General features: G+C 62.0%; 54 protein-coding genes, 1 tRNA gene and 3 pseudogenes (2 of these 58 running past the window's edge). 41 read left to right on the forward strand and 17 right to left on the reverse strand.

The genetic code is table 11. The features are described 5' to 3' along the window. From EJ076_RS09450 to EJ076_RS09475, 6 genes are all read left to right on the forward strand, one after another. On the forward strand, nt 1-279 hold the 3' portion of the coding sequence (locus EJ076_RS09450; RefSeq protein ID WP_126067711.1) for an XRE family transcriptional regulator. The gene continues 1170 nt to the left of window position 1, outside the view; 279 of the gene's 1449 nt are visible here — the last part of the coding sequence; its start codon lies off the left edge, out of view; its stop codon occupies nt 277-279. A 135-nt stretch (nt 280-414) separates the two neighbouring features. Next, nucleotides 415-1368 carry a DMT family transporter gene (locus tag EJ076_RS09455; RefSeq protein ID WP_126067712.1) on the forward strand — a complete coding sequence of 318 codons (954 nt, stop codon included), beginning with the start codon at nt 415-417 and terminating at the stop codon, nt 1366-1368. A gap of 349 nt (nt 1369-1717) precedes the next feature. Further along, nucleotides 1718-2815 carry a polyamine ABC transporter substrate-binding protein gene (locus EJ076_RS09460; RefSeq protein ID WP_126067713.1) on the forward strand — a complete coding sequence of 366 codons (1098 nt, stop codon included), beginning with the start codon at nt 1718-1720 and terminating at the stop codon, nt 2813-2815. 174 nt (nt 2816-2989) lie between these two features. Next, nucleotides 2990-4129 (forward strand): ABC transporter ATP-binding protein, encoded by a 1140-nt coding sequence (locus EJ076_RS09465; RefSeq protein WP_126067714.1) that lies wholly within the window; start codon nt 2990-2992, stop codon nt 4127-4129. Between the two features lie 9 nt (nt 4130-4138). Next, entirely contained in the window at nt 4139-5113 is a 975-nt protein-coding gene (locus EJ076_RS09470) for an ABC transporter permease subunit (protein ID WP_126067715.1), read from the forward strand. A gap of 4 nt (nt 5114-5117) precedes the next feature. Then, nucleotides 5118-5936: an ABC transporter permease subunit gene (locus EJ076_RS09475; protein ID WP_109670225.1), complete on the forward strand. Its 819-nt coding sequence runs from the start codon at nt 5118-5120 to the stop codon at nt 5934-5936. A gap of 19 nt (nt 5937-5955) precedes the next feature. Here EJ076_RS09475 and EJ076_RS09480 read toward each other — a convergent pair whose 3' ends face one another. After that, entirely contained in the window at nt 5956-7809 is a 1854-nt protein-coding gene (locus tag EJ076_RS09480) for an AsmA family protein (protein WP_126067716.1), read from the reverse strand. 218 nt (nt 7810-8027) lie between these two features. On the opposite strand from EJ076_RS09480, the gene EJ076_RS09485 reads away from it, so the two are divergent. Beyond that, complete coding sequence (locus tag EJ076_RS09485; RefSeq protein ID WP_126067717.1) at nt 8028-9998, forward strand: acetoacetate--CoA ligase; 1971 nt, start codon at nt 8028-8030, stop codon at nt 9996-9998. Between the two features lie 317 nt (nt 9999-10315). Here the strand turns inward: EJ076_RS09485 and EJ076_RS09490 are convergent, their stop codons facing one another. Then, complete coding sequence (locus EJ076_RS09490) at nt 10316-14275, reverse strand: PAS domain S-box protein (RefSeq protein WP_126067718.1); 3960 nt, start codon at nt 14273-14275, stop codon at nt 10316-10318. Nucleotides 14276-14524: 249 nt separating this feature from the next. On the opposite strand from EJ076_RS09490, the gene EJ076_RS09495 reads away from it, so the two are divergent. The 4 genes from EJ076_RS09495 to EJ076_RS09510 all read left to right on the forward strand — a co-directional run bounded on the left by EJ076_RS09495 (nt 14525) and on the right by EJ076_RS09510 (nt 18663). Next, nucleotides 14525-14983: a phasin gene (locus tag EJ076_RS09495; protein WP_109670216.1), complete on the forward strand. Its 459-nt coding sequence runs from the start codon at nt 14525-14527 to the stop codon at nt 14981-14983. Between the two features lie 377 nt (nt 14984-15360). Then, a tRNA-His gene (locus EJ076_RS09500) sits at nt 15361-15437 on the forward strand. A 129-nt stretch (nt 15438-15566) separates the two neighbouring features. Continuing rightward, nucleotides 15567-16928: a DUF6538 domain-containing protein gene (locus tag EJ076_RS09505; RefSeq protein ID WP_109670214.1), complete on the forward strand. Its 1362-nt coding sequence runs from the start codon at nt 15567-15569 to the stop codon at nt 16926-16928. Nucleotides 16929-17766: 838 nt separating this feature from the next. Then, entirely contained in the window at nt 17767-18663 is an 897-nt protein-coding gene (locus EJ076_RS09510; protein ID WP_245462982.1) for an Abi family protein, read from the forward strand. A gap of 259 nt (nt 18664-18922) precedes the next feature. Here EJ076_RS09510 and EJ076_RS09515 read toward each other — a convergent pair whose 3' ends face one another. Both EJ076_RS09515 and EJ076_RS09520 read right to left on the reverse strand, forming a co-directional pair. Further along, nucleotides 18923-19240 (reverse strand): hypothetical protein, encoded by a 318-nt coding sequence (locus tag EJ076_RS09515; protein WP_109670211.1) that lies wholly within the window; start codon nt 19238-19240, stop codon nt 18923-18925. Further along, a complete protein-coding gene (locus tag EJ076_RS09520) occupies nt 19234-20067 on the reverse strand; it encodes a thermonuclease family protein (RefSeq protein WP_206438774.1) in 834 nt (277 codons plus the stop codon). The genes EJ076_RS09515 and EJ076_RS09520 overlap by 7 nt, the downstream gene beginning before the upstream one ends. Nucleotides 20068-20310: 243 nt before the next feature. Between EJ076_RS09520 and EJ076_RS09525 the strand changes: the two genes are divergently transcribed. The 4 genes and pseudogenes from EJ076_RS09525 (at nt 20311) to EJ076_RS09540 (ending at nt 22481) form a co-directional block, all read left to right on the forward strand. Next, nucleotides 20311-20523 carry a hypothetical protein gene (locus EJ076_RS09525; protein WP_206438775.1) on the forward strand — a complete coding sequence of 71 codons (213 nt, stop codon included), beginning with the start codon at nt 20311-20313 and terminating at the stop codon, nt 20521-20523. A gap of 226 nt (nt 20524-20749) precedes the next feature. Continuing rightward, nucleotides 20750-21607, forward strand: a complete 858-nt coding sequence (locus tag EJ076_RS09530; RefSeq protein WP_109672621.1) for an ATP-dependent DNA ligase — start codon at nt 20750-20752, stop codon at nt 21605-21607. Between the two features lie 440 nt (nt 21608-22047). Continuing rightward, nucleotides 22048-22270: pseudogene (locus tag EJ076_RS09535) on the forward strand (hypothetical protein). Between the two features lie 28 nt (nt 22271-22298). Further along, nucleotides 22299-22481 carry a DUF768 domain-containing protein gene (locus EJ076_RS09540; protein ID WP_164548588.1) on the forward strand — a complete coding sequence of 61 codons (183 nt, stop codon included), beginning with the start codon at nt 22299-22301 and terminating at the stop codon, nt 22479-22481. 235 nt (nt 22482-22716) lie between these two features. Here the strand turns inward: EJ076_RS09540 and EJ076_RS09545 are convergent, their stop codons facing one another. Then, the gene (locus EJ076_RS09545; RefSeq protein WP_109672617.1) at nt 22717-22992 is read right to left on the reverse strand and encodes a hypothetical protein; all 276 of its coding nucleotides are present in this window, start codon (nt 22990-22992) and stop codon (nt 22717-22719) included. A 1775-nt stretch (nt 22993-24767) separates the two neighbouring features. Continuing rightward, a complete protein-coding gene (locus EJ076_RS09550) occupies nt 24768-25724 on the reverse strand; it encodes an NAD(P)-dependent oxidoreductase (protein WP_109672614.1) in 957 nt (318 codons plus the stop codon). 48 nt (nt 25725-25772) lie between these two features. Here EJ076_RS09550 and EJ076_RS09555 point away from each other — a divergent pair, with 48 nt between their 5' ends. The 4 genes from EJ076_RS09555 (at nt 25773) to EJ076_RS36005 (ending at nt 27513) form a co-directional block, all read left to right on the forward strand. After that, nucleotides 25773-26189: a hypothetical protein gene (locus EJ076_RS09555; RefSeq protein ID WP_206438776.1), complete on the forward strand. Its 417-nt coding sequence runs from the start codon at nt 25773-25775 to the stop codon at nt 26187-26189. Then, on the forward strand, nt 26176-26760 hold the full coding sequence (locus tag EJ076_RS09560; protein WP_206438777.1) for a hypothetical protein: 585 nt from the start codon (nt 26176-26178) through the stop codon (nt 26758-26760). The genes EJ076_RS09555 and EJ076_RS09560 overlap by 14 nt, the downstream gene beginning before the upstream one ends. Before the next feature lie 24 nt (nt 26761-26784). Then, nucleotides 26785-27135: a hypothetical protein gene (locus tag EJ076_RS09565; protein ID WP_109672610.1), complete on the forward strand. Its 351-nt coding sequence runs from the start codon at nt 26785-26787 to the stop codon at nt 27133-27135. Between the two features lie 252 nt (nt 27136-27387). After that, nucleotides 27388-27513: a hypothetical protein gene (locus EJ076_RS36005; RefSeq protein WP_281038174.1), complete on the forward strand. Its 126-nt coding sequence runs from the start codon at nt 27388-27390 to the stop codon at nt 27511-27513. Nucleotides 27514-27548: 35 nt separating this feature from the next. On the opposite strand, the gene EJ076_RS09570 is transcribed toward EJ076_RS36005, so the two are convergent. The 5 genes and pseudogenes from EJ076_RS09570 to EJ076_RS09590 all read right to left on the reverse strand — a co-directional run bounded on the left by EJ076_RS09570 (nt 27549) and on the right by EJ076_RS09590 (nt 30481). Further along, nucleotides 27549-27968, reverse strand: coding sequence for a hypothetical protein (locus EJ076_RS09570; protein ID WP_109672607.1), 420 nt, complete (start codon nt 27966-27968; stop codon nt 27549-27551). 62 nt (nt 27969-28030) lie between these two features. Next, complete coding sequence (locus tag EJ076_RS09575; protein WP_109672605.1) at nt 28031-28675, reverse strand: TetR/AcrR family transcriptional regulator; 645 nt, start codon at nt 28673-28675, stop codon at nt 28031-28033. Nucleotides 28676-28925: 250 nt separating this feature from the next. After that, the gene (locus EJ076_RS09580; protein ID WP_109672603.1) at nt 28926-29309 is read right to left on the reverse strand and encodes a GFA family protein; all 384 of its coding nucleotides are present in this window, start codon (nt 29307-29309) and stop codon (nt 28926-28928) included. Then, nucleotides 29306-29695 (reverse strand): annotated as a pseudogene (locus EJ076_RS09585) (phosphotransferase); the annotation flags it as partial. The pseudogene EJ076_RS09585 and the gene EJ076_RS09580, both read right to left, overlap by 4 nt. Before the next feature lie 30 nt (nt 29696-29725). After that, nucleotides 29726-30481 carry a hypothetical protein gene (locus EJ076_RS09590; RefSeq protein WP_109672599.1) on the reverse strand — a complete coding sequence of 252 codons (756 nt, stop codon included), beginning with the start codon at nt 30479-30481 and terminating at the stop codon, nt 29726-29728. Between the two features lie 553 nt (nt 30482-31034). Here EJ076_RS09590 and EJ076_RS09595 point away from each other — a divergent pair. The 4 genes from EJ076_RS09595 to EJ076_RS09610 all read left to right on the forward strand — a co-directional run bounded on the left by EJ076_RS09595 (nt 31035) and on the right by EJ076_RS09610 (nt 36877). Next, entirely contained in the window at nt 31035-31799 is a 765-nt protein-coding gene (locus EJ076_RS09595) for an ImuA family protein (protein ID WP_109672597.1), read from the forward strand. Continuing rightward, nucleotides 31711-33234 carry a DUF6504 family protein gene (locus tag EJ076_RS09600; RefSeq protein WP_109672595.1) on the forward strand — a complete coding sequence of 508 codons (1524 nt, stop codon included), beginning with the start codon at nt 31711-31713 and terminating at the stop codon, nt 33232-33234. The genes EJ076_RS09595 and EJ076_RS09600 overlap by 89 nt, the downstream gene beginning before the upstream one ends. Then, nucleotides 33231-36497 carry an error-prone DNA polymerase gene (locus EJ076_RS09605; RefSeq protein WP_109672593.1) on the forward strand — a complete coding sequence of 1089 codons (3267 nt, stop codon included), beginning with the start codon at nt 33231-33233 and terminating at the stop codon, nt 36495-36497. The genes EJ076_RS09600 and EJ076_RS09605 overlap by 4 nt, the downstream gene beginning before the upstream one ends. A 110-nt stretch (nt 36498-36607) precedes the next feature. Next, entirely contained in the window at nt 36608-36877 is a 270-nt protein-coding gene (locus EJ076_RS09610; RefSeq protein ID WP_109672590.1) for a hypothetical protein, read from the forward strand. Between the two features lie 87 nt (nt 36878-36964). Here the strand turns inward: EJ076_RS09610 and EJ076_RS09615 are convergent, their stop codons facing one another. The 4 genes from EJ076_RS09615 to EJ076_RS09630 all read right to left on the reverse strand — a co-directional run bounded on the left by EJ076_RS09615 (nt 36965) and on the right by EJ076_RS09630 (nt 40204). Continuing rightward, nucleotides 36965-37819, reverse strand: coding sequence for an alpha/beta hydrolase (locus tag EJ076_RS09615; RefSeq protein WP_109672588.1), 855 nt, complete (start codon nt 37817-37819; stop codon nt 36965-36967). A gap of 161 nt (nt 37820-37980) precedes the next feature. Next, on the reverse strand, nt 37981-38601 hold the full coding sequence (locus tag EJ076_RS09620; protein WP_164548589.1) for a hypothetical protein: 621 nt from the start codon (nt 38599-38601) through the stop codon (nt 37981-37983). Between the two features lie 87 nt (nt 38602-38688). After that, nucleotides 38689-39282: an SOS response-associated peptidase family protein gene (locus EJ076_RS09625; protein ID WP_109672586.1), complete on the reverse strand. Its 594-nt coding sequence runs from the start codon at nt 39280-39282 to the stop codon at nt 38689-38691. Between the two features lie 82 nt (nt 39283-39364). Beyond that, nucleotides 39365-40204: a hypothetical protein gene (locus tag EJ076_RS09630; protein ID WP_126067719.1), complete on the reverse strand. Its 840-nt coding sequence runs from the start codon at nt 40202-40204 to the stop codon at nt 39365-39367. Between EJ076_RS09630 and EJ076_RS09635 the strand changes: the two are divergent. From EJ076_RS09635 to EJ076_RS09705, 14 genes and pseudogenes are all read left to right on the forward strand, one after another. Beyond that, nucleotides 40178-40372 (forward strand): annotated as a pseudogene (locus EJ076_RS09635) (hypothetical protein); the annotation flags it as partial. The gene EJ076_RS09630 and the pseudogene EJ076_RS09635 sit on opposite strands and share 27 nt — an antisense overlap. Before the next feature lie 594 nt (nt 40373-40966). Continuing rightward, nucleotides 40967-41293, forward strand: coding sequence for a DUF736 domain-containing protein (locus EJ076_RS09645; protein WP_126067721.1), 327 nt, complete (start codon nt 40967-40969; stop codon nt 41291-41293). Between the two features lie 178 nt (nt 41294-41471). Beyond that, nucleotides 41472-41732, forward strand: coding sequence for a DUF2285 domain-containing protein (locus EJ076_RS09650; RefSeq protein WP_109672579.1), 261 nt, complete (start codon nt 41472-41474; stop codon nt 41730-41732). Nucleotides 41733-41866: 134 nt separating this feature from the next. Beyond that, nucleotides 41867-42115, forward strand: a complete 249-nt coding sequence (locus tag EJ076_RS35690; protein ID WP_109672577.1) for a DUF6499 domain-containing protein — start codon at nt 41867-41869, stop codon at nt 42113-42115. Further along, nucleotides 42087-42632, forward strand: a complete 546-nt coding sequence (locus tag EJ076_RS09660; protein WP_245462983.1) for a DUF2285 domain-containing protein — start codon at nt 42087-42089, stop codon at nt 42630-42632. Before EJ076_RS35690 ends, EJ076_RS09660 begins: the two co-directional genes overlap by 29 nt. Nucleotides 42633-42772: 140 nt before the next feature. Continuing rightward, nucleotides 42773-43054 (forward strand): helix-turn-helix domain-containing protein, encoded by a 282-nt coding sequence (locus EJ076_RS09665; protein WP_109672573.1) that lies wholly within the window; start codon nt 42773-42775, stop codon nt 43052-43054. Between the two features lie 18 nt (nt 43055-43072). Continuing rightward, nucleotides 43073-44164: a replication initiator protein A gene (locus tag EJ076_RS09670; RefSeq protein WP_245462984.1), complete on the forward strand. Its 1092-nt coding sequence runs from the start codon at nt 43073-43075 to the stop codon at nt 44162-44164. Then, nucleotides 44161-44682: a DUF2840 domain-containing protein gene (locus EJ076_RS09675; RefSeq protein ID WP_109672571.1), complete on the forward strand. Its 522-nt coding sequence runs from the start codon at nt 44161-44163 to the stop codon at nt 44680-44682. The genes EJ076_RS09670 and EJ076_RS09675 overlap by 4 nt, the downstream gene beginning before the upstream one ends. Beyond that, on the forward strand, nt 44679-45224 hold the full coding sequence (locus tag EJ076_RS09680; protein ID WP_109672569.1) for a S26 family signal peptidase: 546 nt from the start codon (nt 44679-44681) through the stop codon (nt 45222-45224). The genes EJ076_RS09675 and EJ076_RS09680 overlap by 4 nt, the downstream gene beginning before the upstream one ends. A gap of 68 nt (nt 45225-45292) precedes the next feature. Continuing rightward, on the forward strand, nt 45293-45628 hold the full coding sequence (locus EJ076_RS09685; RefSeq protein ID WP_126067722.1) for a DUF736 domain-containing protein: 336 nt from the start codon (nt 45293-45295) through the stop codon (nt 45626-45628). Nucleotides 45629-45631: 3 nt separating this feature from the next. Then, nucleotides 45632-46405: a lytic transglycosylase domain-containing protein gene (locus EJ076_RS09690; RefSeq protein ID WP_126067723.1), complete on the forward strand. Its 774-nt coding sequence runs from the start codon at nt 45632-45634 to the stop codon at nt 46403-46405. Nucleotides 46406-46649: 244 nt separating this feature from the next. Beyond that, nucleotides 46650-48389, forward strand: a complete 1740-nt coding sequence (locus EJ076_RS09695; RefSeq protein ID WP_126067724.1) for a VirD2 family relaxase/mobilization nuclease — start codon at nt 46650-46652, stop codon at nt 48387-48389. A gap of 26 nt (nt 48390-48415) precedes the next feature. Next, nucleotides 48416-50404, forward strand: a complete 1989-nt coding sequence (locus EJ076_RS09700; RefSeq protein WP_109671173.1) for a conjugal transfer protein TraG — start codon at nt 48416-48418, stop codon at nt 50402-50404. Between the two features lie 7 nt (nt 50405-50411). Further along, entirely contained in the window at nt 50412-50867 is a 456-nt protein-coding gene (locus EJ076_RS09705) for a ribbon-helix-helix protein, CopG family (protein WP_109671172.1), read from the forward strand. A gap of 59 nt (nt 50868-50926) precedes the next feature. On the opposite strand, the gene EJ076_RS09710 is transcribed toward EJ076_RS09705, so the two are convergent. Both EJ076_RS09710 and EJ076_RS09715 read right to left on the reverse strand, forming a co-directional pair. Next, a complete protein-coding gene (locus EJ076_RS09710) occupies nt 50927-52159 on the reverse strand; it encodes a HipA domain-containing protein (RefSeq protein WP_109671169.1) in 1233 nt (410 codons plus the stop codon). Further along, nucleotides 52152-52736, reverse strand: coding sequence for a helix-turn-helix transcriptional regulator (locus tag EJ076_RS09715; protein WP_109671167.1), 585 nt, complete (start codon nt 52734-52736; stop codon nt 52152-52154). The genes EJ076_RS09710 and EJ076_RS09715 overlap by 8 nt, the downstream gene beginning before the upstream one ends. Before the next feature lie 388 nt (nt 52737-53124). On the opposite strand from EJ076_RS09715, the gene trbB reads away from it, so the two are divergent. The 4 genes in view from trbB to trbE are tightly spaced (at most 14 nt apart) and all read left to right on the forward strand, a layout consistent with a single transcriptional unit that may run on beyond the window. Then, entirely contained in the window at nt 53125-54141 is a 1017-nt protein-coding gene (trbB, locus tag EJ076_RS09720) for a P-type conjugative transfer ATPase TrbB (RefSeq protein WP_109671165.1), read from the forward strand. Between the two features lie 8 nt (nt 54142-54149). Beyond that, on the forward strand, nt 54150-54470 hold the full coding sequence (locus tag EJ076_RS09725; protein ID WP_245463074.1) for a TrbC/VirB2 family protein: 321 nt from the start codon (nt 54150-54152) through the stop codon (nt 54468-54470). Next, nucleotides 54470-54766, forward strand: a complete 297-nt coding sequence (locus tag EJ076_RS09730; RefSeq protein WP_109671160.1) for a VirB3 family type IV secretion system protein — start codon at nt 54470-54472, stop codon at nt 54764-54766. The genes EJ076_RS09725 and EJ076_RS09730 overlap by 1 nt, the downstream gene beginning before the upstream one ends. 14 nt (nt 54767-54780) lie before the next feature. Beyond that, on the forward strand, nt 54781-56414 hold the 5' portion of the coding sequence (trbE, locus tag EJ076_RS09735) for a conjugal transfer protein TrbE (protein WP_109671158.1). The gene runs 820 nt beyond the window's last position; 1634 of the gene's 2454 nt are visible here — the first part of the coding sequence; the start codon lies at nt 54781-54783; its stop codon lies beyond the right edge, outside the window.

The following is a 56414-nucleotide window of genomic DNA, read 5'->3' on the forward strand; positions in this document are numbered from 1 at the left end:
GAAGGGCCGCAAGGCGCGTTCTCGGAACGCCCGCGCCGCACCGCGTTGCTGCTCGGTTGCGACATCGGCTTTCGTGACGACATCATTTACGGCGCGGCACTGCCCGGCGTGGTTACCTCCGCAAAGGCCGAGGCCGGCAGTGTAGCGGCGACGCCGGTCGGGCCTGCCTGCCGGCTTTGCGAACGCGTCGGCTGCCTGGCGCGCGCCGAACCACCGGTGACGCGTCCGCTTGGCCTCGACGAGATGGTGACGGGCTTGAGCGCCTTCGATTTCCAGTAACGCCACGGCAAGGTGCCACAATTGTCGCCGGTCGCTGGCTCACCCCCAGCCGGCATCTTTGCGTTACGCGAACAGGGCACCTTTTCGTCGTCCCTTGCGCATCGTCCCGTCCACAAAAGCCCGACAGTCGCGCCCATGATCGACACCGCGTCATCGCCGATCCTTGCTTCCTCGACCATCCCGCAGCGGGAGGAGCGCATCGGCATGCTTTTGGTGTTCCTGTCGGCGCTGATGTGGAGTTTCGGCGGCACTATCGCCCGCTTCATCACCAATGGCGACAGCTGGACCGTTATTTTCTGGCGCTCCATCTGGGCAGCCGCCTTCCTGATCTGCTTCATGGTTTGGCGCGACGGCTGGCGCGGCATGCTGAAAATGTTCCGTGACATGGGTCTGCCCGGCCTTGGCGTCGGGATCTGCTTCGCCACCGCATCGACCGCGTTCGTCGTGGCGCTTGCCTACACCACCGTCGCCAACATCCTGTTGATGCAGGCCGGCGTGCCGTTGCTGGCCGCGCTGTTTGCCTGGGCGTTGTTCCGCGAAAGGGTTGGCATCACGACCTGGGTGGCGATTGCCGCCGTCATCGCCGGCGTCGCCATCATGGTGTCGGAATCGCTCGATGGCGCGGTCTCACCCATAGGCGACGGGCTGGCGCTGTTGATCGCGATCATGTTCTCGATCGCCACAGTCATAACCCGGCGGTTTTCCAGCGTACGCATGACGCCGGCAACGTGCCTCGGCACCATGCTTGCGGCAGGCTTTGCCGCCTCACAGGCATCGACATTCGCTGTATCGGTCAGTGACATGGGCTTTCTCTTTGCTTTCGGCGTGGTCAATCTCGGCGTTGGTCTCGCGTTCTTCGCCACCGGCGCACGGCTGATCCCGGCAGCCATCGCGGCGCTGCTCGGCACGTTCGAGCCGATCCTCGGCCCGATATGGGTCTGGCTCATCCATTCCGAGGTGCCGTCGGCGCGCACCATCATCGGTGGCGCGGTGGTGGTGACGGCGTTGGTTGTCCATATCGGGCTCGAATTCAAGCGCCAAACACGGCCCGAGCGCGCTGGGGTCACCGGGGTGCCGTCGCCTAATTGAGGCGGTGCGCAGCTTTGCCATTGACAACTTCGTAGCCGCGCGGGCAGGCTGGGAATACGGCAACAACAAGACAGGCGTATCTTGCCAAGTGTCCCCGCCGGTCAGATCGAGACCGGACCATATCGTCGTATCTTTGCCCGCGCCACGGCGAAAGCTTCTGACGGCATCGGCACGCCTCCCAGGCCGCCGCAGGGACACAGAGCCATCTCTCGTCGCTCATCGAACCGGCCGCATGGTGTCGGCAGTTCGCCCTTGTCGCCCTCTGGAAAGCTCAATAGTCTGAAACAAATGCCCGGTCGCGCGGCCCCGCGACGAGCCGGCGAAGGAACACTCACCAAAGGAGAATAGCATGATCCGCAAAGCGCTCTGGCTTTCGGCAACCTCGGCATTTCTGACGCTTTTCACCGTCGGCGGTCACGCCGAAGACCGTGTCGTCAACGTTTTCAACTGGTCGGACTATATCGACAGTTCGATCATCGACGATTTCACCAAGCAAACCGGCATCAAGGTCGTCTACGACACCTTCGATTCCAACGAAATCCTTGAAACCAAGCTGCTTGCCGGCGGCAGCGGCTATGACGTCGTCGTGCCCAGCGGCAATTTCCTCGCGCGCCAGATCCAGGCCGGCGTGTTCCAGAAGCTCGACAAGTCGAAGCTGCCGAACCTTTCGAATATGTGGGACGTCATTTCGGAGCGAACCAGCAAATACGACCCCGGCAACGAATATTCGACTAACTATATGTGGGGCACGGTCGGTATCGGCTACAACATCAAGAAAGTGCAGGCAGCGCTCGGCACCGACAAGATCGATAGTTGGGATGTGTTCTTCAACCCGGAAAGTCTGGCCAAATTGAAGGATTGTGGCGTCTACGTGCTGGATTCGCCGGCTGACATGATCCCGGCGGCGTTGAAATATCTCGACCTCGACCCGAACAGCAAGTCACCAGACGATATCGCCAAAGCCGAAGAGGTTATGCTTAAGATCCGGCCCTCCATCCGCAAGTTCCACTCCTCCGAATACATCAATGCTCTGGCGAACGGCGACATTTGCCTGGCAGTCGGGTTCTCGGGTGATATCTTTCAGGCACGCAACCGCGCGCAAGAAGCCAAGCAGGGCGTCGAAATCGGCTACGCAGTGCCGAAGGAAGGGGCGCAGATATGGTTCGACCAGATGGCGATACCGGCTGATGCACCGCATGTCGCCGAGGCGCATGAATTTATCAACTTCATGATGAAGCCTGAAGTGATTGCCAAATCGTCGAACTTTGTGCTGTACGCCAATGGCAACAAGGCGTCGCAGCAGTTCGTCGACAAGGCGATCCTGGACGATCCGGCGATCTATCCGGACGCGGCGACCTTGGAGAAGCTCTATACCGTTCAGCCCTACGATCCCAAGACCCAGCGCATCATCACGCGGACCTGGACAAAGATCGTAACGGGCCAGTAGGCAATCTGACTCGACCCCGGCAGCCCTCTGCCGGGGTCGATTTCTCTAAAGCAATTGCAGGAAAGTGCGGACGGTTTTCCGTCCGGAATTGCGTCAGAACAAGGAGTTGGAGCGGTTCTGCGTTTCCGTGAAGCGATGAACCGTTCTAGGGGAATAATCAGGACGGAGTGGGACATGAAATCGCTTGGCAGCATCCGCAGGGATTTTGCGCCGTGGAACGACCCGAACGCCAAGCCATATATCCAGTTCGACAACGTCACCAAGAAGTTCGGTGACTTCACCGCCGTCAACAATCTGTCGCTGACCATCTTCGAGCGCGAGTTCTTCGCTCTGCTCGGCGCGTCTGGTTGCGGAAAGTCGACGCTGCTCAGGATGCTCGCCGGCTTCGAGGAGCCGACATCAGGCCGCATCCTGCTCGATGGCCAGGATCTGCGCGGCATCCCGCCCTACCGTCGTCCGGTCAACATGATGTTCCAGTCCTATGCGCTGTTCCCGCATATGACGGTCGAGAACAACATTGCCTTCGGCCTCAAGCAGGACGGCATGCCGAAGCCCGAGATCGCGTCGCGCGTTGCCGAGATGCTGAAGCTGGTCAAGCTCGAGCAGTTCGCCAAGCGCAAGCCGCATCAGCTGTCCGGTGGCCAGCGCCAACGCGTAGCGCTCGCCCGCTCGGTCGCCAAGCGGCCGAAGGTGTTGCTGCTCGACGAGCCACTCGGCGCATTGGACAAGAAACTGCGCGAGGAAACGCAGTTCGAACTGATGGACCTGCAGCAGAACCTCGGCCTGACCTTCGTCGTCGTCACCCACGACCAGGAAGAGGCGATGACCATGGCCGATCGCATCGCCATCATCGACAAGGGCGAGGTGATGCAGGTGGCAACGCCGGCCGAAGTCTACGAGGCGCCGGGATCGCGCTTCGTCGCCGGTTTCGTCGGCAATGTGAACATGTTCGAGGGCAAGATCGCGCGTGGCGAGGCGGGCGGCGCCAGCATCGATGCCGGCAATGGTATCACCATCCGCACCGATAATGCCGGCACCGCCAGTGCCGGGACGGCCGTCACCTTCGCCATCAGGCCGGAAAAGATCAAGGTGTCGTCGAAGAAGCCGGCCGAGGCGGTCAACGCCATCGAAGGCGAGGTCTACGACATCGCCTATCTCGGCGACATGACCGTCTATCACGTCAGGCTGGACGACGGCCAGGTGGTGCGCGCGAGCACCATGAACGCGGCCCGTATCACCGAGGATCCGTTGAGCTGGAACGACCGCGCCTGGGTTTCCTTCCGGCCCGACGCCGGCGTCGTGCTGACGCGGTAGGGGGCGAGCATGTCGAGCGCCGCCGTCACCACCGCATCAGCCTCTCCGGCAACCAATGCTGGCAAATCCGCCCTCGCCAGGCTGGGCGCGGCCTTCTTTGGCCGCCTGGTCATCATCATCCCCTATGTCTGGCTGCTGTTCTTCTTCCTCATTCCGTTCGTCATCGTCTTCAAGATTTCCCTTTCGCAGACGGCGATCGCCATTCCGCCCTATACGCCGGCACTCGATTTCAGCGGCGGCATTTCCGGGTTCGTTGCCCAGCTGAAACAACTCAGTCTCGACAACTACACCTGGCTGACGCAGGACGCGCTCTACTTCAACGCCTATGTGACCAGCGTCATCATCGCCGCGATCTCGACGGTCCTGACATTGCTCGTCGGCTATCCGATCGCCTACGGCATGGCGCGCGCGCCGGCAACCATCCGCCCAACCTTGCTGATGCTGGTGATCCTGCCGTTCTGGACCTCGTTCCTGATCCGCGTCTACGCCTGGATCGGCATTCTCAAGCCCGAAGGGCTGCTCAATCAGCTGCTCCTTGCCACCGGCGTCATCCACCAGCCGCTGATCATCCTCAACACCTATACGGCAATCTTCATCGGCATCGTCTATTCCTACCTGCCGTTCATGGTGCTGCCGCTCTATTCCGCTCTCGAGAAGATGGATTATTCGCTGATCGAGGCGGCCAAGGATCTCGGCTGCCCGCCGACCAGCGCTTTCTGGAAGATCACCTTCCCGCTGTCGCTACCCGGCGTCATCGCCGGCTGTCTGCTGGTGTTCATTCCGGCCGTCGGCGAATTCGTCATTCCCGACCTGCTCGGCGGATCGCAGACGCTGATGATCGGCAAGACGCTGTGGAACGAGTTCTTCGCCAATCGCGACTGGCCGGTGTCGTCGGCCGTGGCCGTCATCCTGCTGTTGCTGCTGATCGTGCCGATCATGCTCTTCCAGCGGGCTCAGGCGCGCGCTCAAGAAATGGACAGGTGACCTCATGAACACCACCTGGAGCCGCTTCAACATCACCTCGATCGTGCTTGGCTTTGCCTTTCTCTATTTGCCGATCGTGCTGCTCATCGTCTTCTCCTTCAACGAGTCGAAACTGGTCACTGTCTGGGGCGGTTTCTCGACCAAATGGTACGTCTCGCTGTTCCACAACCAGGGCCTCATGGACGCGACCTGGGTGACGGCGCGTGTTGGCCTGATCTCGGCCACCGTTGCGACGGTGCTGGGCACTCTGGCTGCACTCACTTTGACCCGCTACACGCGCTTCAAGGGCAGGGTGCTTTTTTCAGGCATGGTCTTTGCGCCGCTGGTCATGCCGGAAGTCATCACCGGCCTGTCGCTGCTGCTGCTCTTCGTTGCTGTCGGCCTCGACCGCGGCTTCCTCACCGTGACGCTCGCCCACATCACGCTGACCATGTGCTTCGTCGCTGTCGTCGTGCAGTCGCGCCTCATCACCTTCGATCGCTCGCTTGAGGAAGCCGCAATGGATCTGGGCGCAACGCCGGTGAAGACCTTCTTCCAGATCACGCTGCCGGTCATCATGCCGGCCATCGTGTCCGGCTGGATGCTGGCCTTCACTCTGTCGCTCGACGATCTGGTCATCGCCAGCTTCACCTCCGGGCCGGGCGCCACGACGCTGCCGATGAAGATCTACAGCCAGGTTCGCCTCGGCGTGACGCCGGAGATCAACGCCGCCTGCACCATCCTGATTGCCGTTGTGGCGATTGGCGTCATCATCGCCTCGCTTGCCAACAAGCGGCGCGAGGTGCAGCGCCAGCTCGACGAACGGGCCGCACAGCGCGGTTGAAGGTGGAAAGCGCGGCGGCCTATTCCCCCGAAACGCCGCGGCTGATCGGGGAAATGAATGGCGTGCTCCAGGTCCCGCCGACGAAGAACGACGACTGGTTGGGGCCTTGCTGACCATTGGTCTGTGTTGCCGCCTGGTCCGCCTGAATGACACCACCGGACAAGGCCAGTCCTCGGCCGGCGTAGGACGCGATGCCGGACAGCCAGATCTTGTACTTCGCCGAATTGGCCTCGGCCTTGTCGATCCGTGCCACGCCCTTTGAAATGCTGGCCTTGATCTCGGCGCCGTCGATCGGCAGCGTTCCGTCGGAGACGTCATCAAGCGCGAAGAAGCCGCCTTGCTCGGTATGCTTGAGGAAGGCCGGCAGGTTGAGCTTGCTCAACGCACCCGGTCCAAAGGTCGCCGAGACTGAGCCGTCGGCATTGTCGAAGATGGAGTCCCAGGTTCTGCCCGGTCCCTTGAGGATCACCGAGACGGTACCCGTGCCGACCGGCACCAGCCGGGTCATTCCGGCCGCCGTGCCGAAAGCACCGCCGTCAATGTCGGACGCCAGCAGCCGGATCTCGACCTGCGAGCCTTCCGGCTTGCGGTCGAAGCGAAGGCTGGTCTGGATGTTGCCGCCGAAGGCCGAGGCGTCGGAGATGTCGAAGACGGAAAGACCGTCCTTGACCTGGGCGGTGGCGGCGACATCGGCGAGCTGGATAGGTCCCGCCGTGGCGTGTGCTGCCGACAACCTCAGATCGAGGTTGATCTTGTCGGCGAAACTGGTGTCGATTTCGCCAGGCCCCGCCCCTCCGGTTGGCGCCAGCGGCGTGAAGGCCGACAGGAACGATCTGAGGTCGAGCGTGTCGAAAGCGAGCGTGCCGGAGATCACCGGCTGTGCTTCGCCAAGCGAGAGGTCCAGCGCACCCATTCCCGGATTGTTGTCCAGGGCAATGGCCGTGTTGTCGAACTTGACGCGCCCGCCGGTCGCCGTGATCTTGCTGGAAATGCTGACCGAGCCGATCGCAGCACCCGGAGCGATGCCGGCCTGCGACCATTCCAGGACACGCCGCAGCGAGGGTGCCGAGAATTTCGCCTGACCGTCGAAATAGGTATTTTCGGACATGCTGGCCGTGCCATCGAACGAGAAGGTAGCGGGTGCCGCCTTGAAGGACAGCGTGAGCGGCGCCGTACCGCCGGCAAACAGCACAAGCGGTTTCGGCGAGGCGACGTCCAGCGCAACGCTTTCGCCGCGCCAGATCCCTGTTGCCGACAGCGTCGCATTGCTGTTCATCGCCGCCCAATTCGCCTGGCCGGTCAAACTGCTCAGGATTTCGACGTCCTTGCCGGCAATGGAGGCCACCATACGGCCGTCGCGGAACTCCACCGTGCCGAAGGTGTCGGCCGGCAGCTTGTCGAGGTCCGGCTTGGCGGGGTCGGCATTGACCACGCCGCGGGCCGTATCGATGGAGCGCGTGATGCGCCCGCCGGTCGGGACGGCGGGCAGGAAGAGGCCGGTTGGCGTGCGCTGAACCCGGATCGTCGGCCGCACCAGCCGCGCCGTCGAAAACACCACGTCGCCGCGCAGTGCCGCCATGGCGGACAGGTCGACCTCGACCCGTTCTGCCTCGACGACCGGCGGCGCGTCGGTGTCGGTCCATTGTGAGAGCGTCACATCGGTCAGGATGGCGCGGAATGTCGGCCAGACCTCGATGCGCGGCGAACCTTCGATGGCGACCCGAAAGCCGCTCCAGGCACTCATTTCCCAGGCGATGCGGTCGCGCACGATACGAGTGGAAGCGATCAGCGGCAGGGCGGCAACCACCAGCGCGATGACGATACCGGCAGCGCCGATCGTCCATATTCCGCGCCGGATCAAAGATGATGGCATATCGCCCCGTATGCTTCCATTCCGACAAAAATCGCCCGACGGGCGTAACCCAGTCGTCACCACGACTTCCAGTCGTCACTACGACTTAGGGCTGAGGCATTTCAAGTCTTTATGGCCCGGCGATGGCATTTGCGCACATCTGGTCGCATTGACCGAACAAAATCTTGCTCTGCTGCGCTGCGATATGCATAAGCGATGGCGACCGTGGAGGAACGATCATGGCTGCCGAAGTACCGCTCTGGACCCCGACACAAGACCAGATTGACGCCGCGCCCTTGACCGCTTTCACCAAGGCAGCCGCTGTGGAAGCCGGCGTAACGTTTTCTTCGTATGCCGAACTTCATCGCTGGTCGGTCGAGGACCGCGAAGGGTTCTGGAGCCTGGTGTGGGATTTCTGCGGCATCGTCGGCGACAAGGGCACTGATGGGGGCGAGCCCGCGCTCGTCGATGGCGACAGGATGCCCGGTGCCTCCTTCTTCCCCAATGCCACGCTGAACTTCGCCGAGAATCTGCTGAGGAAGACCGGCGCCAGTGAGGCAATCGTGTTTCGCGGCGAGGACAAGGTCGAGCGTCGGTTGTCCTGGAACGAATTGCACGCACTGACCTCGCGGCTGCAGCAGCTTTTCCTGTCGCTCAAGGTGAAGAAGGGCGACCGCATTGCCGCCATGATGCCCAACATGCCGGAGACCATCGCCGCCATGCTGGCGGCCGCCTCGATCGGTGCGGTCTGGTCGTCCTGCTCTCCCGATTTCGGCGAGCAGGGCGTGCTCGACCGCTTCGGCCAGATCGAGCCCGTCGTCTTCATCGCGCCCGATGGCTACTGGTACAACGGCAAGGCGATCGAGGTCGCCGACAAGATCGCCGCGGTCGCGGCCAAGCTAGGCACTGTCCGCAAGATCCTGGTCGTCGACTATCTCGGCACATCGAGTGATGTCGCTGCTACCATCGACAAGGCGGTGGCGCTGGAAGAAGCGCTGTCGCCCTTCGCCGGCAAGCCCGTTACCTTCGAGCCGCTGCCGTTTTCGCATCCGCTCTACATCCTGTTTTCGTCGGGAACGACCGGCATTCCCAAATGCATCGTCCATTCGGCCGGCGGCACGCTGATCCAGCATGTCAAGGAACATCGGCTGCATGCCGGTCTCACCGACGGCGACCGCTTCTTCTACTTCACCACCTGTGGCTGGATGATGTGGAACTGGCTGGTGTCGGGGCTCGCTTCGGGTGCCACGCTGCTGCTCTATGACGGCTCGCCCTTCTACCCCGACGGCAATGTGCTGTTCGACTTCGCCGATGCCGAGAAGATGACCTTCTTCGGCACCTCGGCCAAGTTCATCGATTCCGTGCGCAAGGCCGGTCTCAAGCCGATCCGCACGCATGATCTGTCTGATGTGCGGGCGATTTCCTCCACCGGCTCGCCATTGTCGCCCGAGGATTTCCGCTTCGTCTATGACGGTATCAAGCGGGATGTGCACCTGGCCTCGGTCTCCGGCGGCACCGACATCGTCTCCTGCTTCGTGCTCGGCGTGCCGATCGAGCCGGTGTGGACCGGCGAGATCCAGGGACCAGGCCTCGGTCTTGCCGTCGATGTCTGGGACGATGACGGCAAGCCGGTCAGGCAAGAGAAGGGCGAGCTGGTCTGTGCAAAGGCGTTTCCGGCGATGCCGATCGGCTTCTGGAACGATCCCGGCAACAAGAAATACAGCGCGGCCTATTTCGAGCGCTTCGACAATGTCTGGTGTCATGGCGACTTCGCCGAATGGACCATCCATGGTGGCCTGATCATCCATGGCCGCTCCGACGCGACGCTCAATCCGGGCGGCGTGCGCATCGGCACGGCGGAGATCTACAACCAGGTCGAACAGATGCCGGAGATTCTAGAAGCTCTGTGCATCGGCCAGGATTTCGACAATGACGTGCGTGTCGTGCTGTTCGTGCGGCTGGCTGCCGGCGTACAGTTGGATGCGGATCTGGAAAAACGCATCCGCGCGAAAATCCGCATCGGGGCGAGCCCGCGTCACGTGCCGGCCAGGATCGTCGCCGTCACCGACATCCCGCGCACCAAGTCGGGCAAGATCACCGAACTTGCGGTGCGCGACGTCGTGCACGGCCGCGCCATCAAGAACAAGGAGGCGCTCGCCAATCCAGAGGCGCTGGAGCTGTTCAAGAACCTGCCGCAATTGGCCGAGTAGCTGCTAATGCATGTCGCTCGAAAGTGACCCCGGTTTTGAGACACCGACATGCATGGAAAAGACTATCCGGCATGGTTAACCAAATATGTCGGTAGAATTTACCTAGATTTCACGAGTGGTACACATTCGTAAATTTTCCGCCGCGCCGGTAAGGAGTTGTTAACGTCCGGCGTCGATAGTCGCATACAACTTGAGGGAGAAATCCCGTTCCTCAGCCCCCGGAGGATCCGAATTCGCTCAAGCCCCCGTTGTGACAGCAATCCCATCTCTTAAGGCGTCCTTTGGGCGCCTTTTCTTTTATCGGTACCGGGGCTGGCCTATTCCGCGAGCACGCGGGTCGACGGGAAGGCGACCTCGACCAGGGTGCCTTCTCCCGGTGTCGAGTTGATGGTGAATCGGGCGCGGTTGGCTTCCACCATCGCCTTTGTCAGCGGCAATCCAAGGCCCGTGCCGTCGCCGCGCCCACGCTTCAGCGCGTTGATCTGCTTGAACGGTTTCAGCGCTTGCTCGATCTCGGCCTGGCTCATCCCGATGCCGGTGTCGCGTACCCGCATGACGACGTCGCCCGATGTCTCATAGGCGGTCGAGACGATCACCTGGCCACCGGCCTGGGTGTAACGGATGGCATTCGACAGGATGTTGAGCGCGATCTGGCGCACGCTGCGCAGGTCGGCCACCACTTCCGGCAGCCGCGAAGCGAAGCTGGAGCGGATGATGACGCGTTCGCGGTTGGCCTGCGGCTGCATCATCGCCACCGTCTCGGCCAGTGTGTCGTTGAGCGACACCGCCTCGTAGGCCATCTCCTGCTGGCCGGCTTCGATCTTCGAGATGTCGAGCAGGTCGTTGACCAGGTCGAGCACATGATTGCCCGAGCGGTTGATGTCGCGCAGATAGTCGCGGTAACGGTCATTGGCGACAGGTCCGAACTTCTCGTCGACCATCAGTTCGGAAAAGCCGATGATGGCGTTGAGCGGGGTGCGGATCTCGTGGCTGATGCGGGCGAGGAAGTCGGTCTTCTGTGAAGACGCGCGCTCGGCCACCGCACGCGCTTGCGTCAAATCCTCTTCGGCCCGCTTCCACTGCGTGATGTCGCGCACGACAGCGCAGAAGCCGCTATCGTTGGGCAGCCGGCCAATGGTCATGAACAGCGGGATGAAGCGCCCCTGCGCCTCGCGCCCGATCACCTCGCGGCCGTCATTCATGACGCTCGCCACGCCAGGCTCGGACAGTCCGTTGAGGTAGTCGCGCGCCGCGCGCTGGCTTTCGATCGCAAACAGCGAGGCGAATGGCTTGCCGGTGACGTCGTCGCTGTCGAAACCGAACAGCGCTTCGGCCGGACGGCTGATCGAGCGGATGGTGCCGTCACGGCCGATCAGCACGACGCCGTCGGTGGCGGTGTCGATGATGGTGCGCATCTCGGCGATGCGCGCCTTGAGCTCGGGAATGTCGGGTTGCGTCTGCTCGTCGCCAACCGCATGCAGGGCCGCCGGTGCGTCATCCTCGCCGGAGCGGCGCACGACCAGCATCAGCGCCTTGCCGTCGCGCCAGGGAACAGAGCGCAAGATGGCCTCGATCGGGAATTCCTGTCCGTCACGCGTCTTCAACCGCAGCGCACGATCGGTGCCGTCGGTAGCGCCGTCGTCGGCGTAGGGGTCGGCAAACAGCGCGCCGAGGCCGCCGGCATCCGCCAGGTCATCGAGCGCCTCATAGCCGGTCAGATTGAGGAATTCCTCGTTCGCATAGTGCAACTGGTCGCCGGAATGGATGAGCAGCGGCACCGGCAGCTTGCCGAGCAGCGAGGTGTCTGGAGCCTTGTGCTCATCTCCGACGGAAAACGCCGACGGCACGAAGCCTTCGGTCTTGAGCGGCGGCACCTGCAGGCGAGGGCGCTCGACGCGTGCCGCGACGGCGTCGCTTGCGCTGGTAGTTTCCTCGGCGGATGCAGTCGCCTCCTTGTCAGGCACCGCGCCTTCCTCGTCGGGCTGCGCCCAATCCTCGCTATCCTCGGCATCGCGAAAATCAGCTGACGTCATGCTGTCGTCATCGACGGCGTCATGTGTCGCATCAGCGCCAGCCGGCTCTTCGCCAGCCGCGACGGGCTTGGTGATTTCTGGTTTCGCCGCCACCGGTTCGGAAACAGGGGCCTCGTCACTGTTGTCCGCGACAGGACCGCCGTCGTCATCATGGCCAGCATAGTCGAGCAACGAGCCCGTCACATTCGGCTCGGAAGGTTCCTCACGAGCCGCTTCGTCCAGATGGCCGCCGTCAAGCCGCGCCAGATCCCGCTCGTCTTCGGCATCGACATCAGACGGCTCGACCGGTTCGTTCTCTGGCTCTGCCGCAGGGATTTCGCTGGCATGCGTCGGGCCGCCGGCCGCCTCGACTGGAACTTCGGCCTTAGCGGTCGGCACATCCGCAATTTTCGCCAAAGATTCAGCAGACGTCTCGATCATCGCTTCCCCGAAGCTTTCGAGGCCGTGCTTCTCGGTCTCTGCCGGCTCGACCGGGGCGCTGTCCTTCTTCAGTCGCTCGCCGATCTCGCGGAACGCGCTGCGTTCCAGGGTCGACAGACCCTTGTCGTTGGCCGGCTGGCGATGTTCGGCGAGCCGGATCACCTTATCGGCAAAGCGTCGTTCCTGTTTAGGCACGATGGTCAGCGCCGGCACTTCGCCCTTGAACGGGTCCGATGCCTGAGCGTCCTCGGCCTTCGGCTCTTCAGCCTTAGGCTGTTCGAGCGCGGGTTCGACGGCTTGCGGTTCCGGCGTCGCCGGCGCCTCGCCATTGGGGACCAGCGCCATGCCGATCGCTTCCGGATCGACGACTGCATCGCTGGCGCGCGCGACGCCGAAGCCACGGAAACCCTCGAAGGCGCGGCTGCGGCCATAGACAGGCAGCGCCGCGAGGTCGACGGGTATCTTAAGATCGGTGCCGACGACCGGCCACAGCACGGAGCGCCCGGACCAGGTATCGCGCCGTTCCAGGAGGCCTGATATCTCGCCGGAGGGATCGAGGCCGAAGGTGGCCGCGACATCCCTGAAGCGCCGGCCGATCACGTCGGCCGCCGGCTTGCCGACGATGTCGGTGAATTCCGGCGACAGCGCACTGAACTTACCCTCGGCATCGGTGCGCCAGACGAAGCGTACCGGGGCCGCCGTGCGGTCGATCGACCGCGCAACCGGGCGTTCGAGAGGCGCGGCGGCCTTCGTATCGTCCTGCGTCGGATTTTCCGCTGCAACCTCCGGAAGGGTGCCGGGAGGCTCAACGGGCTCGGTTGCGGCTGGGCGGTCGGTTCGTTGTGCATCATCCTCACCGGCATTGAAGTACCAGTGATCATGTTGTGCCGGCGTGCCGTCGGCACTCCCCGGGTCGTTGTCCGCCGTCTCCGCGGGTTGCTCGGCTGTATGGATATTCTCAGGCTCGGCAGGCACCGATTTGGTCTCGGCGGCTTCCGCAACGCTCGGTTCGTCCACCGCGGCAGCCGGGTGTTCGCTGTCGACTGTCGGTCTGTTGTCCTGATCCGGTTCCGGCTGGGCGATCGTGCTTTCCGGAGCTGCAGTCTCGGTTGGGGCTGGCTGCAGTGCTTCCACGACGCTGTCGTCGGCAGCGGCTTTGTCGTCGAGCTGGTCCTCGTCGATCACCACCAGCAGATGCCGTTCCTCGGTCAATCTTGCCAGCCCTGCCGGATAGGAGACCGTGCGGCCGGGGACGAGGCGCTTGACGATGCGGTCGCTCTCGGCCGCGACATCGGCGACGAGCGCAGCCAGCGTCTCCGGCAAGATGCCCAGTGCCGAAAATCCTTCCGAGGCCGCTTCGACATGGCCGCCGGCGTCGACAAAGGCGATGAAGTGGCCATCCTCGGTGAAGCCGCTGATGGCGCGAGCGGCGATTTCGCCGGCACCGCGCGAACCTGTCTGCGCCGCCGGCACAGCGAGCATGATCGCCTTTTCGGCGTCCGGCATGGTCACTGCACTGGCCAGGAAGCTGACGGCGCGGCTGGTCAGGCCGGTCGCCAGCCGCACCATGATGGCGCGGTCACTGCCAATCTCGGGAAATCCGCTGGTCGCCATGATCTGGCGCCTGGCGATCAAGGGCAGTTGCGCCGAGGCGCCGATGATCGCCTCGATGTCGGGATAGCCGAACATCGCGGCGCCCGGTCCATTGGCCCAGATCACCTGCTCCAGATCCGCCGACAGGATCGCGATCGCGTCGCCGGCGGCAAAGCGCTGGCGGACCGCGTCGAGTACGGCGACGTCGAGGAAGGAATATTCGGACGGCATGCGCTTGGCGAACCCTCACGGAGCGGCGAATTTGCAGTTAACGCTTTGTTAATAAAAGCCGGAGGCGCGAAGGTCCACAAGCCAGAACGTGCAAAGGCTGGAATCTGGGCTCTTGGTTAACGGCCCAAAAGAAATTTATGGTGCAGTGCAACAAAGATATTGCAATGCACAAAATTTGCCTTTATATTGCCATCATACATGAACGAGACGGCTTTCTGTCAAAGCCGCTGCTGCTGAAAAGGATGGAAAATGTCCAGGACCAAGACTGCCGAGACGATCGAAAACGTTGAATTCCCGAGCTTCGATGCTTCCAAGGCCACCGACCAGATGCGCGCTTTCGCCGAAAAGGGCGTTGAGCAGTCGAAGGAAGCCTATGCCAAGCTGAAGACCGGCGCCGAGGAGACCCAGAAGGCTCTGGAGTCGACCTTCGAGACCGCCAAGACCGTTTCCAGCGACCTGTCGCTCAAGACCATTTCCGCTTTGCGCGCCAATGCCGAGGCCGGCTTCTCCCATCTCGAAGCCCTGATCGGCGCCAAGTCGCTGTCGGAAGTTGTTGAACTGCAGACCGCCTTCCTGCGCAAGCGCGTTGAAACGACCGTCGAGCAGGCCAAGGACTTCCAGGCCGTCGCCTCTAAGGCAGCCGAGGACGTCTCCAAGCCGATCAAGACCGCCTTCGAGAAGGCGATGAAGGAAATCAAGGTTGCCTAACATTTACGCATGATCTGAGGATGCAACAAAAGGTCGCATTTTCTTAAAAACGATCAGGCGTATGATGGTAGCCATCAAGGAATACCCGGCGGGTGGAACCTCCTCCCTCTGCTCTCCGGGGTGACCAGCCAGCACCTCCTCCCGCTGGCTCGTAACAGGAAAAGGCCGGCACCTCCTCCCGCCGGCCTTTTTCTTTGTCTGGCGCCCTGCTCTTGCCTTGTGCCCTCTTTTTGCCAGGCAAATGCCGCGCCGATGTGGGGAAGTGACCTTTGCTTTCCAAAAGCCTTGAATTAGAATCCATAAGCCCGTAAGGACGCATCGCCGAACGACAGAGCGGTCGGGATGAGTTTCTGTTTCGATCCCGCTCAGGCAAACGTGCCGTTGTAGCTCAGATGGTTAGAGCGCCGGATTGTGGATCCGGAGGTCGCTGGTTCGATCCCAGCCAACGGTACCACCGGCTTCTCCGTTAAGTCATTGATTTTGCTAGATAATCTTATGAATTGTGCCCGTGTGCTTGCACCGATCTGGTCATTTGTGCTACCTATTGTGCTACCTATTGTGCTACAAATGGCTGCGCTGGACCATGGGAAGACGCCGCGAAGAGCAAGAACCGGACCGCTTCCTGCGGTTGAGAGGCAGTCACTTTCATTATTATCGACGCGTCCCAAAGGAGCTCAGGGACGTTGATGCGCGTGGCGAGCATGTGCGGCGCTCCTTGGACACGACCGACCGGTTAAAGGCGCGCACCGCCCGTGACCTCCATGAGGCTGCCGATAACGCGTTATGGTCCTCTCTCATGCTTGGCGAAAACCCAGAAGCTGCGCGCATTCGTTACCAGCGCGCTATCAAGCGCGCCGAGGCGTTAGGGTTCGTCTATCGGCCGCTCGCCGACATCCTCGTTGCCGAGCCGCTGGATACCATCCTACAGCGGGCCGAGGCCACGATCGGAGAGCCTGCCAGCTCTCCCGTGGTTGACGCTGTCACTGGCACTGTCTCCCGTCCTGACGACAAAATTTCGGAAGCGCTGAAGCTCTATTTCGACGAGATCGTCCGCGACGAACTCCGCACCAAAAGTGCTGATCAGAAGAAACGATGGAAGGCAAAACGCCAAATGAGCGTCGATGTCTTCATCACACTTGTCGGCGACAAGCCAATGGGGGAGATCACGCGCGACGACGCGCGTGCGGTGCATAAATATTGGTTGGATCGAATCGCGCCCGAGAAGGGGAGGCCAGACCGTTCGGCATCGACCGGCAACCGAAATATGGGCAACCTGCGAACCCTCTACGGCGACTACTATCGTCATCTCGGTTCACCCGAACAGAAGAATCCGTTCGCCGATCTCTCATTCAGCGACAAGTCGAAACGCCGTCGCCCACCATTCCCGACCGACTGGATTCGCGACAGGATCTTCGCGCCCGGCGCGCTTGCGGCACTCAACGATGATGCGCGAGGCATTGTGCTAGCCTTCGCGGAAACGGGGGCTCGCCCGAGTGAGCTTGCGAACTTGCACGACGGCGTCATACACCTCGACCACGAGGTGCCTCACATCTCGGTGCAGCCGCGCGAGGATCCTGAGGACCCACGCGAAATCAAGACAGCCTCATCCGTGCGTAAGATACCGCTCGTTGGCGTGGCGCTTGAGGTGTTCAAGCGGCACCCTAATGGCTTTCCGAGGTACAAGGATCGCGAGGCGTCGCTATCCGCCCTGCTTAACAAGCACTTCGAGAACCACAAATTGTTCCCGACCGACAAGCACACCGTTTATTCGCTGCGCCATTCTTTCGAAGACCGCATGAAGAACGGTAGACTGGATGAGGAGCTAAGGCGGATGCTAATGGGCCACACCATCGACCGTCCGAAATACGGCGAGGGCGGCGACATGAAGATGTGGCAGGAAGAACTTATGAAGATCGTGTTGCCCTTTGATCCCTCAATCGTGTAACGCGCTGATGGACTCCAGCGAGGCGCCCCTCCTTCGCTTGGTAGTCGTTCAGAGCGCGCTCAAGATGGTCGTATAGTGGTAGCCACGTTTCGCCTTGGTTGCCGCGCGCCACGATGATCTCGGCCACGCGGTCGAGCGCTCGCTCGATCCGCTGCACGGTGATTGGCTGAAGCGCGGGCGAATATCGCCTCACTGCTTCGCCTTTTTGCAAGGCCATGAATGAAGCATGCCCTATACGTAGGCGGCCTTTCCTGGTGCAGTGAAGACCTGCGTTCGGCTCGGGGTGTAAACGGCGGCTGCGGCGCGCGAATGGGAAAGGCTCTGCCCATCGGGGGTTGGTAGCGGGAGACCGCTACATCGCTAGACCCACTATTGAAGGGGCATTCTTTTGCTATCGGAGGCACGCCGCTTAGTAGAAGCTCTCCAATTCTGAGGGCAGAGGTTGACTGCTGCCCTCCGAAGGCAGAGGTCACAGGTTCGAACCGTCGGATGCGCCAACAATTTCATTGGCTTAGGGTACTTTGTCGCCAAGAGGATCGGGCGTCCCACATACGCGTCTCACATAAGCGTCTGAAACGCGGCGGCCGACCGTTTCGGCGACCGGGCACGGAAAGGTTCACACCATTGGCATTTGATTGGTAAGCAGCTAAGTTTGCGTCGTGGTACGCGACACAGGAGGGGCGTCGCGTGACTTGACATTACCGGTCAAATCACCCATGTAACGGGTCGACACGGCCGGCGCCCCTGCAATGCAAGCGTCGGCCTTTTTATTTTCATGCCATACAACAAGCCTTATTTGACGATTCCGCAGCAGCGCGCGCTACTGGAATCGAGGGGCATGGAAATTGCCGACGCGCCAAAAGCTGACGAGTATTTACAGCGGATCGGGTACTACCGCCTCAGCGCCTATTGGTATCCGTTTCGGAAAGTGGTCCAGCAGCAAGACGGTTCCTTCGCACTCGGAAACGAGTTTAAGCCCGGCACTCAATTCAAACACGCAACCGACTTATACGCCTTTGACAAAGGGCTCCGCCTCTTGGTTCTCGATGCAATCGAACGCATTGAAATATCGGTTCGGACTGAAGTGGCATTATCGATCGGCAGGCATGACCCTCGCGCTCACCGAAACCCAGCCTTGCTTGATAAGAGATTCACGACCGCCAAAAATCCGGCTTTCGCTGACTCCATGCATGCGGGATGGTTGAAAAAACTGGATGACCGGTCGGCAAGCTCAAAAGAGGAATTTGCCGATCATTTCAGAGCCAAATACCCCGGCGAAAATATGCCCGTTTGGATCGCCGTCGAGTTGCTGGACTTCGGACCACTATCTTACTTTCTATCAGGGATGCGGTATTCAGACATTCAGATGGTTTCGGCAAGCTATGGCGGGCTGCGCCCGCATCTCATCAAATCGTGGACACGGTCACTCAGCGTGATACGAAACGTGTGCGCCCATCATTCCCGACTTTGGAACAAGCCCCTCGTCGACCAACCAGCGCTGCCTAGCCAGGGAGAAATCCCTGAGCTGGACCATTTGCTGCAGATGGCTGGAGCTAATCGCAGGCTTTATGCGGCATTGGCAATAATGAGGGTGTTACTCAAAGGTATTAACCCGCGAACCAACTGGGCGGATCGCCTGAGAGTACATATGGCGACATTCCCTGTGGCGCCAAATATCAAGATCGGTCACGCGGGCTTCCCCGCGAACTGGACCGATTTGCCGCTATGGAACTAGGGTTTGTGCCCGCCCGAGTGACAGCCTAGGGATCACATATTGAGCAGGCTCGCATGTCGGCGCGACCGAGTTGGGCAGCTCTTGCGGATGCAGATTCTCGGTCAAACGGGCCGTGCCAGCGGCCGTTCCTATCTCCCGTTCCAGCTTGTGTGCCTTCACCGCCGTTGCAAAATCCACAATCGGCTCGATGGATCCGGCCACGATCGTTGGCCCAGTTCTCATAGATATAGTAATTCATTTTGGCGCGTCCCTGCCGCTGCTATTGCCCACCTACCGAGTCCATGAAGGTGAACATCTCTCCGCACGCCTTCGGATGGCCTTTGCTCGCCGAGTCCTTGTCGAACTGGCGAAATCCGTCAGTCATGTACCTACGGGCTAGGACTTCCGTCGATGTGGGGCAGTCCTTTTTCAGCAGACTGAGGGTCTTCCTGATCGCATTCGACTCCGGAAAGTTGCAGATCAGGGAAGCCCGCATGAACAATCCGTACATCTTCCAAAGGTTCGGGCACTCGCCTTTAGGCGTGCCGGCGAGGCATTGCGTCGAGGCTAAACAAAGCACCAGGACATATTTCAGCATAGGCTCTCGCACGGAATACCGTCTTTGTCGCGGTCGAGCTTGCCGCCCCAAGAACAGTTCTGCAGATACCAGTTGGCTTCCTCGCACGAGCCGATCTGTTTGCACGTTCGCCGGGGCTCGCACGAATAGCCGCTCTGCGTGAAGAGCCGCCGGCTGATGATCCCTAACGGTTTGCTGGCAGCCGGCTTCGCGCCGTCCGCATGCCCCGCGCGCCATTCCCAGGGTGCCTGAAACGTCCCGGCCCACAGACCGACCTTTGCCGCCTCGGCCTTTGCGTGCTGCTCTGCGTACGCGCCGTGGCTGTAGCGCGGCCAATCGAGCGCCTGGCCGTGCTCGACCATCCACGCAGCAACGCTGGTGCCGTCGGCGCGCCGGCAGTCGCCGACAAAGCGGCCGTAGCGATCCCAGTCGACGAAGTCGCATGTGACCGGCCTCGAGGCGGCCAGGAACCCGTCGAGTGCCGCCGCGGCCTTTGCCCCGCACTGATATCGAAAGCCCTTGGCGTCGTCGCACTGCTGCGCTGTCTCTGGAGCATCGATGCCACTGAAGCGGATGCGCTGTCCGTGGATCTCGATCGTGTCGCCGTCGATGACGGAGGCCACGCCGGCAATAGCTTCCGGCGATCGTCCAATCCAGTGCGACACGTTCAGGTCAGGTGCGCTTTCACTGTGCTGCACGACGAACTGCGTCACATAGGCGGCCGTCGCCGCCACTGTCACGAAGACAAGCCGCTTCGGAATGCCCGCCAGCAGACGCGCACGTCGCCGCTGCGCGCCTCGCCGCTTGCGCCATTGATCAGACTGGTTGTCGTATCGGTATTTGTCCACGCCCCTCGCTCCCCGAGCGAAGAATGCGGCTGTTTCCGCCTAGAGTCCAGAAAAGCGCGCACAGGCCAAGTCAGCGAAACCCTGGCGCCGTCGCCGACCACGGATTTATAGGCGGCAACGGGCTCAGGAGCTGAATATTCGCTTGCGCTAATATAAAAGTGACGTAACGTCATCCCCCTGCATCTTGGGGATGCGCAACCGTGGGGAAATACGATGAGAGTGGCTATATTTTGCACGGCAATCGTGATCGCTGCGACTGGCGTCGCTGTTGCCAAGGAGAAGAAGGTGGTGGTCAGTAATGCCGCGGCCCTTTGCTCTACCAAGCATTCGGCCAAGAAGCCGGTGCCAGAGCTGGACTGCAGCTTGACCGGAACCGCCAAATTGCCGGATGGCGCAACGCCGGAAAAGCCGCGCCTCGGATACGACACCAATCCGTGGATCCCAACTGGCCTTTAGATCCTGGGTTGACCTATCGCGCGCATCGAAGTGGGGGCGACACCGCGAAGGGCGGCCCCAGCGTCCACACGGGGTGCCTCTACGCGTCCATTTCCAGCCATGGCGCCTGCCATGGGGTCCGAGATCCGATAGCTTTGTCATGACCGATCGAACTTCCAATTCGTCTAAAATGTTCCGGAACTATTTTAGCACATGCTGATTGAATCGCGGTTTTGCGAGTGTGTGCATGCGTTTGAAGTTCATCGAGCCACTAATGCCGACCCTGGTGGAGAAGCCTCCCGAGGGCGACGACTGGATTCATGAAGTGAAGTTCGACGGATATCGGTCGCAACTCATCATCGATGAGGACGGCACGCGCATCTTCACGCGCCGCGGCCTCGACTGGACGTCGAAATATCGCGACCTGGTGAAAGAGGCAGCGAGCCTCGGGGGCGAGAGCGCGATCGTCGACGGCGAGATCATCGTCCTGAACGAAGCCGGCCTGTCCGATTTCGGCGAGCTGCGAAAGGCGATCACCCGCCGGCAGCATGACCTCTATTTCGTCGCCTTCGATCTTCTCCATCTCAACGGACACGATCTGCGCGACATGGCGCTGGAAGAGCGGCGCGAGATCCTGGCCAGCATAATCGAGCCCGGCGGTCGCATCCAGTTCAGCGAGCCTCTGCCGGGCGAAGCGAAGGCTATCTATCACCTACTCGACCAGGCTGGGCTTGAGGGCATGGTCTCGAAACGGGGCGACAGCAAATACCGGAGCGGCCCGTCTACCAACTGGCTGAAGGCAAAATGCTACTCGATCGATGAATTCGAGCTGCTTGGTGTCGAGCGTGAGGCGGGCAAGCCGGCCTTCGCCCTGATGGCGGATCGTGCAACGGGTCGCTATGTCGGGTCGGCTTTCATCAATTCACGCGGGGCGATCCGGGACCGGCTTTGGAAGCGTGTCCAGGAGCACGCCGGGCCACCGCCAAAGGGCATGAAGCGGCCGGCGACGCAGTGGGTGAAGCCAGGCATCATCGGCCGCGTGAAGCACCGAGGCGAGGAGGATCTGCGTCATGCTTCGCTACAGGATTTTCGCGAAGAAGAGTGAAGATGCGACGCGCCAGCATGCCGATACTTGCCTGCAAGGATTCACGCTCGCCGCCCGTCCCATTTCAGCACAGGATTGCTGGCATTGCTCTTGCACCGGACTGACTACTGGGTGAACCCGGTCCTGATCGCGTTCCTGATCAGGAAGTAGGCTCGCCGGGCTTCGAGGGCGTTGGGGTCTTCGCCCGGCGAGTTTGCCAACTTACGGTTTTGAATCGGCAAACCGCACAAAGTCTCCGGCACTGCCGTGATTGAGCGGCGGGTTTTCTGGAACCGAAACAGCCGTTCCGAGTTTCCTAGCTCACCAATCAGACTCCATAAGGGCCGACTAATGTTCAATGACAAAGAGACTCGACTTCTGGAAGCAGGACTGTTCCTCGCTGTGCCACTCTCGATCCTCGTTGCGACGGTGATGGTTAGCATCACGTTCGGTTGGTTTGGATGAGCACACGCGGGACTGATTTTTTGTACAAATGGATAGTAGCCAACGTTCCCGAAACGTTGAGTGCGGACATCATCTCGGTTGCCGAGTTTGACGCAGAAGCTGTTCGCGGACGCGAAGGCGATAGGCATCAACAGTGCCGAGATCGCGGAAGACACAGGTAGTGTGTATGAGGCTGTCCTCGATGCCATCGTGCATCACGACTCGGGCTTGCCGCAATGAGCGCTCGTGGCCTGAAGTTTCTCCACACTTGGAGGCCGAGCAACTGCCGATTGTGGCGCGGGGAGATCCAATCGCCGCCAGCGACTTGGCGGACCAGTTGATGACGGCGGCTGAGAAGGCCGGTATCCGCGCCGATGAAATCAATGGCGAGGTCGCTAGCGTCTTCGAAGTGATCTTCGAGGCAATGCGTCGTAGTAAGAGAAGCGGTTGACTCATTCGCGGACGCGACTTCGTCTGGTCGACGATCCCTGCCATGGAAGTTTACCGGCCGGCGCGTGAGGAAGGGAAGCGGGCTGCACTGAGAGTGATTCCGGGCAGGAGCGCAGGAAAGTGCGCGGCCGCTGGTCCCGCCTCAGCCATGGCGCGGAGGCCTGAGAACTGCAATGCGATATGCCGAGCTGCCGCTGATGGCGGGGAACGCCCCGCCATCAGACTAAAAGTTGCGACTATTTCGAGCCGCCGAGGGCCTTCAATTTTTCGCAGAACTGGGCGTGAGGCTTGCTCATCGCCGCGTCGTTGCATTCCTTCATCATCATGGCTTGGTCGCCTTTGGCCATGCCCGCCCAGACCTTCTTCATGTCGGCGTCAGACTTCATCGTCTTCATGCTCGCGTCCGTGAAGAACGGCGCCATCATCTTCGGCTCATCGAGAGCCCCGGCTATCGCTGCACCAGCCAAGATAGATGCTGCAAGTGCTCCTAAGCAGACGGTTCTGATGTTCATGGAAATTGTCTCTTCCCTGGTTGTTGGCAGCCTGTGTTGTGGCTGCACACTCACTATGATCTCCAAACAAGAAATTAGATGCTGCTTAGATAAGCGACTTCTTCACGATTGGGTGATGGGCGCGGAAGCGCTAGGGCTGTGAAGCCGTTTATATCGCCCATAGCGAGCACTACCGACAGATCCTTGCCCTGCATGAGGTTGCGGTTGAAAGCCCTTCGCGACGTTACCGGGAAGGAAGTCGATCTCATCTAGTAGCACACCACGTGGTCGCGGCCTCCAACAGGCCGGTAAGCCTTTTGGCTCAATTGCGAGAGCACTTATTTAGCATAAAGTGCAGAGCGCGGGGCCACACATCACATCCCAACATGCCCACCCGCACGGCCGCCGGTACGAGGGCCTAGACCCAAAGGGGCTACCCGTGCCGGCCTGTTCCCACGGATGGCCTGCGCCTAGCGCGAGGGACGAACCTTAAGACATTTTGGCTCGGTTCATTGGCGGCAGGGGTTCCAACGCCTCAGCAAGTCCCGCTAATCCCTAGGGGCGCCCCGTCGCTGCCGTGAATGGGGCGGCGGGGTTTATATTATTGCCGGGTTCCCAAGTCTGCACGCTCGATGAGATCGAGACGCCCAGAAGAAGCTCGGTTACATTCCACTGCTTTCGCTCGTGTTTCGAATGGGACCATCATCGTGCTGCCATCGACAATGGCGACGGCCAGGAAGGGAAGCCCCGCCACCGGGGGCGAATAGACAAGGTACCTGGGACTGTTCATTAGCTATTGCTAACATCGCGACTGAGGAAGATCAATCTACTTCGCGGCGTTGTCCGAAAGGTGTGAACGGTACCAAACCGGCTGCATATTGGATTTGACTAATATAACGGAACGTCCAAGGGACAAGAACGGAACCAAAGCGGTTACGTCAGACCTTCGAAAGCAACGCACAAGACTTTAGTCCTGCCGTATTATAGTTAATATCCGAAAGCGGCACGCGAATCCCTACGGCTGGATCGGACTGACAATTGCGCGACTGCTCACGCAACCGTAGCTTAGGCAGCGCGGGGGCTTTTCCCGCTAAAGCGGCCGGTGTGGTCCGCTGCCCCTAGGCGGGGGGCTCCCCACTGCACCGGCCATTCCTCTACGGCTGGATAGCGCCAGCCGAGCCAAACTTGAGATGCATCTAATATTCCGATAGCTTCATTGTCGCGGGATGGCTGGCGAGGCACTCCATGAAGAATTACCGCGTGGAAGAAATGGACGGGGCGTCCATTCTTTCGACGTGCGACGCCCAAGGGCGAACCCCGTTCGAGGCGGCGGAGAAAGCCCGGGGACATAGGGTTACCCTGCGAGGCTCTTGCGCCAAATGGATACGGGTCACCGATCTTGTCGTGATGCTGCCAACCCAGCTTCGCCCTCGCTATTTTGAATTCAGACTTAGGGATGCAGCTACGGCTGGGTAGCGCCTAGAGGCGGCTTGGCGGCCAAAGCATCCACCAGCAACGCAGCCGGTGCGTCCAGCCCCTCAATTGCCTTGTGTAAGGCCGCCGTGACGGCTGCTAGGTGATCTTGTGGCTTGCCGTTGTCGTTGGCGAGATCATCTGGAACTGGCGGCTTCATGGGCTGAGTATGGGCCTAATCTAGCATTCTGGCTACTTCGCACGATCCATTCCACCAGGTTAGGATCGACCGCCTCAATTTTTTGTCTGATCCTTTCATCGCCGGGAGCAGCCTTGCGATGAGCCGCCGCTAGTTGAAGCACCCTGATGAAGCGCGTTTCGATCTATGCGGCCGTCCGCGCTTCATTTTGAATGATCTCGGCAAATCCCTGGCGCCACGAGGGATGGCGCGGCGACCATCCGAGTTCGCGCTTGGCCTTGGCGTTCGATCCCGCCCGCGATTCCGTCATCATGACGACGACGTGCTCTCCCGCCGCCAGTCGGCCAAGCCAAGCCGGCACACGGAACGGCGGCTTTGCGCCGAGCATCGTGGCGAGTTCGGGGAGCCAGTCATGCACCGGCGCAGGATCGTCGTCGACGATATTGTAGATGCCGTCGCCACGCTCGACCGCGACCGCCGTCGCTTCCGCGGCATCTGCGATATGCAGGAAGGACCACCAAGCCGTGCCGCCACCAATCAGCGGCGTGCGGCGCTTGCGGATCTGTTCGATCATGGGCGGATCGAAGACGCCGGTGTCGGGGCCATAAAACCCGCCATAACGTAACGCGACGCCAGTGATCCCCGGCGTAGTCGTCACGGCGTGCTCAAGATTGCGGATGGCGTCGAGCGTGCCACGATGCTCTTGCGGCGGATTGTCGTCGAGCGGATCGTCCTCGGTTTTCACATATCCGCCGACCCGAGCATAAGGCCACCCGCAGAAGCTTTGCGCGACCATCCGCTTCACGCCGCAGTCGCGCGCGGCCGCGAGCAGATGGTCGGTTCCGGTGGTCCGCAGTTGGTTGCTGTTTGCGAAAGCGCGGTCGAATTGGCGCAGGTCCGACGCGCCTTTCAAATCCGTCAGTTGATGCACGATCACATCCGGGCGTGCGGCGACGACCGCAGCGTGAATGGCCTTCTGATTGAGCGCATCGGCAACGACTGGTTCGGCACCGAGGTCTCGCAAGAGACCGGTCTTGGCTGGCGTTCGCGTCAGTCCGACCACGTTGTGCCCGCCGCTGACCAAACGTGGAACCAAATGGCGTCCAACGGCGCCCGTCGCGCCTGCAACAAAAATGCGCATGGTTCACCTCCACGGCTTGATAACCTACTTCATAGTAGGTTAATACTGGTGCCAACGAAGTCAAGTCCACGCGACCAATCGCGCCTCACGCATCTTTATGAAAATGCCCATGCATGGGAGCATTTAGCGGTGAAATCCGATCGATCCGATCATCCTGCATTTGCTGAAACACTGAAACGGCGGGTCCTCCAGGGCCCGGGCGAGACGGATCCGGCATTGCGCCAGCGTGTCGCAGCAAGAGCGGCAGGCGGCCCACCGATAGAAGCGCCATACGACAATCTCGCCCGTCAGATCGGCGAGGCGGCATCCGGCACGACGGACGCACAGGTGGCGAATGTCCTGGCGGCCGTCCGAAGCGAGAAGGCCGCCTTCGAGCTGATCGCGGCCGCTGCGACCGGAGCAGCCCTACTGCGCTGGGAGCGCGCGATCAAAGCTCTGGAGGAGGCCGGTCATGCGTCTACCTGAAATCGATCGGGGTGACACCATCACCAACCGCCTGCTTATCGGCTTCATTTCGATGGTTTCAGGGATGCGGTTGCCGGATGCCGCTCGCGTGGCGTTCTACCACAAGGAGTTCTTCAGCACGCCAATGGGCTCATGGACGCACGCGGCCATGCGCGGTCCGAGCCCATGGAGCGTCGCAGAGCGCGAGCTGATGGCCGCCATGGTCGCGAAATGGAATGCGAGCGCCTTTTGCATTGGCGCCCACGGCGCCGTAGCGGCGAAGACGATGAAACGCCCATCGGTCGATGCCGTGCTCGCCGATTTCCGCTCCGCGCCGATTTCCCCGGCTCTCAAGGCAACGCTGGCGTTCCTCGAGATCATGACGCTTCGGCCCATGGAGTTGTCGGCGGAACACGCAGCGGCAGCCCTTCGATCAGGGGTGACGGAATATGCTCTGCAGGACGCGATCGCCGTGGCTACGGTCTTCAACATCATCGCGCGCTACGCCGACGCGCTCGATTTCGCCATGCCTTCGGCGGAAGAATTCGATCGTGCCGCCACCATGCTGCTCAAGCGTGGCTATGCCGCATAGAGCCGCCAACGAAAGAGGTGACCCATGAGAGATCTTGCACTTCAGATCGCTGGCGCGTTGGCGATCGTCGTCGCCATCGTGCACGGCGCAATCGCCGAATTGCGGGTGTTTCCGGAGGTCCACATCGAGTCACGCCGAAACCAGCGCCTGTTCCGCATAGTCTGGCAGGCAAGCACCATCGACTGGATCTGCATCGGTATGCTGCTAATCGCGGCGCCAGCCCTGGGATCCGAGACCGCCCGGCGCTGGATCATCGCGGCGGCCGTCGTAGCCTACGGCTATGCAGCCATCGGCAACGCTGTCGCCAGCCGTGGCAGGCATATCGGCTGGTGCCTGATGGGCCTGGTCGTCTGGCTCTCGCTGATTGGCCTGTAGAAGGGAACGAACATGAAACCGCCTGAGCTTGTCGAAGCCTGGGTCGAAGCATTCAATAAGCGCTATATCCTAGCGCTCACTGCTTCTTATAGTGATAGCGCTTCTGACTTTCTAGAGGAGAGGCGATACGAGCCAGGTTCTGGGACGCTTTCGCGGTTGTGGAGATGGTCTGCATTCCCGAAAATACGTGAAGACGGCAAACTAACCTTTCTCCGGCTACATGGATTGCCGCTGCCGGCACAGTGAGCGGACATGATGCAATTGCTCACGCGCGCCCTCAAGGCGACGATCCTCGGCCTCATCGTCTTTTTGCAATTTCGCCTCCTGCCGGCCGGCGCCCTGGCCGGAACGTTGCTCAAGCGCGGCTATGGCTCTTGACCAGCCCTCGATCGCTTGGCGATCGCTTGCTGGGCTCACGAGTTCGGTTTGGCGATCCAGCCGACATAGGTGAGCCAGAGTCCGAGAAGCGAAAAGGCTCCGAAACCGAGACGAACCAACGCAATCGCATCCATCGAGGCGGTGGCACCCTGGGTGATCAATTGTGGCATGGCCAACAGAGTGAGACCGCGAAGCGCGAGAAACCAGCCCAGCAGGGAAATTGCAATCGCGGACGGGCTTCGCCAGTGTTGGTGAAAACCAATGATGATCAGTCCCCAGAGCAGTAACAACGCTCCAAGCATCCACGGCCAAATCGGATGTTCGGCGAAGTCCGCGAGCATCTCTTTCAGTTCAGGGGCGCGAACCGCAATCGTGGCGGGAACAATGAAAAAGAATGGGCCAAGGACCCGCGCGAACGCGCGCGTTCTCGCTTGAGCTTCCGAGGTGATGCCCATGACACCCTCCTTTCAACGGACCTCCTGGTCCGACCGTGAATCTGGCGCGGCCGATGGCCCGTCTACCGAGCCCATTTTGGCCTGCGTCGCGACGCGACCTGTCCCGACTCCTTCAATTCCAACGAGCCGATCCCTGACCACGACAACGCCACGCCCAACTCGATCATATGCGTGATGGAAACCTCGGGATGGCCAAGCCACCACTCCGCAAGGGCATGGAGCCCTCGTTTCAGAAACTCGGCTGCAACTTCGATATCTTGCGGTGTTTGCCCACGCAGCAGTGGGGTCAGGAATTTCGCAATCCCGGCGGAAGCTCCCTTCTGGACGGCCCGCGAAGCTTCCAACGATTCATGTGCCCCGTAGGGCACGAGCAGCAGGACTTTGATGGCATCAGGGTTGTCCTTCACGAAGCTGAAAAAGCCCGCAATCGCTGTCCGAAACCTATGTTCGTCATCTTCCGGCAGAAGCGCTGCTTCGGAGCCTTGCGCCAACAACTGTTCCCGAACCGTTTCCAGCACCGCGCCGAACATGTGCTGCTTGGAGGGGAAGTGATCGTACAGAACCGGCTTGGAGATGCCTGATGCAACCGCAATCGCATCCATCGACGCGCCTTCATATCCTGATCGGGCAAACTCAGCCAAAGCCGCAGCCAGAATAAGGGTCCGCCGCTCCGGCCCGCGTAGCCGTTTCTTTACGCTTGATTTCATCCTCGAGTATTAACCTACTTTATAGTAGGTTTCAAATGAGACTTTTGAAATGGTCGATATTTTGTGGTTAGCGGTTGCAAGACGGTCCTGCGATCACGAACCGTTGCTAGGAAATTATCTGCCGCGCGAGTACGCCGCCCTTCTCGATCGGCGCGCTTCGGAGCCTGGTTCTTAGCGGACGACCGCTTACTGCCGAGGCTATGTGAAAACTCGGCTGCGGTTGAAGCTCAGAGTGTTTGTGACGGGGTCTTCAGTTGGTACCGTTGACCCACGGATGCCGGTACTGATCATAAACGGCCTGTGTTGGCGCGGGGAAGCCTGGATCGGCAAACGAACCAACGCCGACTGCAATTAGGTCCGGCTTGCGCTGAGGCTCCCAAAAAACGGTCGAGCCGCAGTCAGGACAAAAGTGAAATCTTACCGGAAAGCCGCTATCGGACTGGCGCGAATAGCACTTGCTCGGGCCCTCTACTCGAACACCCTGCCGGTAAAAAAAAGCTGCAACACCGTAGGTGCTGCCGGTCCGCTTCTGACAAGCAAGGCAGTGACACAATGATACTTTTCTAGGCTCGCCAGCGCAGGTCACACGGAGGCTTCCGCAAGCACAGGTCGCCAGTCTCGCCACGCACGTCATAGAAGCGCTGGCGATAACTTGTCACCCTCCCAACCCAGGAGGAACGCCACATGGTTTCTGAGCCACGCACTTGGCAGGTTCTCCGATCCCCACTCGTCTACCTTGGTCGCGTATTCTCCCATTAACCAGATATGTCGGATGGCAACGAAGATCGGCACCGCTGCTTCGCCTGCCGGAGATAAGGATCGCACCGATCTATAGCCTTCGTCGAAGGCATGCCACATGGCATGCCTTCGCCGCCCGAAGGACACTTGCGCCCATAGGTGGACGCCTAGATCGTAGGCCAGGTAGCCATAACCGCCATCATCGAAATCGAAGAGTATTGCTTGCCCAGTCAATGGCCCCGATGTGGCGATGCGAGCGTTCAATCCATGACAGTCGCCATGGACGATGGCGGCCGTGTAACCCGTTCACCACTATTCGAAATGCATCGACTGGCCGCGCATCATTGCCAGGGTCAGTGCGATTGCAGGATTTGCCGGCGGCTTCTCCATAAGCAGGGAGCCGTCGAAATCGCGCCACGCCGCCATGCGCAATTCGTCACCGTCGTCGGCGGCTGCAGGGTCGAAAACGTGGGCATCATAGGGATCCCTGCCAATTTCAATCGTCCAGTCCTTGAGCGCCTTGCGAGCCATTTCTTCGACCTGGGCAAGGTCGCTGGTGAAGAAGGGAATACGGTCACCATCTTCCGAAAGCGGCTCCACCCGATCCAGTGTCGGCCGCTCCGGCACCCAACCAAGAACGAAGGCAATATCGAAATCGATCTGGCGGTCCGGGCCTGCAGTAACCTCCAGCCGTTTGACGACGTCCGGGTAGAGCTGCCTGCGCGCCGGCCACGTGTCCGGAAGCCCCTCGGCTTGCAATCTCGTTCGGGGAACGTCGATCAGTTCCATGATCTGATGGCGCGGAACTTTGTCCTCCGGCCAGCCCGCACAACATGCAATTGTCGCAGCCTCGTCGGCTTCCATCCAGACCGAAGCAGCCTGGTCCTCGTCCTCGGTTGGCTGGTCGTCTTCCGGAAAGCCTTTGATGTCCCACCCTTCCAACGCGAACAAACCTTCCGCGCCTTGCAAAGCGGTAATGCCGGCCCGCGCGAAGACTGCTTCGGCTGCTGCGACACCGCGTGCCAGTTCCTCGGGCGTTGCACCTTCAATGTTCAAGCGAAGTTCCATGGTTCGCCTCCTGTAGCAATCATCCCGACAGTGAACAAAATAAGAACATTGCTGTCAATAGACTCTTGACAACGGCGAAATAGCCACGTTTTTTCAAATAGATGGCACACTGGCCGACGGTCGATGATCTGTGCTCAGTTCCCAAAGGCAACTGCATTCATGGCCGATGCTACACGCGGACCACCGCGGACGGGGACAGTCGGTCCCGCGTCCCGTCCTGCGGCCGGCGCTATGCTGACGCTCCTACGGGTGTCCTGTTAACCGGCCGCGGCGGGGGCGAATTTCCTCCGTCCCACGCGCGACAATGTCCGCAATTCCGGACGCGCATAGGACTGCGGTTTATGCGCCGTTTCTCCTCTGGGCGCCGGCAGTCGCCGACGCGACGTCCAACGCGGCATCGTGGCCTCGTGCTGTCGGCAAACGACGCTATCGGTGTCACGAGGCGGTCGCGCCAACGTTTCTTCCGCAACGCCACCTCACCATGCCATTGACTCTTTATTAGGAAGAGAACAAATGAGGAACATACCATCAGCTTTTCGCGTTCAGGGGACAGATGAGTGCATCGGCGCCAAACGCGGCCATTTCCGATCTCCGAACTCGCATTGCGCGTCTCGAAGGCGGCAATGTGCGCGAACGAACGGTGCTCCCCTTCGGCATCGCGCCGATCGACAGCCACCTGCCGGGGGGCGGTTTGGCGCTTGGTGCTCTCCATGAAGTTGCCGGCGGCGGCAATGGTGCAATCGATGGCGCTGCCGCGTCGCTTTTTGCGGCCGGCATTGCAGCCAGGACGCAAGGCAAGGTGCTGTGGTGCGTGACGCGTCAGGACCTGTTTGCGCCGGCAATCGCCCAGATCGGACTTCACCCCGACCGGGTGATCTATGTCGAAGCCGGTGACGACAAATCACTGCTCGCCTGCTTCGAGGAAGGTCTGCGGCACGTCGGGCTTGGGGCTGTGGTCGCTGAGGTTGCCCGTCTGTCGATGACGGCCTCGCGCCGTTTGCAGCTTGCATCGGAAGGCTCCGGCGCGATGGGCATCGCCATCCGCCGCTGGCGCCGCCAGACCGAAGCTGCCGATTTTGGGCAGCCGACGGCGTCCGTCACGCGCTGGCGCGTTTCTGTCTTGCCGTCGCGACCGCTGCCTGTGCCGGGCGTCGGCCGGGCACGATGGCAACTGGAACTGATCCGATCTCGTGGAGGCGAAACGCTCGATATCGAAGTGGAGGCTTGTGATGCCAAGGGTCGTCTCGCTCTTCCTTCCAAGCTGGTCGACAGACCGTCTCAGAAGGAAATTGGGCGACGTCTCGCCGCCACCGGATAAGCCGATGGTGCTGGTTGGACGGCAGGGCAACCGTCGCCTGGTGGTTGCCGCGGATCGCGCAGCGCTGGAAGCAGGGCTGCGCGTCGGAATGCCTGCGACGAAGGCGCAGGCTCTGGTTCAGGGGCTGGTGGTTATGAACGCGGAGCCCGATGCCGACGCGGAGGCATTGGAGCGGCTGGCCCTGTGGGCATTGCGGCGGTACGCGCCGATGGTCGCTGTGGATCCTCCGGACGGATTGGTCATGGACACCATGGGCGCCGATCACCTTCATGGCGGCGAACAGATGATGCTGACCGATATGGTCGAACGTCTCAGCCAGGTCGGCTTCTCGGCGCGGGCAGCGATGGCCGATAGCTGGGGCGCCGCACACGCTGTCGCGCGATACGTCAACCGGACCGTCAGCCTGGTCACCGTCAACGCAACCTGCGAAGCGATCCTCCCTCTGCCCATCGCGGCACTGCGATTGCCCGATGCGATCGTCGGCGGTCTGCGTGTTTTGGGTTTCGACAGGGTAGGCGAGCTTTTGAAGCAGCCGCGCGCGCCACTGACCCTGCGCTTCGGCCCGGAATTGTGTCGCCGTCTCGACCAGGCTGCTGGCCGCCTCTCAGAGCCGATAGAGCCAGTGCGGCCAGCCGAAATGGTCGAGGTCAAACGTGCCTTTGGCGAGCCAATCGGTGCGGCCGAGACAATCGCACGCTGTGTCGGCAAGCTTGTTCAAGCGCTGAGTATCGAGCTCGAGACCAAAGGCCTCGGCGCCCGGCGGCTCGATCTGCTGCTCTACCGCGTCGATAATCGCATCGAAGCCATTCGCGTCGGCACGGCCTTGCCGGTCCGCGATGTGAAACGGCTGACACGACTGCTCTGCGACAAGATCGAGACGGTCGATCCGGGCTTCGGCATCGAGTTGATACGTTTGTCCGCGCCCCTGGCTGAACCGCTGACACCTAGGCAGACCATTTCGTCACTCATCGAGCAACGAGATACTGACATTTCCGACCTGATCGACATACTCGGCAATCGCGTCGGCGAGGAGATGCTCTATCGGTTTACGCCGGTGGCAAGCGACGTGCCCGAGCGATCGTTTCGGCGGGTGGCCCCCGCGTCTGCGGAAACCGGCGACGCATGGCCAGACCATTGGCCGCGCCCCGCTCGTTTGTTTGCCGTGCCTGAGCTCATCGAGGCGATAGCGCTGCTGCCGGATCATCCGCCGGCGAGCTTTACCTGGAGAGGCATCCGTCGGCGAGTCAAGCGCGCCGACGGGCCCGAGCGGGTCTTTGGGGAGTGGTGGAAGCGCGACGCCGAGCTTGCCGCCGTGCGCGACTATTTCCAGGTCGAGGACGAAGCCGGCGAGCGCTTTTGGATCTATCGCGCCGGTGACGGCGAGGATGCCGGGGCCGGTTCGCATCGCTGGTTCCTGCACGGCATCTTCGGATGAATGCGTCTTACGTCGAACTGCAATGCACCTCGCACTTTTCCTTCTTGCGCGGCGCCAGCTCCTGCGACGAATTGTTCGCGCAAGCAGCCATCATGGACATGCCGGCACTTGCCATTTGCGATCGCAACAGCCTGGCGGGCATTGTGCGCGCGCATGAGGCGGCCAAGGCGACCGGTGTCAGGCTGATCGTCGGCTGCCGTCTCGATCTGGTGGACGAGATTTCGGTCCTGGTCTATCCGACCGAGCGCGCATCCTACTCCCGGCTATGTCGCATGCTGTCGTTGGGCAAGGGACGTGGCGGCAAGGCGAAGTGCGTGCTGCATTGGGACGACCTTGTTGCTTATGGCGAGGACCTCGTTGCGGTGTTCCTGCCCGACCAGGCCGACGATACATGCTCGCTCTGGCTGCGGCGGATCCGCGAGGCCTTTGACGGTCGCGCCTATATGGCGCTGACGCTGCGCCGCCGTCCTAATGATGCGCTGCGGCTGCACGATCTGTCCAACCTCGCCGGACAGGCCGGCGTGCCGACCGTCGTTACCAACGACGTGCTGTTCCACGAACCGTCACGGCGCATCCTGCAGGACGTCATCACCTGCATCCGGCACAATGTCACCATCGACGATGCCGGGTTTCGGCGCGAGCGGCATGCCGACCGCTATCTGAAACCTCCCGCTGAAATGGCACGGCTTTTTGGCGGCTATCCCGAAGCGATCGCCAGGACGGTCGAGATCGCCGATCGCTGCCGGTTCTCATTGGACGAGCTTGCCTATCAATATCCCGAAGAGCGGATGCTACCGGGGCTGACACCGCAGCAGGCCTTGGAGAAACTCACCTGGGAAGGCGCGACGGAGCGGTTTCCCGAGGGCGTGCCGGACAAGGTTGTCGGCACGCTCAAGCATGAATTGCAGCTCATCGAGAAGCTGCAATACGCGCCGTATTTTCTGACGGTCAATGCGATCGTTCGCTTTGCCCGCAGTCAGGACATCCTCTGTCAGGGCAGGGGATCAGCCGCCAACAGCGCCGTCTGCTATGTGCTGGGCATCACCTCGATCGACCCCGACCGCAATGATCTCCTGTTCGAGCGCTTTGTCTCGGAAGAACGCCGCGAACCGCCCGACATCGATGTCGACTTCGAACACGAGCGGCGTGAAATCGTCATGCAATGGGTGTTCGACGCCTATGGCCGTGAACATGCAGCACTTTGCTCGACCGTCATCCGCTATCGTTCCAAGGGCGCCATGCGCGATGTCGGCAAGGCCCTTGGCCTTCCCGAAGACCTCATCAAGATGCTGTCGTCACAGGTCTGGGGCTGGTCGGACGAAGGCGTCCAGCCGAAACATGCCGAGGAGCTGAATCTCAATCTCGAAGACCGCCGCCTGCGGCTGGCGTTGGACTTGGCCAGGCAGCTGATCGGCGCGCCGCGGCATTTGTCGCAGCATCCCGGTGGCTTCGTACTGACCCGCGACAGGCTCGACGATCTGGTGCCGATCGAGCCGGCCGCAATGAAGAACCGCCAGGTCATCGAATGGGACAAGGATGATATCGATGCGTTGAAGTTCATGAAGGTCGACGTACTGGCGCTGGGCATGCTGTCCTGCATGAAGCGCGGCTTCGATCTCCTGTCACAACACAAGGGCATCAGTCTCGATCTCGCAACGATCCCTGCCGAGGATCCGCGCACCTACGCCATGATCCGCAAGGCCGATACGCTGGGCACCTTCCAGATCGAATCCCGCGCCCAGATGTCGATGCTGCCGCGCATCAAGCCGCGGACCTTCTATGATCTGGTCATCGAGGTGGCGATCGTACGGCCCGGCCCGATCCAGGGTGATATGGTGCATCCCTATCTGCGCCGGCGGGAAGGCAAGGAGGACGTCGTCTATCCCAAGCCCGAGCTCGAAAAGGTGCTCGGAAAAACGCTAGGCGTCCCGCTGTTCCAGGAGCAGGCTATGCGGGTCGCGATTGAATGCGCTGGCTTTACGCCTGGCGAAGCCGATCAGCTTCGCCGCGCCATGGCCACGTTCAAGCACACTGGCGGTGTTTCCAGCTTTGGCGCCAAGCTGATCGGCGGCATGGTCAAGAACGGCTATGAGCGCGAATTCGCCGAAAAGACCTTCAAACAGCTGGAGGGCTTCGGCAGCTACGGCTTTCCCGAGAGCCATGCAGCCAGCTTCGCGCTGATCGCCTACGCCTCGTCCTGGCTGAAATGCCATCATCCCGATGTCTTCTGCGCGGCTCTCCTCAATGCTCAGCCAATGGGCTTCTACGCACCGGCGCAGATCGTTCGCGATGCCCGCGACCATGGCGTCGAGGTGCGGGCGGTATGTGTGAATGCGTCGCGCTGGGACTGCACGCTCGAGCCCACCGAGAACGAGGGCCGGTTCGCCGTGCGTCTTGGGCTGCGCATGGTGCGTGGCCTTGCCAATGCCGATGCTGCGACCATCGTCACGGCACGTGCCGACCTGCCCTTTGCGTCGGTAGATGACCTCTGGCATCGCGCTGGTGTTCCCGCGGCATCTCTGGTCGAACTCGCCCAGGCCGACGCCTTTCAACCCTCATTGTCGCTGGCGAGGCGAGAGGCGCTGTGGGCGATCAAGGCGCTGCGCGACGAGCCGCTGCCACTGTTTGCGGCGGCCTCGGCTCGCGCGCGCCACACGGTGCCGGAAATCCACGAGTCAGCCGTGGCATTGCGCGCCATGACATCAGGCGGCGAGGTCGTCGAGGACTACGGGCATGTCGGGCTGACCTTGCGCGATCATCCTGTGTCCTTCCTGCGTGCCGACCTGCGGCGCAAGCGCATCGTCTCTTGCCGCGAGGCCATGCAGGCGCGCGATGGCCAGTGGCTGGAGGCAGCCGGGCTTGTGCTGGTTCGACAACGTCCCGGCTCAGCCAAGGGCGTGATGTTCATCACGCTTGAGGACGAGACCGGCATCGCCAACCTGGTCGTGTGGGTGAAGGTCTTCGAGAAGTATCGCAGGGTCGTGCTCGGCGCCGGCATGATTGGTGTTTACGGGCGCATCCAAAGAGAGGGCGACGTGGTTCATCTCGTCGCCCATCGGCTGAGTGATCTCTCAGCCGATCTTGCCAGCGTTGGCGACCGGGACACTGCCTTCCCGCTGCCGCATGGGCGGGGCGACGAATTCCATCATGGCAGCCCCACGCCCGATCCACGCGGCATGCCGAAGGGGCCGAGGCCGAGGAATATCATTGATCCCTATCTGCACATCGATCAGATCAAGGTGAAGACGCGGGATTTTAAATAGGGGGCAATGCTGGGCAGCCGGCACAGTCCGCCGGTAACATCAAAATTTATTTGCGGCGCCTCGGCGTGCTGATATTATTCGGCCTTCGTAGCTTTCGAGGAGGAAAGGCTATGTTCTATCCCGGTCAGTGCTTGGGGCCGTGCGAGATTGACGTGCTCGCCCGCGTGTGTCGAACGGTATGCCAGGAACGAGGTCTATCGCTTCAATCCATCGAGGCCGAGCGCACCGCCGCGCACCTGCTCAAGTTGTTTATGAACGGCTTGACGGGCGAGGAGGAATTGCTGGATGCCGAGAGGAACCGCGCGGTGCGCATATCCTATTCTACCGCACCTCTCGCGTGCACTGCTGCAGGCCAATTGGCCGGCGCAGCAGCCTCTTAGGGTCTCCTCTTCAGCCGGCGGCCGACAGGAACGCACTGCCATGCCGCGGGATTGGAAATAGGAAGCTCAATCGGTGCTTCTGTCATTTCAGAGAAAGGCCTTGAACGCCGCTGCGAGAGCGGCTGGATTTTCTTCGGCGACATGGTGCCCACTCTTGATTCCAGAGCCGCCCACGTTGTCGGCCCAGGGCTTCCAGATTGCGACCGGATCGCCATAGATCTGCTCCAGGTCGTCGTCGAGTGACCAAAGGCATAGCATCGGACAGCGCACCTTCCGGCCGGCCTCTCGATCCTCACGGTCATGGCGATGGTCGATCCTGATACCTGCACGGTAGTCTTCGACCATCCCATGGACTACCGCGGGATCGTGGATCAGCGAAACCAACTCGTCATAGGCTTCGCGTCCCATCTCATCGGGCCGCAAGGCGCTGTACCATGCCATTGGGTCTGCCAGGATGGCCCGTTCCGGCTTCTCAGGCTGGGCGAAGAAGAACCAGTGGTACCAATCGCGCGCAAATTTCCAGTCGGCACGCTCCAGATGCTCGATAACTGGCAATCCATCCACGGTGATCAGTTTTCGCACCAGATCGGGATGGTCCATCGCCATTCTGAAAGCCACCAGACTGCCACGATCATGCCCGGCGACGAAGAAACTGTGGTGGCCCAATCTTTCCATCACCTCCACCAGCGCCGAGGCCTTTGCCCGCTTGGACGAGAACCTGCTCTCCGGATCGTCCCGCGGTATGTAGGAGCGCCCGAAGCCGGGGAGGTCGGGGCACACGATCCTGAAATCTGCTGAGAGCAAGTCCGCGACGTGGCCCCACGTCATGTGCGAGCGAGGATGGCCATGGATCAGAAGCAGAGGCGGCCCAGATCCGCCATGCCGAAGCCGTATCGGTCCGCCCTCCGTTTCCACCATTTCAAGCACGAAGTTTTCGAACATCTATCCGTCCTCAGAATTGGCGGCTGTCCCCGTGAAGAACGTTCTGAGGATGGAATGGTTCGGGACGTTCGGGACGGGCCAATCGCCACTGCAGGCACGTCGGCTTCCGGCTGGCTTCACGAAGAGCCCCTTTTGGAGGCGCGAATGGCTACAAGACGGATCTAACGGAGCAGGCCCTCGTCGTCGAAAGCGTCCCAGCCCTTCAACTTGGGCCGGGGGGCGTCATCTCTGGGGTCATTCCCGGCACCGCGACCCTTGCCGCTACCTTTTCCCGCTCGCGTCAGTGCGGCCTTACCGGCGCCGCGCCGTCTGTTCTCGGTGACTTGCTGCACATCCTCTTCGCGCCAAAGGCTTGGCAGATCACGATCAAGAACGTCTTCGATGTGCTTGGGATCGAAAACGTGGAAGGTGACGGCCTTGGATCGACCGCGCATCTTCACGGTGCGGGTGCCAATGCTTTGCAGCCGTCCGTCTTTGAGCCACTTGTGACGCTCGCGCGAAGAAATTGTGAGGATGTCCTCGGCCTCGCGCGGCAGGACCGGCAGCACCTCGATGGTTTCCAGCGTCTTGGCGATCTTGTTTGAGGCGGCCTCGAACTCTTCGGCATCGTCTTCGCCCATCCGCAATGTCATGCGACCGGTTTCGGCTTTGGCGTACTTCCTCACAGCCCATGGCAGACGGGCACGTATTTCACGCTCGATTCCTTTCGTGCGCACCGACGACCCAAGTGTCGCTGCTGGCGGCAGTGGCCACTCGGCAACCAGGGGCAACGAAGCGCTCATGTCTTGGCGAGAGCTGCGATTTCAAGGGGTAACAATTGCCGCAGCGATGCCATTGAGGATCTCCCGGGTTCGCGCAAAACGCACCAGCTAGTCGCTTCCTTCTCTTACGGTTTCGACCGCCAACGACCCAGCCGGCAGGGCCTTCAACAGCTCTGCCTCGGGTTTGGTGAGATGGATCCACGCCGCCCAATCCTGCGGGCGGAGCACCACAATCTGCCGATTGTGGATGGGTGCCACGTCTGGGCCAGGTTCCGTCGTCAGCATCGCGAATGTGGGTGGCTTGTTGCCTTCGCCATCGCGCCACAGGCCGGCGATTGCCATAAACGGGGTGCCGTTGAGGGTGAAGCGATGCTTCGCCTTTGGTGACTTCTTTCCGGTGAATTCGAAGAAAGCCGATGCCGGAATAAGGCAGCGCTTGCTGTTGGCGAAATTCCGACCCTCGGAGCGGAAGTTGAAGACCGGCCCGCCTTTGGGCCCGGACGGCGGAAAGGCAAAGGTCATGCGCGTGAGCTCGATCGTGCCGCCGGCGGCGCGCAAGATCGGCGCGGGCTCACTGATGCGGATGTCATCTGCCTGCGGCAAATCCAGTTCGGTTTGATGGGTGGGAATGTCGAGCGCCAGCGATTGCATCATGCGACAATATTCAGCCCAGGCGATATGCTGCTCATAGTCATTGCACATAGCTGCCCCACGCGTTCGGTCAGTTGCGGAGTTATGCAAAATAGCGCGGCTTGCCCGCAACGCCACCGGCTACAAATTTTTGCTATGCCCCGAAATCCTGGGCGACCCGCTCAAGCACCTTGCGCGGTTTGTCGGTGATGACATCTCCATGGCTTACAATGATGCGCTCAAGGTCGGGCTCATCAGACCATTTGCGGAAAGCCGCGCCCAGCGCCTTGCCGTCCTTGACAAAGAACCACCTGCCAACACGCGGCATGCTGGGCCGGTCAACGCCAAAGCCAAGCACACGCGCCATGATGTGGGCACCAATCCCATGGGGGTGGCGGACATTGGCTAGGATGTCGTTGACAACAAGGGTTGTACTGCCGTCGCGGCGCACGAGCAGCGCCGCTTCCTTTTCGGCCACACCCGGCACCGTCTCCATGCGAACGGAAGGATCATCGAAGATATTCGCAGTTGAATCGACTTTGACAACTTTCTCCACGGCTTCCCGCGCCCCCGGCGGGCAGACAATTTTCGCTCGGGGATAGCGAAGCTTCCAAGGCTTGATGTCGAGCCGATGGCCAGGGCCTGGCACGATGAGAAAGGCTGGATCGCCGAGCGCTTCAATCTCCTGCATTTCCGGTTCGGCAAGGGGGATGCAGCTCCAGATCGCGGTGCGGTCTCCCGTCAAGCCGATGACCGTCATTCGTCGCGGAAAATGGCCAAGCGGCATCTGGATTTCGCCGCTGACCGTCAAGAGACCGTCAGCAACCGTTTCCAAACGGCCGTGCGGCTCAACTTGCCATGTCTCATGGAACCTCGGCATGCAACATCCACGCTTGGTTTGCATCGATAATTGCTGCGTGGGAATTTCGTTCCGTGCGGAAAGAGCTGATGGAGAGAGGGCCTGCCGGTCGTTGCCGGATACCATGCCACCCATGGCATCGCGAAGCTCATAATGCCTTCGGAAGTCTGGCAGGTCGTCTTTTCCCTCATCGGCGCGATCACCGTCGGCGTCACGGCATTTCTCCGGGTAGCGGGCATGGCCGGCGCCAGCCTGCCCCTGCCGGGCCCGAGCTTAAAACCCCGCGCGAGCGAGGCGGATTGAACGGACCGACGAAGGCTCGGCCTCCTCATCACCGAAGAGGTTGGAACAGTCGGATTGGGTGCCAATGATCGAGCTATGGGGCAATCCGGCGCGTCCTCGTTTGCGCTCTTAGCCTTCGCTCGGGACGATGCTGCAAGGCAAGGTCTATCACCCGTTCACAGGACGGCAGCGCGACCGGTCGCCGCGTCGCTGGAGGTGCGCGGGATCCGATGCCTGGATGTGTAGGCGATGCCAGTGAAGCTCGTAGCGATGCGCTGGCGGCGCGTTGGACGCCGACGTCTCCGATGCCAATCCGTCCAAGAGCGCTCCAAACGGCCTCTTCAATGGGCTGATCTGCCCGAAGGACAGCTGAAGCCTCGACCGCCTAAGCCGCAACGACGCGTCTCGACTTTCTTCCCCTGCCGGCTCCCACCCCACGCGGCAAGCGCATGGGGACCCCGAGCGCCGCCATTCCTCGCGAGACAAGAAAGTCGTTCTTGCGCCGTCCTCCGCGTTGCTCCGGTCGCAAGCGATGCGTCGTCAGTCGCCTCCGGCCAAGTGATCGCCATCGAGGCCGCATGGTGCGGGCTCGGGAACAGAAAATGGAGACTTACAATGGCTACCATCGGCACCTTCAAGAAGTCCGCCTCGAACGAGTTCACCGGTGAAATCGTCACTCTCAGCGTCCAGGCCAAGACCGTGCGCATCGTCCCAGACACCCGCGCCACCGGCGAGAACGCTCCCAGCCACCGGGTGCTGGTCGGTCGCGCCGAGATCGGCGCCGCCTGGTCGAAGACCTCCAACGAAGGCCGTGACTATCTGGGTCTCAAGCTTGACGATCCGAGCTTCAACGCCCCGATCTACGCCAACCTTTTCGACGACGAGGAAGGTGAGGGTATCTCACTCATCTGGTCCCGTCCGACCGCCAGGCGAAGCGATTGAGCGAACCCGCAAGGTCCCGGCCCGAAAGGCCGGGGCCTTATTCGACGGACGGCCGGTCCATCCCACTCAAGCCGAGGCGATGCCGAAACCGCATCGCCTGATGCTGATCAACCATCCTCCGCCGGAACTGTTATTTCTATAGAATGCAGCCTTTCACTCTGTGACGACGAGGCAAGTGATGATCGAGCCATTTGACGACACCGCGCCGACCAGTGACGAACTCACCGAATACGATCGGGAACACGTCAAGCTTTATGTCCGCCTGCTCGACGCGGCCGATGACGGCGCAGACTGGCGCGAGGTGGTCGAAATTCTCTTCGGCATTGATCTGACCAAGGAGCCGCAACGCGCCCGGCGTATCCATGACAGCCATCTGGCGCGAGCGCGCTGGATGGCGCGTGCTGGCTACCGCCATCTCTTGCGTCAACCCGGCAGCTAGCACCACCGCTCCTGTCGTTCCCGGGTGATGCCGAAACGGCATCACTCGATGCCCGGCGAGGGTCTTCCGCCAATCGCTGCAACCCGGAATTCTTTTGAGGCGGGGTCTACGCGTTTCTTGCGAGGAGCTCTTGGATGAGGCCGGATACGTCGCATTGGCGAGACAATGCCAGCTATGACTATTTCGATACATTGCCCATCGAAGGGCTCGCCTGGGAGTGTCTGCGGCGTCACGAACCCTATCAACGGCACTACCAAGCGCTTTTGACCACAAGGGCCGAAAAAGCACCCTTCCACCCTGAGACACAGCGGCTGTGGGGGTTACGATTTCCCGGCCAGGCCGGATTTGTCCGCCTTGGCGCAAGACATTCTGTGGTCGCCTGACGTCGATCCAGCCGTGGTTTCTCTCGTGCCGGCGCCGGAATTCCTGTCGTCCTTACGATCGGCGCCTTTGACCGGCCTGGGCGTGGTCCACGACAGCCCGGAAGGACGTCACATTGTCCACAGTGCAGGTGTCGCCACCCAACTTCTGCTTTTGCCCGGTAGTGAGCCGCACGGCCCTTTGGCGGCGTTGATCCCTTTGGATGCAGAAACGTTGGGACGGATCGAAGCACTCACCCGTTTCTGGCGGGCCTGGCAGGGGCGCCCCACACCTTCGGACACGCGGATGACCCCGCAGCAGCGCCGCCGCTTTCGACTGATGATACAGGCCGCTGACGGCCACTCGAATGGCGCGAGCTACCGCGACATTGCGATCGCCCTTTACGGGTTTAAGCGCGTCGCCGCCGATCCTTGGAAAACTTCCGCGCTGCGCGATGCGGTGATCGGTCTCGTCGAAGGCGCCACCGCCGTGATCGGCGGCGGCTATTTGCAAATCCTGCGTCATCGCCGTCGATCCTAGCGGGTCTGGCCGCGCAAAAGGGGTGGAGTTTTAGCCCCCCTCAACTTCCCCATCCCTGACGAAGCTTACTCTCCGCCACCGTGGTCTCCGTCCACCGCTGAACGTCAGCGGCCGTCCAAAACCCCACGGAGGCCCGATCCATGCGACCCGATATCGCCGTCTTGCCGCCACGCTTCCTGCGCACCAAGGAAGCTGCGGATTTCCTCAGCCTCTCCGCCCGAACGCTCGAGAAGCACCGTACCTACGGCACTGGTCCTGGCTATCGGAAGCTCGGCGGCCGTGTCGTGTATGCCGTCGACGATCTTCAGGCCTGGGCCGAACGCGGCGCCGTCACCTCTACATCCGATCCGCGTGGATCGGTCCTGCCCGCCAAGCGTCACACACCGACGCCGCCGGCGCATGGCGGGCGATACGCACGCTGACCGCGCGAGGATTTCCAAATGGTGGCGCCAAACCAATCCCTTTCGGAGCGCGGGCAGCTCGACCTGTTCCGGGCGCTGCCTGGCGACTTCGCCCCACGCGACGCGCAGGATCTCATGACCTATCCGTTCTTCTCCCTTTCCAAGACCCATCGCACCACCCCGATCGATTTTGCCGCGGGCAACGTCACGCTCCGGGTCGAAGCCGTACCCGATCATGGGATGGCGACCATCTGGGACGCCGACATCCTGATCTGGGCCGCGAGCCAGATCGTCGAGGCGCGCGACACCGGGCTTCGCACCTCGCGCCTGATGGCCGCCACGCCCTATGAGATTCTCACCTTCGTCGGCCGCGGCAAGAGCTTGCGCGACTATCAACGCCTGAAGGCCGCACTTGATCGGCTGCAGTCGACCACCGTCTCGACAACAATCCGTCAGCCCGCCGAAGGCCGTCGTCACCGCTTCTCATGGATCAATGAGTGGCAGGAGCGTATCGATCGCCATGGCAAACCCGCGGGGATCGAGTTGATCGTCCCCGACTGGTTCTACCAGGCCGTCCTCGATGACGCGCTCGTGCTGACGATCGATCGCGCCTATTTCGACCTGACGGGCGGGCTGGAGCGCTGGCTCTATCGGCTGGTGCGCAAGCATGGCGGACGCCAGCGCGACGGCTGGCGCTTCGACCTCCGTCACCTTCACCAGAAATCCGGCAGCCTGTCGCCCTACAAGCGCTTTGCCTTCGAACTGCGCGACATCATCCGCCGCCAGCCGCTGCCAGGCTACACCCTTGCTCTGGAAGTGGAGATTGGCGGTCGGACGCTGCTCGCCTTCGAGCGGATCGGCTCCTGTGGAAGGCCTGTGGACGGCCTCGTGCTATCAGGAACCGGACCTGTCGTGCCATCGGGAACCGCGGGCTCGTGCTATCAGGAACCCAAACGTGGCCTAACCTCCCGAAAGCAAAGCCGAAATCGTGCCCTTAACTTAGACTCTAACACCGAATCTAACGTTGAAGGACGCGCGCGCGATGTGCGCAGGCACACCCGACAAGCCAGCGACATAGTCAGGTTTGACACCGACAAGACCCCGAACGCGGCATCAGGAGAACCCTCATGACTGGCGTCTCGGCTCCTGTCTTGCGCGGCGCGTTCGCCGCCTCGCAGCACTCTCTCGACGATCTCGCCCATGTCGAACTCACCTGGGTCGAGAAGAGGATTGAGAACTGGATACGCTTCGGCACGTGCGCCCACGAACAGATCCTTGATCGTCGCCGGCGCGTCCTGTCCTACCGCCCCGGCACGGTCTTCGCCTTCGTGCGCTGGGCGGCGAACGACTTCGGAACGATCATCTCACGCATCGATATCGTGCGTGCGGTCGCGCGTGGCGAAGCCTATCAGACACTGCCCTTCGTGCGCCCTGGCGGCGACATCCTTCTGAAGGTCGAGAGCTGGCCCAAGGTGGAACACGTGCTGCAGGCGATCGACGCCATCCAGCGCCTCGACATCGAGCCTGAGTTGGTGTCGCCCGATCATTGGCGGCACATCCACAACCGGATGACCGCCGGCCACGCGCCGCGCAGCTACACACTCGACCAACATCGCGCGTTCCTGCTGCGCAAGAGGACCGAGCGGTGACGCGCGCCGGGATCATCCTCGCTAGCGTTCTCGCAACCATGGGCGTCGGCTATCCCGGTTTCAGTTCGATGCCGATCAAACTGATCTGGAACGCATCAGCCAGCGCGCCGATCGGCCTCTACACGATCGACTTGGACGAGCCGTTCGAGATCGGTGATCTTGTCGCCGTCAAGGCGTCCGAGCCACTCGCGTCCTTCCTCGCCGACCGCGGCTATCTGCCGAGGGGCGCGCCACTCATGAAGCGCATCGTCGCGGTCACGGGGCAAATTGTCTGTCGCTCGAAGCTCACCATCAGCGTCGATGGCGCCGAGGCGGGCAGGGCGCTGGAGCGTGACCGGGCCGGCCGTGGCCTGCCGGTCTGGCAGGGCTGCCGCCGCATCGCGACCGGAGAAGTCTTCCTGATGAACCGGCAGGTGCGCGACAGCCTCGACGGTCGCTATTTCGGCCTCACTTCCACCAGCCAGATCATCGGGCGAGCCACCCCGCTGTGGACCGACGAGCACGCCAACGGCCGCTTCGAATGGCGCGCGCCAACGCGGTGAGCGCGCGACTGCCGGCGCCGTGTCGTGCGCCGGCCCCACCATCGCACCGCTGAAAACAGGAGCCTGACATGCAACAGATCGGAGAGTTCACGCGCCAGAAGAACGGCTATGGCGGGCGCATCCACACGCTCAGCCTCAAGCTCGACATCGCCATTGTGACGGCAGAGGCGAGCGGTACGGAGAATGCGCCTGACTACCGTGTTCACGCCGGCGACGAGGACGGCCCAGAGATTGGCGCCGGTTGGAAACGCTCCAGCGAGAAGGCAGGAGACTATGTCTCGATCCAGTTAGACGATCCGACCTTCGCGCAGCCGATACGCGCGAACCTCTTTCGCAATGGTGACGACAAGACGTCCTGGTCGCTGCACTGGTCGCGGCCGCGCGAGCGCAGCGAGAAGGAGTGAACGATGCGCGCTCGCCCCCCGTCGACGAGCCTTCGCAGTGCGCCCGGGCCGCTTCGCGCTGCCCGGCGCATGGCTCTGCTCCTCCTTTGCGGCCTGTCCGCAGCGACCGCCACGCCGGTGGCGACGGTCGCGCAGGACTTGGCCATCGCGCGGTCGTCACAACGCAATCCATTCGACGCGCATATCACAGAAGCCTCGCAGCGCTTTGGCGTCCCGACGGCGTTGATACGTGCCGTCATGCACAAGGAGAGCGCGGGCGACATGCGGGCCGTCTCCAGCGCGGGCGCCCGCGGCTTGATGCAGATCATGCCCGGCACATGGGATGATCTGCGCGCCCGCTGGTCGCTTGGTCGCGATCCGTTCGATCCCCGTGACAACATCCTGGCAGGAACGGCGTATCTGCGCGAATTGCACGATCGCTACGGCTCGCCGGGGTTTCTGGCCGCCTATAACGCGGGACCCGCACGCTACGAAGCCTACCTCGCCGGGCGTTCGTTACCCGCCGAGACCCGCGCCTATGTCGCAGCACTCGCCCCCCTGATCGGCGAAAGCGAGGGTATGCGCCCTTTCGCCGTCACATCTGTCGAGGCCGTTCCCTGGAAGCACGGCTCGCTCTTCGTAGGTCAGCCGGATCGCATACAAGCTGTCGCTCTCGTGCCGACCGAGCGACCACCAAATGACGCGGGCTCTGCACCCACCGTGCGCGATGTCTCCGCCATCGTGCCGCTGTCCGAAGGCCTCTTCGTGAGGCGAGCCGGCGAAGGGATCCAGCCATGAGCGCGTATGGGCGTTTTCGCGCAACCGCAAGCTCCAGCGCACCGTGGCGTGCATGGAGGCGGAATGTGGGCAGAACAACCGGAAGATGGCGAGATAAAAGGCCGCGAGGTGCGGCGTCGATCGGTTGTGTTGTTTCAAGGGGTTATGCCTCATTTCCGCGAGGTGCGAAGATCTGGTGCACCGCACCGGACCGCTGTTTTCCCTGTAATTTCCATGCCTTGGCGCGATGTGCGCGGCCTTCGCCATGACCACCGAGGATGGTTTCCGCATCCGGCCAGGCCGCATCCGCTCGTCCGGTACCCAGCGCGCCCGGCCCTTCATCGCACAGGTGCTTGCCGCCGCCCGGAAGGCTGGCGCCCGTATCTCTCGCTCCGGCCGCATCAGTCCAGGCAACCGCTCGACCTTCGGGCGCGGCCGCTCGGCGAGCGTCCGCGCCAATCGTCTCCTCAGCGGCCGCTCGCGAACCGTGATCATCAAGACACGGCTGGTGCGCCACCATGCCCGCGCCGCGCCGCTTGCCGCCCATCTCACTTATCTGCGCCGCGAGGGCGTCACCCGTGACGGGGGGAAGACAAGGCTATTCGGGCCGGAGACCGATGCGGTTGACGGCGGTGCTTTTGTCGGGCGGTGCGGCGATGACCGGCACCACTTCCGCTTCATCGTCTCACCGGAGGATGCCATCGACATGGTGGATCTCAAATCCTTCGCCCGCGATCTGATGGGCCAGATGGAAAAAGATCTCGGCACGAAGCTCGATTGGGCCGGCGTCGATCACTGGAACACCGACAACCCGCACCTTCACATCATTTTGCGCGGCCGTACGGATGACGGGCAGGATCTCGTGATCTCCCGCGATTACATCAAGGAGGGGATGCGGGCTCGCGCCGCCGATCTTGTCACCCAGGAGCTCGGCCCGCGCACCGATCTCGACATCCGCCGCAATCTACAGCGCCAGGTCGAAGTCGAACGTTGGACCCAGCTTGACCGGCAGCTTGTTCGCGACAGCCGCGAGACAGGCGTCATCGACCTTGCCTGCGCCCCGAACGCCCAGCCCGACGCGTATCACGTGTTGAAGGTCGGGCGAGTGCGCAAGCTCGAGACCCTTGGGCTTGCCGAACAGGTCGGCCCAGGCCAGTGGACGATCGACGACAAGGCCGAGGCGACGCTGCGCGAGCTTGGCGAGCGCGGCGACATCATCAAGCGGATGCACCGTGCGCTTACCGAACAGGGCATTGAGCGCGGCGCGTCGAACTATGTGCTGGCGGCGGAGCGTCTCGACACGCCGATCGTGGGTCGACTGGTCGACCGCGGCCTTGATGACGAGTTGAAGGGGAGCGCCTACGCCGTGGTCGATGGTACCGATGGCCGTACGCATCACATCAAGCTGTTCGACCTCGATGCCGCCGGCGACAGCGCTCCGGGTTCTATCGTTGAGCTGCGCAAGTTCCATGACGCGCAGGGGCATCCGCGCGCAGCACTCGCTGTCCGTTCCGATCTCGATATTGAGCGGCAAACAACCGCCGCCGGCGCAACCTGGCTTGACCGCCAGAATATCGCCCGAGAACCGATTGCGCTGTCCGAAGCCGGCTTCGGTGCCGAGGTACGGCAGGCGATGCAGCGGCGCGCCCACCATCTCGTCGAACAGGGCCTTGGGGAGCGGCATGGCCAACGCATCAGCTTCACCCGCAACCTGCTCGACACGCTGCGTCGCCGCGAACTGGAGGCGCTCGGCCAAAAGCTCTCGGCCGAAACCGGCCAGCCATTCAACCGCGTTCGCAGCGGCGAGTTTGTGGCCGGTTCGTACCGGCAACGCTTCGCGCTCGCCTCCGGCCGCTTCGCCATGCTCGATGACGGCTTCGGCTTCCAACTGGTACCTTGGACGCCCTCCTTGGAAAAACATCTTGGTCGCCACATCTCTGGCGTCGCTCGAAATGACGACGGCATCGACTGGAGTTTTGGCCGCAAGCGAGGCCTCGGCCTCTAACCTCCTTGTGAAGAAAGGACGACTTTATGTCCGCCACCAAAATTCTCTGGGGCCAGATACTCGCGGTCTTCGCGATTGTGCTTTTCACGACCTGGGGTGCGACGGAGTGGGTGGCCTGGCGCCTGGCGTTCCAGCCCGTGCTCGGCAGGCCGTGGTTTCGAGTCCTCGGCTTCCCGTTTTACCTTCCGCCGTCCTTCTTCTGGTGGTGGTATGGCTTCGATGCCTACGCGCCGTCGATCTTCGTGGAGGGAGCCTTTATCGCGGCTTCCGGCGGTTTCGCCTGCATCGCCGTCGCCATCGGCATGTCAGTCTGGCGGGCTCGCGAGGCCAAGAAGGTCGAGACCTATGGCTCGGCGCGCTGGGCCGACAACCAGGAGGTCAAGGCAACCGGCCTTCTCGGCTCCGATGGAGTGGTGCTTGGGCGATATGACGGCGCCTATCTGCGCCACGACGGACCGGAGCACGTTCTGTGCTTTGCGCCCACACGTTCGGGCAAGGGCGTCGGCCTTGTCGTCCCGTCGCTGCTGACCTGGCCGAGCTCAGCCGTCGTCCACGACATCAAGGGCGAAAACTGGCAACTCACGGCGGGCTTTCGCGCCAGGCATGGCCGGGTCCTGCTGTTCGATCCCACCAATCCGAAATCCTCTTCCTACAATCCGCTGCTCGAGGTGCGCCGTGGCGAATGGGAAGTCCGCGACGTCCAGAACATCGCTGACATCCTCGTGGATCCCGAAGGGTCGCTCGAGCGGCGAAACCATTGGGAGAAAACCAGCCATGCTCTCTTGGTCGGAGTGATCCTGCATGTCCTCTACGCCGAGCCGGACAAGACGCTTGCCGGCGTCGCCGGCTTCCTCTCCGATCCAAAGCATCCGATCGAATCGACGCTGTCGGCGATGATGAAGACGGCGCATCTGGGTGAGGCGGGTCCGCACCCGGTTATCGCCAGTGCAGCGCGGGAGCTGTTGAACAAATCCGACAACGAGCGCTCCGGCGTCCTCTCCACCGCCATGTCGTTCCTCGGCCTCTATCGTGATCCTGTCGTGGCCGAGGTCACGCGCCGCTGCGACTGGCGCATCACGGATCTTGTCGACGACAAGCGCCCGACGACGCTCTACCTCGTTGTGCCGCCGTCCGACATCAACCGGACCAAGCCGCTCATTCGCCTGATCCTCAATCAGATCGGTCGCCGCTTGACTGAGGATCTGCAGGTGAGGGCGAAAGGGCACCGGCTGCTCCTCATGCTCGACGAGTTCCCGGCGCTTGGCCGCCTCGACTTCTTCGAGTCTGCGCTTGCCTTCATGGCCGGCTACGGGCTGAAAAGCTTCCTGATCGCTCAATCCCTCAATCAGATCGAGAGGGCGTACGGCGCCAACAACTCAATCCTCGACAATTGCCACGTCCGGGTAAGCTTTGCCACCAACGACGAGCGCACCGCCAGGCGGGTGTCCGATGCGCTCGGAACAGCAACGGAGATGCGGGCCATGAGGAACTATGCCGGCCATCGGCTTTCGCCCTGGCTTGGTCATCTCATGGTCTCGCGTTCGGAGACGGCTCGCCCGCTGCTCACGCCTGGCGAAGTGATGCAACTACCGTCCACCGACGAGATTGTCATGGTCTCGGGCGCGCCGCCGATCCGCGCCAAAAAGGCGCGCTATCATGAGGATGCCCGTTTCGCGGAGCGTATTCTACCGCCGCCGATGCTTGCGGCGGCGTCAGCGGTAGAGGGGAGACCCGATGACTGGACAAAACTGCCTCTGGCTTCCCGTGCCCGGATTGCGGAGGGTTCGGTGGCGCCGTCGGCCGTCGATGAGGATCCAACCGAATCCGAGCGTCGTCACCAACCTGAGCTCAGTCGGGTCGAGCCGGTCGTGGAGCCTGCGATCGAAAACGAATTCGAGATCGATCACCGCGACGACATCGAGGACGAAGTTGCCCGCAACCGTGGACTGACGCGCCTCATGCAGGGCATTGCACGGCAGGCGTCGCTCGACCCTGGCGACGGCGTGGATATGTGAGGGTCCCATGACTAAGCCACCCCGCAAGCAGCGCCTGTCCGTCTATCTCGATCCGAAGGTCATGAGCAGACTGGCCGAATATGCGGCGCGCCGTGATTTTTCTCGCTCGCTGGTCGCGGAGGCGGCCATCGAATCGTTTCTCTCGCCCGATGCCGCCGAGCGACAGGAGGCAGCGATCACCAAGCGGCTCGACCAGCTCGATCGCCGTATGACGCGCCAGGAGCGCGATCTGGCAATTGCCGTTGAGACGCTCGCCGTTTTCGTCCGCTTCTGGCTGGCGACAACCCCGGCTTTGCCCGAGTCCGCGGCGCAGGCTGCTCACGCCAAGGCTGGCGAGCGCTATGATGCCTTCGTCACAGCGCTCGGCCGGCGCCTGGCGAAAGGACCGAAGCTCCGGCAAGAAATCAGTGAGGACATCGACGCCGGTTTCGACACACTCAAGACCGGCGAGCCCGGGCGATAGCCGGACGGTCGGATCACCGGCGGCGCGGATCGGCGGATCGCCGGCGACACGGCCAGTGCTCAGGCCTCGGCGATCAGGGCAAGGTTTTGCAGGTGAGCGTCTATCGTGTCGGCGACGGAGCGCGCGATGGGAAGCGTCTTCTTCGCCTCGGGCCATTCGTCGCGGAAGCGGGTGACGGTTTCGCGCGCCGTATCGACGACCGGCTTCTCGGGCAGATGCGCCTTCGCCGCGAGGTAACGGAGCTCGTCGAACGAGAGCTCGCGCATGCGCTTGGTGCGGGCATATTTGATGGCGGCGAACTCGTCCTGCATGTAGGGAATTGTCGATAGGAAATCATAGGCTGGAGCGAGCGCCGCTGAGCGCCGATCGGGATAGATCACCGACCAGTTCTTGAGGTGCATGTCGGCATTGCCGATCAGCGTGTTGAAGACGAGCCGGCGGATGAACTCGCAGGCACCACCGTCTCCGGCCTCAACGCCAAGCACGGTCGCAATGTTGCGTGCGCTTGCGCGCTTGTATTTGTCGTCCGGCCACACGCCGAACACCTGGGCGAAATCCTCGACATGCACCGGACCGTCGCCGCTGCGGTCGAAGCGCCGGATGGCCAGTGCCTGGCCCTTCATACTGCGCATTCCTTCGGGAAGGCCGTCGATCGCATCGACGTCGAGGAGTTGCACCTCTGGCACGTCCATGCCGAGCCTGGCCGCAAGACTCATCATCGAGAATTCGTTTTCGGGGACGCCGTCGTAGAGCTGTGAGGGCAGTTTGACGATCCACGATCCGCCGACGCCGTCAGCTGGGATCGTAAGCCCGCCGCCCTTTCCGGTGTTCTTCACCGCCGAGAACTTCAACTGCACGCCCGCGAGTGAAAATCGCAGGGCATTGCTCCGGCGCGCGCGGCGTGCTCCCGCGTCGCCCTCCTCCCTCAGATCTGGCCAGGCTTCTGCGTCCGCCGGCACGATGGTGAGCGCACCGGGAAGGTCGCGGCCGAGAACCCAGAGCAGGAAGAATTCGCGCTTTTCGCTCACGCCCGCGCGCTCGGCAAGGTAGGCCCGCAGCGGCCCTTCCGGCAGGAGGTTCGCAAAGAACGGAGGAACCCTGACATTGAACGGACGGAATTCGGTCAGGAGCTGCCCGTACTGGTCCTCGAACGACAGGCTGAGCGTGGCCCGCTCGGGATTGTCGATGTAGGCCTTGTCGAAGGCAAACAGAGTACGATCGCCCGGAATGAGCGTGAGCGTTGCGATCTTCTCGCCATAGAGGCGGACATCGAGGACGGAAACGTCAGGCATCCTCGTTCTCATCGTCGAGTTGGTATGCGGGGCGGGGCATTTCGGGGAGCGCGTGGGCGATCCTGTTGCGCAGTGCTCCAAGCTGCTTGGAGGCGCGCTCGATGGCCGCAGCCGCGCCAGCGCCGGCCGGCAGCTTCATCAGCTTTTCGGCGATGGCACGCAGCGTGTCGAGATCGGTTTTGCCCAACCGAAAGTTCGCAAGCTCGCGCAGCGTCTGATCGAGACGCTTGAATTCGCCAGGGTCGGGATGGTCGCGGTGCAGCCTTGCAAGGGCAGCCTGGGCGCGATTGAACACCACGGCGCGCTGGCGGTCTTCGCCGCTGAGCGTTGCGTAAGCGTTGCTGACGACGGCTTCGACCGCGGCCAGGGCCTTGCGCGGCACCAAAACCAGTTCGTAGTCGAGCGCTCGTGCGAGCTCAACCAGGCTCGAAAGCCTGAGGTCGGTCCCGCCATTTTCAATCTTCGAAATATGGCTTTGGGGAACGCCAATGCGAGCGCTGAGGTCGCGCTGGCTCAGCCCGCTCTGCTCGCGGGCATTGCGGAGCGTCTGGAGAATTTCGTCCGTAGAATAGAGCATTGATATGCCTCTACATATCGTTTTCCAAATTTGATATGCGTAAATATATCATTTAACGGAAGATTTTGCAAACACTGATATGTAAAAACATATCGCGGCCCTGCGGCGATCTGTTATCGTAGATCAGACCTCCTCAACCTGTCGAGCCAGGCAGGAGGGTGGCATAGCCAGCGCGGCAACGACGTTGAGTCGGTGCCGCGGCTCCTCCGGACCAAAGTCTGGCGCGAAATCCGCAATCCGGGCCGCCGGTCCGAACCGCCGACCGCCTGTATTTGCACGCTACCCTACGACGCCTCGACAAAGCTGTTGAATCCACTCGAGATGCGGCTCTCTTAATCATCCCCGTCCTGGGGCCTTCCTTGTTCCCCCGGATCGAAATGGGGACAGGATGGCAGCTTCGCATCACAATTCAGAAGGCCTCGAGCGCGGCGCACGCATGTTGCGCACAGCGCTCGGCCCTGCGATCGCAAGCTATCTCGACGACGCGGGCATCGTCGAAGTGATGCTCAATCCCGATGGGCGTTTGTGGATCGACCGGTTGTCCGAGGGGTTGTCCGACACAGGAGAGCGCCTGTCGGCGGCGGACGGCGAGCGTATCGTTCGCCTCGTCGCCCATCATGTCGGTGCCGAAGTCCATGCCAGCGCGCCACGCGTCTCGGCCGAGCTGCCCGAAACGGGGGAGCGGTTCGAGGGACTTCTTCCTCCCGTCGTCGCAGCGCCCGCCTTCGCGATCCGCAAGCCCGCCGTCGCTGTTTTCACCCTTGAAGACTATGTCACGGCCGGGATCATGTCGGCGCGCCAGGCCGACGCGCTGCGCCAGGGCGTTGCCACCCGCGCCAACATTCTTGTCGCTGGCGGCACATCCACGGGCAAGACCACGCTGATCAACGCGCTGTTGGCCGAAGTGGCCAAAACCGCCGATCGCGTCGTCATCATAGAGGATACGCGCGAGCTGCAATGCGCCGCGCGCAATCTCGTTGCGATGCGCACGAAAGACGGCGTCGCGTCGCTCTCCGATCTCGTTCGTTCATCGCTGCGCCTGCGCCCCGACCGCATTCCGGTCGGCGAAGTGCGCGGAGCCGAGGCGCTCGAACTGCTCAAGGCGTGGGGCACCGGCCACCCTGGCGGTCTCGGTACGATTCACGCCGGCAGCGCCATTGGCGCGCTGCGACGGATGGAACAGCTCATCCAGGAAGCTGTCGTCACGGTGCCGCGAGCGCTGATCGCCGAGACGATCGATTTGGTTGCCGTCCTTTCCGGCCGTGGCTCCGCCCGACGGCTGTCCGAACTCGCCCGTGTCGAGGGCCTTCGCCCGGACGGCGATTATCGCGTTGCGCCCGCCCTCCGCGAGGAGGACGACCGCCCGACCTTGCTCATCCAAAACCCCGAAGGAGAAAATCCGTGATCCAATGCCTGCGCCTCGCGCGCCATCGTCTCGCCATCACTGTCTCCGCTCCCACGCTCATCCTGGTGATGGCCGCGCCCGCTCATGCCTCAGGCTCGTCGATGCCGTGGGAACAGCCGCTGCAACAGATCCTCCAGTCGATCGAAGGCCCGGTCGCCAAGATCATGGCGGTCATCATCATCATCGTTACGGGTCTGACGCTCGCCTTCGGCGACACGTCGGGCGGCTTCCGTCGGCTCATCCAGATCGTGTTCGGCCTGTCCATCGCTTTCGCGGCATCGAGTTTCTTCCTGTCGTTCTTCTCGTTTGGCGGCGGAGCGCTGGTCTGATGGTGGGTGGTGTCGAACAGAGCGGCGCAATGCCCGACTACGCAGTGCCGGGTTACACGGTCCTCGTGCACCGCGCACTGACCGAGCCGATCCTGCTCGGCGGCGCCCCGCGCGCCATTGCCATCATGAACGGGACGCTCGCCGGCGCGGTGGGACTGGGGCTGCGCCTGTGGCTCGTCGGCATCGCAATCTGGGCGATCGGCCATGTTGCCGCCGTCTGGGCCGCTAAGCGTGATCCGCTCTTCGTCGACGTCGTTCGTCGGCATCTGCGCATCCCGGCACATCTCACTGTCTGAGCGAGGTCGCGCCGATGATGAAACTTGCCGAATATCGCAACCGTAGCAGCCGGCTCGCCGACTTCCTGCCCTGGGCGGCATTGGTCCGCGTCGGCGTGGTCCTCAACAAGGACGGCAGCTTCCAGCGGACCGCGCGCTTTCGCGGCCCCGATCTTGACAGCGCCGTCCCGGCCGAACTGGTCGCCGTCGCCGGCCGGCTCAACAATGCCTTGCGCCGTCTCGGCTCCGGCTGGGCGATGTTCGTGGAGGCGCAACGCCATGCCTCGACCGGCTATCCCGACAGCCACTTTCCGGATGCGGCCTCCACGCTGGTCGATGCCGAGCGAAAGGCTGGCTTCGAGGAGGCTGGTGCCCATTTTGAGTCCAGCTACTTCCTGACGCTCACCTATCTTGCGCCCGCCGAAGACACGGCGCGCGCGGAAAGCTGGCTTTACGAAGGGCGCGAGAAGAAGGGCCTGGACCCCAATGCGGTGCTGACCGGGTTCACTGACCGCAGCGACCGCCTCCTGCGCCTTGTCGAAGCCTTCATGCCGGAGTGCCGCTGGCTCGATGACGCCGAGACGCTGACCTATCTGCATGGCTGCGTCTCGACCAATCGCCACCGTGTCCGCGTTCCCGAAACGCCGATGTATCTCGATACCGTGCTGGCCGACCAGCCGCTGACCGGCGGGCTCGAGCCGCGCCTTGGCGCATCGCATCTGCGCATTCTCACGGTCACGGGTTTCCCGACCGCGACCACGCCGGGTCTGCTCGACGACCTGAACCGGCTGGCCTTCCCGTATCGCTGGTCGACCCGCGCGATCCTGCTCGACAAGAACGATGCGACCAGGCTGCTGACAAAGATCCGGCGTCAATGGTTCGCCAAGCGCAAATCGGTCGCCGCGATCCTCAAGGAGGTGATGACCAACGAGGCTTCCGTCCTCGTGGACACCGACGCCGCAAACAAGGCCGCCGATGCCGACATGGCGCTGCAGGAACTCGGCGCCGACTATGCCGGCATGGCCTATGTCACCGCGACGGTGACGGTTTGGGACGACGATCCCCGCACCGCCGACGAAAAACTGCGCCGGGTCGAAAAGGTGATCCAGGGCCGCGATTTCACGGCAATGATCGAAACCATCAACGCCGTCGACGCGTGGCTCGGCAGCCTGCCGGGTCATGTCTACGCCAACGTCCGTCAGCCTCCCATCTCAACGCTCAATCTCGCCCACATCATCCCGCTTTCCGCGGTGTGGGCAGGCGAGGTGCGGGACGAGCATTTTGCAGCGCCCCCTCTGCTCTTCGGCAAGACCGAAGGCTCGACCCCGTTCCGGCTTTCGCTTCATGTCGGCGACGTCGGCCATACGCTGATCGTCGGCCCGACCGGCGCCGGCAAGTCCGTGCTTCTGGCACTGATGGCGCTGCAGTTCCGCCGCTATGCGGGGTCAAAGGTTTTCGCCTTCGATTTCGGCGGCTCGATCCGAGCCGCCGCACTCGCCATGGGCGGCGACTGGCACGATCTCGGCGGCGATCTCAGCGATGGGGCGATCGACAGCGTCAGCCTTCAGCCGTTCGCCCGCATTCATGATGTCCCCGAGCGCGCCTGGGCCGCCGACTGGATCGTGGCGATCCTGACGCGCGAGAATGTGACGATCACGCCTGAGGTCAA

The organism is Mesorhizobium sp. M7D.F.Ca.US.005.01.1.1 (assembly GCF_003952545.1).
Classification (GTDB): domain Bacteria; phylum Pseudomonadota; class Alphaproteobacteria; order Rhizobiales; family Rhizobiaceae; genus Mesorhizobium; species Mesorhizobium loti.

Excerpts from the sequence above, each read along its gene's own strand:
- EJ076_RS09455 (WP_126067712.1), top strand. The coding sequence starts at position 415 with ATGATCGACACCGCGTCATCGCCGATCCTTGCTTCCTCGACCATCCCG.
- EJ076_RS09460 (WP_126067713.1), top strand. The coding sequence starts at position 1,718 with ATGATCCGCAAAGCGCTCTGGCTTTCGGCAACCTCGGCATTTCTGACG.
- EJ076_RS09465 (WP_126067714.1), top strand. The coding sequence starts at position 2,990 with ATGAAATCGCTTGGCAGCATCCGCAGGGATTTTGCGCCGTGGAACGAC.
- EJ076_RS09470 (WP_126067715.1), top strand. The coding sequence starts at position 4,139 with ATGTCGAGCGCCGCCGTCACCACCGCATCAGCCTCTCCGGCAACCAAT.
- EJ076_RS09475 (WP_109670225.1), top strand. The coding sequence starts at position 5,118 with ATGAACACCACCTGGAGCCGCTTCAACATCACCTCGATCGTGCTTGGC.
- EJ076_RS09480 (WP_126067716.1), bottom strand. The coding sequence starts at position 7,809 with ATGCCATCATCTTTGATCCGGCGCGGAATATGGACGATCGGCGCTGCC.
- EJ076_RS09485 (WP_126067717.1), top strand. The coding sequence starts at position 8,028 with ATGGCTGCCGAAGTACCGCTCTGGACCCCGACACAAGACCAGATTGAC.
- EJ076_RS09490 (WP_126067718.1), bottom strand. The coding sequence starts at position 14,275 with ATGCCGTCCGAATATTCCTTCCTCGACGTCGCCGTACTCGACGCGGTC.
- EJ076_RS09495 (WP_109670216.1), top strand. The coding sequence starts at position 14,525 with ATGTCCAGGACCAAGACTGCCGAGACGATCGAAAACGTTGAATTCCCG.
- EJ076_RS09505 (WP_109670214.1), top strand. The coding sequence starts at position 15,567 with ATGGGAAGACGCCGCGAAGAGCAAGAACCGGACCGCTTCCTGCGGTTG.
- EJ076_RS09510 (WP_245462982.1), top strand. The coding sequence starts at position 17,767 with ATGGAAATTGCCGACGCGCCAAAAGCTGACGAGTATTTACAGCGGATC.
- EJ076_RS09515 (WP_109670211.1), bottom strand. The coding sequence starts at position 19,240 with ATGCTGAAATATGTCCTGGTGCTTTGTTTAGCCTCGACGCAATGCCTC.
- EJ076_RS09530 (WP_109672621.1), top strand. The coding sequence starts at position 20,750 with ATGCGTTTGAAGTTCATCGAGCCACTAATGCCGACCCTGGTGGAGAAG.
- EJ076_RS09545 (WP_109672617.1), bottom strand. The coding sequence starts at position 22,992 with ATGAACATCAGAACCGTCTGCTTAGGAGCACTTGCAGCATCTATCTTG.
- EJ076_RS09550 (WP_109672614.1), bottom strand. The coding sequence starts at position 25,724 with ATGCGCATTTTTGTTGCAGGCGCGACGGGCGCCGTTGGACGCCATTTG.
- EJ076_RS09560 (WP_206438777.1), top strand. The coding sequence starts at position 26,176 with ATGCGTCTACCTGAAATCGATCGGGGTGACACCATCACCAACCGCCTG.
- EJ076_RS09565 (WP_109672610.1), top strand. The coding sequence starts at position 26,785 with ATGAGAGATCTTGCACTTCAGATCGCTGGCGCGTTGGCGATCGTCGTC.
- EJ076_RS36005 (WP_281038174.1), top strand. The coding sequence starts at position 27,388 with ATGATGCAATTGCTCACGCGCGCCCTCAAGGCGACGATCCTCGGCCTC.
- EJ076_RS09570 (WP_109672607.1), bottom strand. The coding sequence starts at position 27,968 with ATGGGCATCACCTCGGAAGCTCAAGCGAGAACGCGCGCGTTCGCGCGG.
- EJ076_RS09575 (WP_109672605.1), bottom strand. The coding sequence starts at position 28,675 with ATGAAATCAAGCGTAAAGAAACGGCTACGCGGGCCGGAGCGGCGGACC.
- EJ076_RS09580 (WP_109672603.1), bottom strand. The coding sequence starts at position 29,309 with ATGACGTGCGTGGCGAGACTGGCGACCTGTGCTTGCGGAAGCCTCCGT.
- EJ076_RS09590 (WP_109672599.1), bottom strand. The coding sequence starts at position 30,481 with ATGGAACTTCGCTTGAACATTGAAGGTGCAACGCCCGAGGAACTGGCA.
- EJ076_RS09595 (WP_109672597.1), top strand. The coding sequence starts at position 31,035 with ATGAGTGCATCGGCGCCAAACGCGGCCATTTCCGATCTCCGAACTCGC.
- EJ076_RS09600 (WP_109672595.1), top strand. The coding sequence starts at position 31,711 with ATGCCAAGGGTCGTCTCGCTCTTCCTTCCAAGCTGGTCGACAGACCGT.
- EJ076_RS09605 (WP_109672593.1), top strand. The coding sequence starts at position 33,231 with ATGAATGCGTCTTACGTCGAACTGCAATGCACCTCGCACTTTTCCTTC.
- EJ076_RS09610 (WP_109672590.1), top strand. The coding sequence starts at position 36,608 with ATGTTCTATCCCGGTCAGTGCTTGGGGCCGTGCGAGATTGACGTGCTC.
- EJ076_RS09615 (WP_109672588.1), bottom strand. The coding sequence starts at position 37,819 with ATGTTCGAAAACTTCGTGCTTGAAATGGTGGAAACGGAGGGCGGACCG.
- EJ076_RS09620 (WP_164548589.1), bottom strand. The coding sequence starts at position 38,601 with ATGAGCGCTTCGTTGCCCCTGGTTGCCGAGTGGCCACTGCCGCCAGCA.
- EJ076_RS09625 (WP_109672586.1), bottom strand. The coding sequence starts at position 39,282 with ATGTGCAATGACTATGAGCAGCATATCGCCTGGGCTGAATATTGTCGC.
- EJ076_RS09630 (WP_126067719.1), bottom strand. The coding sequence starts at position 40,204 with ATGGGTGGCATGGTATCCGGCAACGACCGGCAGGCCCTCTCTCCATCA.
- EJ076_RS09645 (WP_126067721.1), top strand. The coding sequence starts at position 40,967 with ATGGCTACCATCGGCACCTTCAAGAAGTCCGCCTCGAACGAGTTCACC.
- EJ076_RS09650 (WP_109672579.1), top strand. The coding sequence starts at position 41,472 with ATGATCGAGCCATTTGACGACACCGCGCCGACCAGTGACGAACTCACC.
- EJ076_RS35690 (WP_109672577.1), top strand. The coding sequence starts at position 41,867 with ATGAGGCCGGATACGTCGCATTGGCGAGACAATGCCAGCTATGACTAT.
- EJ076_RS09665 (WP_109672573.1), top strand. The coding sequence starts at position 42,773 with ATGCGACCCGATATCGCCGTCTTGCCGCCACGCTTCCTGCGCACCAAG.
- EJ076_RS09670 (WP_245462984.1), top strand. The coding sequence starts at position 43,073 with ATGGTGGCGCCAAACCAATCCCTTTCGGAGCGCGGGCAGCTCGACCTG.
- EJ076_RS09675 (WP_109672571.1), top strand. The coding sequence starts at position 44,161 with ATGACTGGCGTCTCGGCTCCTGTCTTGCGCGGCGCGTTCGCCGCCTCG.
- EJ076_RS09685 (WP_126067722.1), top strand. The coding sequence starts at position 45,293 with ATGCAACAGATCGGAGAGTTCACGCGCCAGAAGAACGGCTATGGCGGG.
- EJ076_RS09690 (WP_126067723.1), top strand. The coding sequence starts at position 45,632 with ATGCGCGCTCGCCCCCCGTCGACGAGCCTTCGCAGTGCGCCCGGGCCG.
- EJ076_RS09695 (WP_126067724.1), top strand. The coding sequence starts at position 46,650 with ATGACCACCGAGGATGGTTTCCGCATCCGGCCAGGCCGCATCCGCTCG.
- EJ076_RS09700 (WP_109671173.1), top strand. The coding sequence starts at position 48,416 with ATGTCCGCCACCAAAATTCTCTGGGGCCAGATACTCGCGGTCTTCGCG.
- EJ076_RS09705 (WP_109671172.1), top strand. The coding sequence starts at position 50,412 with ATGACTAAGCCACCCCGCAAGCAGCGCCTGTCCGTCTATCTCGATCCG.
- EJ076_RS09710 (WP_109671169.1), bottom strand. The coding sequence starts at position 52,159 with ATGCCTGACGTTTCCGTCCTCGATGTCCGCCTCTATGGCGAGAAGATC.
- EJ076_RS09715 (WP_109671167.1), bottom strand. The coding sequence starts at position 52,736 with ATGCTCTATTCTACGGACGAAATTCTCCAGACGCTCCGCAATGCCCGC.
- trbB (WP_109671165.1), top strand. The coding sequence starts at position 53,125 with ATGGCAGCTTCGCATCACAATTCAGAAGGCCTCGAGCGCGGCGCACGC.
- EJ076_RS09730 (WP_109671160.1), top strand. The coding sequence starts at position 54,470 with ATGGTGGGTGGTGTCGAACAGAGCGGCGCAATGCCCGACTACGCAGTG.